Genomic DNA, 57025 nt, shown 5'->3' with positions numbered 1-57025 from the left:
CGGCTTCGTCTTCGCGCCCTCCACGGCGGTCGCCAACCCGTGCGGCTACCTGGTGACACGCAGCCGCGTGAGCAGCGAAGCACCGGACGCCTACTACAAGCTGGCCCGGCCCTGGGTGCCAGGCTCCGACACCACCGCCCGCCCGATGCTCACCGTCCGGGACACCCGCCTCGGGCCCGGGATCGACGCGGTCGCGCCCTACACCAACATGGCGGACACCTATCCCTGGCAGAACCAGCGGTTCGCCGAGTACCGCAACTGCGGACCCGGCGCCGAGATCACCGTTCCCGAGAACCGCCCTCAACTCACCGACGCACAGGCGCAGTCGGCGACCCGCGAGGTCCACCTCGGCGACTGGAAGCCGTGGAAGGAGGAGTGCTGACATGCACCGACGCACTCTTCTGGCGGGCATCACCGCAGGCCTGGTCACCGCCGGAGCCGGACCCGCCTTCGCGGGCACCCGCCGTCCTGTCCTGCACGTCCGCCCCGGCGACTCCGTGCAGGCAGCCGTGGAAGCGGTGGACGGACCAGGCCACACGATCGTCGTGCACCCGGGGACATACCGCGAGGTCGTCAACATCCCGGCCGACAAGGGCGAGTTGACGATCCGCGGCGCCACCTGCGAGCCACGCGACACCGTCATCGTCTTCGACCACGCGAACGGCACGAAGAAGCCCGACGGCACGACGTACGGGACGCCGGGCTCCGCCACCTTCACCTCCGCGGCCCCCGGACTGACCGTCCTCGACCTGACCCTCGCCAACGACTGGCTGCGCGCCGACCACCCGGACATCACCGGCACCCAGGCCGTGGCCGCGTACGTGACGGGTGACCGGTCGAGCTTCGAGAACGTCCGCCTCCTGGCCCACCAGGACACCCTCTTCGTCGACACGACCGCACTCGACGCCTTCGACCGGCAGTACTTCGCCCACTGCTACGTGGAGGGTGACGTCGACTTCGTCTTCGGCCGGGCGACCGCCGTGTTCGAGGAGTGCCACTTCCACACGCTGCAGAGGGACGTGACCTTCACCCCCAAGGGCATGGTCTTCGCCCCCTCCACCGCCCGCGCCAACCCGCACGGCATCCTCGCCGTACGCTCCCGCATCACCTCCGGCGCCGAGGACGGGGCGTACAAGCTGGCCCGGCCCTGGGTCCCGTCGTACGAGACCACCGCGTGGCCGTCCCTCGTCGTCCGGGACACCCGGATCGGGTCCGGCATCGACCCGGTCACGCCCTACGTCAACATGCGGGACGCCTACCCCTGGCAGACGATGCGGTTCAGGGAGTACGGCAACACGGGCCCGGGAGCGGTGATCACGGTTCCGGAGAACCGGCCTCAACTCGCCCCGAACGAGGTTCGGCTGCACACCCGTGAGGTGTATCTCGGCGACTGGCGGCCCCGTGCGTAGGCGCTCCGCTGGTCGTGCCGCGATGGGGCGCCGGTCGACTGCGGGTCCGTCGTGGCTGATCGCGCCGTTCCCCGCGCCCCTCAAGAGCGCGGTCGTCGCCCTGCTTGCGGGCGCGTGGCTGCTCCTACCGCCGACGGTGGCTGCCTCCGCTGCGGAGCGCGGCGCCGTCGGGTGGGCCTCGACCGACGGCGGTACCACCGGCGGCGCGGGCGGCGCGACCCGCACGGTGCACACCCGTGCCGAACTGAAGGAGGCGCTGGCGGGTGACGGTGACCCCACCGCACCCAAGGTGATCCGGGTCGCCGGGACCGTCGACGGCCACGAGGCGGACGACGGTTCCACGCTCGGCGAGCAGGACTACGCCCCCGGATACGACCTGGGCAGGTACATGTCCTGCTTCGGGCCGGACGGCACCACCTGGTCCGACACCCGCCACGACTACTGCAGGCAGCAACGCGGGCTGCGGCAGAGCGGCTCGGCGAGGGAGAAGGCGCAGATCCAGCTCACCGTGCCGAGCAACACCACCCTCGTCGGTGTCGGGAAGGACGCGCGGCTGCTCGGGGTCTTCCTGACCGTCAACACCGGCACGGACATCGTCATCCGCAACCTGCGCCTCGAAGCGCCCGTCGACCACTTCACCACCTGGTCGCCCAACGACGGGCCGCAGGGCAACTGGAACGCACGCTTCGACGCGATGACCGTGATCACCGGCCGGCACATCTGGGTCGACCACTGCACCTTCACCGACGGCCGCTTCCCCGACCGCGAGGCGCCCCTCGGCTTCCACGGCGAGCACGTCCAACGGCACGACGGGCTGCTGGACATCGAAGACGGCTCCGACTTCATCACCGTCTCCGACAGCCGGTTCGACGACCACGACAAGGCACTCCTCATCGGATCGGGCGACGGGCGAGGGGAGCGCGACCGCGGGCACCTCAGGGTCACCTTCGCCCGGAACCTCTTCACCGACATCGTGCAGCGCGGGCCGCGCGTCCGCTTCGGGCAGGTGCACGTCGTCAACAACGTCTACCGGGGCCGGGCGGCCGCCACCCTGTACGCCCTCGGCGCCGGCGTGGAGTCCGCGATCTTCTCCGAGCGCAACGTCTTCGCCTACCCGCGCGGTGAGCCGTCCCTCGCGGTCGCGAACTACGGGGGCGAGCACTTCCACGACACCGGCTCCTGGTTCGACGGCCGGCCCGCACGCCTGGACGCGGTGGCGAGCGGCATCGGCCTGACGGACGACGTGGGGTGGGCCCCCGTAGACGTCTACTCCTACCGGCCGCTGACGACCGCTTCCGCCGTGCAGCGGTACGTCCTGCGGCACGCGGGCGCCGGGAGGCCATATGCCTGAGCCGCTGAACCGCCGCACCTTCGTGACGGGAGCCGCCGCGGCCGCGTTCCTCGGCGGAACCCCGCAGGCCGCAGGGGCCGCCGGCCTCGTCGACGACAACCTCCCCGACTTCCACCAGGCCCTCAAGGACGGGCTCGGCTTCCCCCTCGCCTGGGGGACTTCCCCCGTCCGCGACTTCCGGGCCTGGCGCCGCACCGCCCGCGCCAAGGTCGAGGAGCATCTCCTCCTCGCACGGCAGGACGGGACACCGTACGCGCCCGAGTTCGGTGAAAGCAGTCAAGGGGACGGTTTCACAAGGGAGTTGGTGACTCTTTCCCTCACGCGCTACGACCGTGTCCGCGCCGCTTTGCTGACCCCGCACGGCACCGGACCCTTCCCCGCGGTCGTCCTCCTGCACGACCACGGAGCCAGGTTCGACATCGGGAAGGAGAAACTCGTCCGGCCCTGGTACGACGACACCCGCCTCGCCTCCGCGCAGGCCTGGGCCGACAAGTACTTCAGCGGCCGCTTCGTCGGCGACGAACTGGCCCGCCGCGGCCATGTGGTGTTGTGCGCCGACGCGCTCGGATGGGGCGACCGCGGTCCGGTCGCCTACGACCAGCAGCAGGCCCTCGCCTCCAACTTCTACAACCTCGGCTCCTCCCTCGCCGGGCTCATGGCCCGCGAGGACGCCCGGGCCGCCGGGTTCCTGGCCGGCCTCGACCGCGTGGACGCGCGCCGGGTCGCGGCCGTCGGGTTCTCCATGGGCGCCTACCGCGCCTGGCAGACGGCCGCGCTGACCGACGACATCGCGGCGGTCGCCTCCGTCTGCTGGATGACCGGCCTGAAGGACATGATGGTGCCCGGCAACAACACGCTGCGCGGGCAGTCCTCGTACTACATGCTCCATCCCGGGCTGTCCCGGTCCCTCGACTTCCCCGACGTGGCGAGCATCGGCGCACCCCGGCCGATGCTGTTCTTCAACGGCGGGCTCGACCCGCTCTTCCCCGCCGACGGCGTCCGCACGGCTCACGAGAAGCTGCGCGCCGTCTGGCGCTCCCGCCACGCCGAGGAGCGGTTGCACCTCAGGACCTGGCCCGACCTCGGCCATGTCTTCGTCGACCGTATGCAGGACGAGGTCTTCAGCTGGCTCGACACCGTCCTGTGAACCACCGTCCTGTGAACCATCACCCCACCCGCACGAGAACCCGCACCAGAACCCGCACGAGAACCCGCACGAGAAAGGAACCGCTCTCCATGTCTCGTCGTACCGCACTCGCCACCGCGGCCGCCCTGGCCCTGGGCGCCGGACTCGCCGCCCTCCCCACCCAGGCCCAGGCCGCGACCGTGGTCGTCAGCAACTCGACCGACCTGTCCAACGCCATCAAGAACGCCACCGCAGGCACGGTCATCCAGGTCCGCGGCGGCACCTACTACCCGACGGCCACCCTGCAGTCCACGGCCAACGGCACCTCCTCCTCGCCGGTCACGCTCACCGCCTACGGCTCGGAGACGGTCAAGATCGACGGCTCGTCGCTCCCGTCCGGCTCCTGGATCTTCAAGCTGACCGCGGACTACTGGAACGTCTCCGACATCACCTTCCAGAACTCCCCGGACAGCGCCGTCGTCTGCCAGTCCTGCACCGGCACCAACTGGAACAACATCAAGACCATCAACGGTGGCGACTCCGGCTTCACGCTCACCGGCGACGGCACGGTCAACAACACCGTGAAGAACCTGGACAGTTACGGCAACTACGACGCCGCCGACCACGGCCAGAACGCGGACGGCGTCGCCATCAAGTTCGGCTCCGGCACCGGCAACCTGGTCACCGGAGCGCGCCTCTACAACAACTCGGACGACGGCATCGACCTCTGGTCCTTCTCCTCACCCGTCACCATCGAGCACACCTGGTCCTTCGGCAACGGCGTCAACCGCTGGGGCGACTCCGCCTTCGAGGGCAACGGCAACGGCTTCAAGCTCGGCGGCAACGGCGTGACGGTCGCCCATGTCGTCAACAACTCGGCCGCCTGGGGCAACGCGGGCAACGGCTTCACCGAGAACTCCAACACCGGCTCGATCACCGTCAACCGCACCACCGCCTACGCCAACTCCAAGTGGGGCTACTACTTCGCCACCAGCTCGGCGAAACTCGGCAAGAACCTCGCCGTGAGCAACGGCAGCGGCTCGGTCACCAGGGGTTCCTCGGTCACCTCGTCCGGCAACAACTGGGACTCCGGGATCTCGACACCGGCCTTCAGGTCGACGGACGCCTCCACGACGTACAACGCCCGCAGCTCCAGCGGCACCCTGCCCGCGACGACGTTCCTGACGACGGGGAGCACGACGATCGGGGCGACGATGAACTGAGCGATACCGATCCGGAACCGTCCCGTCCAGTGCGCTTGACCCGTTTTTTGCCTGCGGAAGAGGTATCGATCAGGCAACGGGTCTCGCGCCCACGGGGGTGACGCGCGTAGAAACCTGTCATGCATAAGCCACTGCGTATCGCGGCGATCGCCGCAGCGTGTGCCCTGACCGGCGGTGTCCTCTACGGCGCCGGTGCGGCCACGGCCGGTCAGTCCACGGCCAACTCCACCCACGAGCCCTACAACATCGGGCTCCTCGTGAAGGACATCGACACCTACTACGGCACCACCGCCGACGCCAACGGCGTATACCAGGCGTCTTCGGACAGCCCGTATGCCAAGGACCTGGCGCGGCTCGACTCGGCCGCCCGGAAGTACATCAACCAGGCCGCCCGCAAGGCGCACCACCGGGGCGAGAAGCCCGCGGTCATGTTCGACATCGACGACACGCTGCTGCTCAGCCTCGACTACGAGAAGCGGTACAACTACACGTACAACGGCACCACCTGGGCCGACTACGTGAACAAGGCCGACCGCCCGGGCGTGTTCGGCAGCGCCGAGCTGGTCCGGTACGCCGAGTCCAAGGGCGTCGAGGTCTTCTACAACTCGGGTCTGAGCGAGGCGCAGCGCACCGCAGCCGTCGAGAACCTGAAGAAGATCGGCGCCGATGTGAACCTCGACGCCGACCACATGTTCCTCAAGGACAAGGCGAACCCGCCGGCCTACCTGAGCGCCTGCGCCACGCCGGGCACCTGGACCTGCACGACCGTGCAGTACAAGTCCGGCACCCGCAAGCACATCGAGGACGACCTCGGGTACGAGATCGTCGCCAACTTCGGCGACCAGTACTCGGACCTGGACGGCGGCTACGCCGACCGCACGTACAAGCTGCCGAACCCGACGTACTTCGTCGGCTGAGCCGCACGAGGATCCCGTGTCCCGTCGTTCAGGCGGCGGGATACGCGGCCAGCAGCCGGTCGTACTCGGCCCGCGTCACCGGCATCACGGTTCCGTGCCGCGGGCTGGCCGGCAGCTGGTAGTCCGCGGACATCGTCCACTTGCCGGAGTCCAGGTCGGTGGTCTCGAAGGGGACGTAGCCGCGCTCGCCGTACTCGTCGATGAAGAGGTACCACTTCTTCTCGGTGTTGGACTTGAAGACCGTGGGCCCCTCGCCGCGGTCGATCGAGCCGCTGCCGATGCAGTCGGAGACGAAGTCGTACCTGGTCGACGTGAGGGTCTTCGACTTCTCGCCGGTGATGAACTTCGAGCACGGGGAGCTGGAGGACGGGTCGCGCTCGTCCTTGGTGTAGCGGTAGTAGGTGCCCTGGTACTTCACGACGGTCGAGTCGATCACCGAGTAGCCCGGGTCGTCCCAGACCTTCGCCTTGCTGAAGGTGCGGAAGTCCTTGGTCGTCGCGTACAGCATCTTGTTGTACGTCGACCCCGTGTGGTCGGGGTCGTCGGCGGCGTACAGCTTCGACGCCCAGAAGACCACGTATTCATGCAGCGCGTCGTCCCAGTACGCCTCCGGGGCCCAGGTGTTGCCCGCGTTGTCGGGGGCCACCTTGACCAGGCGCTGGTTGGTCCAGTGGACCAGGTCGGTGGAGTCCCAGATCATGATCGACTTGCTGCCGTGCCGCTGGACGTAGTCCCAACTGCCGCTGCTGTTCTGGTACATCCGCAGGTCGGTGGCGATGAGGTAGAACTTGTCGCCCTTGGGGGAGCGCATCACGAACGGGTCGCGCAGGCCCTTCTCGCCGATCGTCGACGTCAGGACCGGCTTGCCCTGGTTCAGCTCGCGCCAGTGCAGCGGGTCGTTGCCGCGGCTGAGGGCGTAGCGGATCTGCTCGCCGTCCGCGGTGCCCTCGCCGGTGAAGTAGGCGAAGAGATAACCGGCGTACCTGGGGTGCTTCACGGGTGGGGCTCCTGAGTGCGCGGTGCTGGGCGGCGCGGTGAACAGGCCGAGGAGGAGAGCGAGGCAGGCGACGAGCACGACTCTGGGGCGCATGGGCAGTCCTGTCGGAGTGTGGGGGTTTCTGTTGGAGATGCGGCGCCCTCGGAGTGTCATCAGTGGTAAACGGCACGTCAACAGGTGAGCGGGGGACGGGAGTCAGCGAAAGTTTCGCTGGTTTTCGAGAGGGCGCGGCAACCTCTTCCGGCCACGGCGGCGACTGGGTTTCACGGCTGGTCGCGTCCGCGCGGCGGAGCCGCATATCGATACAGCCCCGCGCCCCTACAGGGCGCAAAGCGCCCCCGCCGGTCGTCACCGGCGGGGGCGCTTCTTCTGCTGACCGAGGGGGGCTCAGGTCAGCAGGTCCAGGCAGTCGAACGACGTGCCGGCGCTGAGATAGGCCGTGCCGCCCGAACCGCTCACGATGTTGATCTTCAGTACGTTGTACTGGGAGGTGTCCGTCTTCCACGCACTGTTAGGGACGTTGAAAGTGAAGGTGTGGTTGTTTCCACGGTACGAACCCGTGGTGAGAGAACGAGTCGAGGGCTGTGTGGGTGCTGTGGGAATGGCGGAGACCCAGTCGTTCACGGCCACCCTGGGCCGCCCGCCTGCGAACGCGTCCGTCACCCCGACCCGCAGCGTGTGCGCGACCGCGGCCTGCGCCCTGGTCAGCTTGAAGTGGACCAGGATGCCGTCGTTGACGTCCTTCCACATGTACGCCGGGAAGGACGCGGCCTCGCCGCCGCCACCGATGGTGACGTTGCCGGTCCACTTGGCCGCGCGGCCGTCGGAGGGATGCGCGTACGTCATCAGCCTGGCGTTCTTGAACTCGCCGGGCGTGCCGTCCCAGTCGCCGAGCCGCCAGAGGGCCGAGGCGGCGGACGGGTCACCTGTGATGCTCAACGTGTGCAGGGACGTCGTACCGCCCGCCGTCACCTTCACCGACCCGGTGTGGACGGCGAGTTCGCCCTTGTAGACGGCCAGCGTGTACGTCCCCGGGAGCATCCCCTTGCAGGAGAAGGCGCCGGTGCCGGCCGCGGCCTTAGCCCAGTACTGCGCGTCCGTGTTGGCGAAGCCCACGGTGTAGGGGTACTTGGCGTCCATGCCCTTCAGGCCGACGCCCGCCACCTTTCCGCGGCCCGCCTTTCCGACCCAGCCGGTGATGCCGAGCCCGTCCACCCAGGAGGTGTCGAGCTTCGCCTGGAAGAGCGAGGAGGAGGGGGCGCCGCCGTCGGTGAGGGCGATGACGTAGGGGCCCTGGAGGCCGAAACGTTCCGCCTCCGTCTGGGCCTCGTTGTAGTGCAGGATCTCGTACAGGCCCGCCCCGCCGTCGTTCGAGTGCCGCAGCAGCGAGCGGTAGAAGGGGCCGCCGGAGGCCTTCTCGTGGTTGGAGCGGACCATCCAGAGACCGACCGAGCCGGTGGTGAAGCCGACGTGGTCGTAGTCGATGGTGCGCTTGCCCGAGTAGTGCTTGGAGTGGGTCGTGCCGTCCGGATGCCGCCAGACGTCACCGGCCTCGATGATCTTGTCCGTGGCCGAGTCCCAGGCGTCGGAGCCCGTGTTGGGGAACACGCCAGGCTTGAGGCGGACGATGTAGCGGGTCGCGGTGAAGGAGGCGTCCTTCTTGTCCGTCCACAGATAGACGTTGTTCTGGCCGCTGCGGGCCGCGTACCACTGGGTGATCGCGCCGTGCACGACCTTGATCAGGATCGTCTGGCCCGCCTGCTTGATGGTGACGGTGGAGGCCCCGAGCCCCGACTCGACGTGCGAGTGCTTGCCGCCGTAGCCCTCGTACTCCTTGCCCTTGTAGACCAAAGACGTGAGGTCGCCGGTCGTCTTGGAGACCTTGAAGATGAGGGCGGCCCCGGTGTCGACGACGTAGTTCCTGCCGTCGTCCTTGTAACCGAAGGCCGCGGCGGACGCGGACGACAGCAGACCGGCGCCTCCCGCTACGGCGGCGCCGGTGGCGGCGACGCCGATCGCGGAGGCCCCGAGCACCCGGCGGCGGGTGAGGTGTCTCTTGTGCGTGCTCAAGGGGCGAAATCCCGTCGTACTTGAATGTTCACTCAGCTGCAGGTGAAGAGGAAGTCCTGTGCTGCCTGGTTGCCGCCGCCGAGGAACAGGTTGCCGCCCTGTTCAAGATTTTTTGCGCGAGGTCTGCGGGCAGGACGTTGTCACGAGTCGCCCTAGCCGTTGGTGTGGGCCGCGAAGTCGCCGCCCACCGCGCGCTGCGTGCCGTCCGCCGTGGCCGTGAGCGCGTAGGTGTCGCCCTTCGCGTTCCGGCCGCCGCGCGTGTGGTTGTACTGCCCGGCGAACACCCACTCGCCCTTGGGGACCGTACGGCCCGCCTTGAGCGTCCAGGTGTAGACGAGGAAGCCGTTCTGCTCGCCGACCGTGAGGTCGAAGTCCTGCTCGGGCAGCGAACGCCAGGCACCGGACGAGCTGACCCCGCCGGTCTGGGCGACCTTCAACTGCACGGTCAGAGCCGTGAGTTGCTCGCTCGTCTTGAACGTGATGTCGCTCTGCGCCCAGAAGTCGTTGCTGTGCGGGTCCACGGAGCCGTCCGACCACAGCGGACCGTCGCTCTCGCCGGCGGCGGGCGGCAGCATGGGGGCGGAGGGCTTCACGGAGGGGGTGCTGCTCGGCTTGTGGGACTGCCGTGGGGTGCTCGGCATCCGGTCCACCGGCGGGAGGGGCGCGCGGCTCGTCGCATCGGGCGAGGGCGTGGGCGTCGGGGAGACCGAGACCGTCTGCTGCTGCGGGGGAGTGTCGTCCTTCACCGCGGACGCCACCGCGTAACCGCCGACCGCGAGCATGCCGGCGACCGCGGCCGTCGCACTCACCACCCGGGCCCAGCCCCACACCCGCGGACGAGTCGCGCGGTGGTCGGTGCGGCCGTGCTCGCTCATGCCCCGCTCGATCCGCGCCAGGATCCTGGCCCGGTCCGGCTCGTGGGCCTCGGCCGTCTCGTGCAGCCGGGCGCGCAGCTCGTCGTGCACGTCCTGCTGCCTCATCGGTCCGTTCCTCCGGTCTCGCCGCCACGCGCGATCGCCGCGTGCACCTTCTGTGACACGCCCTGGGAACCGAGGATCCGCTGCAGTTCGGCCATCCCCTTGGACGTCTGGGACTTAACCGTACCGACGGAAACACCCAGAGCGAGAGCGGTGTCCTTCTCCGACAGGTCGAACGCGTGCCGGAGCACCACACACGCCCGTTTCCTGAACGGCAGCCTGCGCAGCGCCCCCTGGACATCGACAACACCTGCTATGTCGGGATTCTCGGTCTTCTCCTCGCGCTGCGACCAGAACAGCGAGATCCGCCGGCGCTCGCGCACGGCGCTCCGGATCCGGGTGCGGGCCAGGTTGGCGACGACTCCGCGGGCGTAGGCGGCCGGGTGGTCCGCGGCGCGCACCCGGTCCCAGCGGTGCCACAGGGCGAGCAGCGCGTCGGCGGCCAGATCGTCGGCGGCGTCCGCCTCGCCGGTCAGCAGATGGGCGAACCGGGACAGTTCGGCGTAGTGCCGCTCGAAGAAGGCATGAAACTCCACGGAGGCTGCATCGTCGACGACAGTGCCCACGGGCGACCTCTCTGTGCGTGACATGTAGATGACATGTGAGACATGTGATCATCCGGAGGAGGCCCGGACGAGATCCGGAAGCGTAGCAGTGATCAAACCGCCTGGTTCGTACGGGGCTTCGAATCTGTACGGTGCCTCGAACACAGCCTGGCGGGCCGACCGATTCCGTAACACGGAGAAAACCTGAAACGGGTTCACCGCGGGAACAATCCAGCCAGCATCCGCACACTGATCCATCAGGCACCTAGGAGCACCCGCCATGTCCGATACCAAGAAGACGGCCGACCGGCCAAGTACGGCGCCACCAGCGGCGAACGGCCTCGACCGGTTCTTCAGGATCTCCGAGCGGGGATCCACCTTCGGCCGGGAGATACGCGGCGGCTTCGCCACGTTCTTCACGATGGCCTACATTCTTGTCCTGAATCCCATCATTCTCGGCAGCGCGAAGGACAAGTTCGGCCACAGCCTCGACACGGGCCAACTCGTCACCTCCACCGCCCTGGTGGCGTGTGTGATGACGATCATCATGGGCGTCGGCGGCAACCTCCCGCTCGCCATCGCCGCGGGCCTCGGCCTCAACGCCGTCGTCGCCTTCCAGCTCGCCCCGCTCATGAGCTGGTCCGACGCGATGGGCCTCGTCGTCCTCGAAGGCATCCTGATCTGCGTCCTGGTCCTCACCGGACTGCGCGAGGCGATCATGAACGCCATTCCGCAGCAGCTCAAGCAGGCGATCGGCGTCGGTATCGGCCTGTTCATCGCCTTCATCGGCTTCGTCGACGCGGGGTTCGTCAGCCGGATCCCGGACGCGGCGCAGACCACCGTGCCGGTGCAGTTGGGGGCCGTGGGCCGACTGACCGGCTGGCCCGTCCTCGTCTTCTGTCTCGGCGTCCTGCTCACCATCGCGCTGCTCGCGCGCAAGGTGAAGGGCGCGATCCTGATCAGCATCGTGACCATGACGATCGTCGCGATCATCATCGACGCGGTGGCGGACATCAAGAGCTGGGGCCTGACCACCCCGCACCTGCCGGACAAGATCGTCGCCACTCCCGACTTCGGGCTCGTCGGTCACTTCAGCCTGTTCGGCGGATTCGCCAAGGCCGGCTTCCTCACCGCCGTCCTGCTGGTCTTCACCCTGATCCTGTCGGACTTCTTCGATGCCATGGGCACCATCGTCGGCATCAGCGCGGAGGCCGGGCTGCTCGACGAGCAGGGGCAGGTGCCGGGGATCGGCCGCGTGCTGTTCATCGACGGCGCGGCGGCGGTGGCCGGCGGCCTGGGGTCCGCCTCCTCCAACACCGCGTACATCGAGTCGGCGGCCGGTGTGGGTGAGGGAGCGCGCACCGGCTTCGCGAACCTGATCACCGGTGGGATGTTCGGGCTCGCGCTGTTCCTTACGCCGTTGCTGACGATCGTGCCGCTGCAGGCGGCTGCGCCTGCGTTGATCGCGGTGGGCTTCTTGATGATGACCCATGTCAAGCACATCGACTGGGACAAGTACGAGATCGCGATCCCGGCGTTTCTGACCATCGCCGCGATGCCGTTCACTTACTCGATCACCGACGGTATCGGGGCGGGGTTCCTGGCCTACGTCCTCATCAAGGCGGTGTTGGGCAAGGCCAAGGAGGTGCACTGGTTGTTGTGGGGTGTGTCGGCTCTGTTCCTGGTGTACTTCGCGATTGACCCCGTTGAACAGATTCTCGGTGTGAAGTGAGGGACGCTGCGCGATCGGCTGCGGGTTGTTCGTCGCTGGTCGCGCAGCTCCCCGCGCCCCTGACGGGGCGCTCCCCCCAGCGGGGTTACTTCAGCGCCGCTTGCATCACCGCCTTGGCCACGGGGGCCGCCAGGCCGTTGCCGCTGACCTCCGAACGCGCTGCGTTCGACTGCTCGACCATGACTGCCACGGCGACCTCCTTGCCGTTGGTCTTGCCGTAGGACGTGAACCAGGCGTACGGGGTCTTGCTGTTGTTCTCGCCGTGCTGGGCCGTGCCGGTCTTGCCGCCGACGGTGGCGCCGGGTATCCGGGCGTTCGTGCCCGTGCCCTTCTCCACCACCGTCTGCATCGCCGACTGCAGTTGTCCGGCGGTCGCGGAGCTGACGATCTCCTTGGTGCTCGTGCTGTCGTCGTAGTTCTTCAGCACGTCACCGCCGCTGTCGGTGATCTGCGAGACCATGTGCGGCGAGACCAGCTTGCCGCCGTTGGCTATGGCGGCGGACACCATCGCCATCTGGAGCGGGGTCGCGGTGACGTTGTACTGGCCGATGCCCGTCAGGGCCGTGGAGGACCTGTCCATGTCGGAGGGGTAGACGCTGGTGTAGGCCCGTACCGGCACGTCCTGCCGTGTGTCGTTGAAGCCGAACTTGTCGGCCATCGCCTTCACCTTGTCCTGGCCCAGGTCGACGGCCATCTTCGCGAAGACGTTGTTGCAGGAGTACTGCAGCGCGGTGCGGATCGTGGCGTTCTCACAGGGCGCGTTCGGGTTCTCGTTGGACAGGCCGCGGGTGGTGCCGGGCAGGGTGTACGGGTCCGGGCTCTTCGTCTTCTCGTCCACCGACGAGTACAGCCCGTCCTCCAGCGCCGCGGCAGCCACCACCAGTTTGAACGTCGAGCCCGGCGGCAGCGGCTGGCGCAGCGCGCGGTTGGTCAGCGGCTTGTCGGAGTCCGCGTTGAGCTGCTTCCAGGCCGTGCCCGCGGTGTTGGCGTCCGTCAGCGACGACGGGTCGTACGACGGCGTCGACACGACCGCCAGGATCTTCCCGGTCTTCGGGTCGATCGCGACGGCCGCGCCCTTCTTGTCGCCGAGCGCGTCGTACGCCGCCTTCTGCACGTCCGGGTCGATCGTCGTGACCACGTTGCCAGGATCGGCCCGCTTGCCGGTGATCGTGTCCATCACGGTCTTGAGGCGGCTGTCCGTCCCGTCGAGGAGGTCCTGGTAGATCCCCTCCAGCTGGGTCGGCGCGTAGGCCTGCGAGGCATAGCCCGTCACCGCCGCGTACAGCTTGCCGTCCTTGTACGTGCGCTTGTACTTGAGGTCGCTGTTCTTCGTCGCCGCGGAACCGGTGACCGAACTGCCGCCCACGATGATGTTCCCGAGCGGGTCCGCGTACGTCTGGATCGCGTTGCGCCGGTTGAATTTGTCGTCCGCGAGGGCCTTGCCGTCGTAGAACTGCACCCAGGTCGCCCTGACCAGCAGGGCGATCACGAGCAGCAGTGTGAAGACGGAGGCCCGCCTGATCGTCTTGTTCATCCCACCCGGAAGACGATCAGAAGGGGGGTGAACGTTCCCGTGCGTCCGTCTTTCTCATCGGACGCTCATCCACGGCGGTGTCAGGCGTCCAGTGCGAGCACGAACTCGTCGATCTCCTGGCCTCGCGCGTTGGCGAAGCCGGAGGCCCGGGCGGTCACCCGGAATCCGCACTTCTGCAGCACGCGCAGGGAGCCGGTGTTGTCGGCGGCCGCCCGGGCGTACAGCGGACGCTCGGGCACCTGGGCCACCAGCTCCCGCAGCGCGGCCGTGGCGATGCCCCGGCCCCAGTGGGCGCGTTCGATCCAGTAGGTGACCTCGCGCTCGCCCGGCTCGCCGTACACGGCCGCGCTGCCCACCACGTCCCCGTCCGCCAGAACCGTGCGGAGGACGTCCTCCGAGGCCCGGATCCGTTTCCAGTGGGCGTCGAACGCGTCCCGGTCGGCGGGATCCTTCGGGGTGAACGCGGCCATGCGCAAGGCCTCGGGATCGTTCATCTGCCGGAAGAAGACAGGCAGATCACTGTCGTGCACTGTGCGGAGTACGACGTCCATGACGCCAGAGCCTAGGAGTCAGAGCCTCCGTGTCGCCAGGGTCAGCCGGTCGCGCGCGTCGAACAGCGCGTCCTTCACCATCTGTTCGTGTGCGGGCGTCAGCCGCGCCACCGGCACCGAGCAGCTGATCGCGTCGCGCGCCGGAGTGCGGTAGGGGATCGCGACGCCGAAGCAGCGCAGCCCCAGGGTGTTCTCCTCGCGGTCCACGGCGAAGCCCTGCTCCCGGACCTGGTGCAGCTCCTCGATGAGCTTCTCCCGGTCGGTGATGGTGTTCTCGGTGAGCGCCGGAAGGGTCTCCGGGAGCATCTTGCGGACCTGCTCGTCCGAGTACGTGCTCAGCAGCGCCTTGCCCAGCGAGGTGGAGTGCGCGGGCAGCCGGCGCCCCACCCGCGTGAACGGGCGCAGATAGTGCTGCGACTGGCGGGTGGCCAGATACACGACGTTCGTGCCGTCGAGCCGGGCCAGGTGAATGGTCTCCGTGGTGTCGTCCGACAGCCGGTCCAGGGTCGGGCGGGCCGCCGCCACCACCTCGTCGCCGTCGATGTACGAGGTACCGACCAGCAGCGCCCGCACCCCGATGCCGTACCGCGTGCCCGTGGCGTCCGTCTCCACCCAGCCCAGCTCCACCAGGGTGCGCAGCAGCATGTACAGGCTGGACTTGGGATAGCCGACGGCCTCCTGGACCGATGCGAGGGAGTGCATACCGGGCCGGCCGGCGAAGTATTCGAGCAGCTCAACCGTCCGCACCGCGGACTTGACCTGCGCCCCGCCGCCTGTCTCGGCTACCGACATCGCCCTTGACCCCTTCGTTCGACGAGAAACCGAAGATATAGTCTCCAACAGCATATTCATCATCAGAGACGGCGTTCAGTATATCGAACGACCCTGGTGGATGACCCAGATACTGCGGCAATACAAGCAGGACATACCGCAAGACATACGTGGAGGGACCCGCGGTGGCAGCAGCACCAGTCTGGAGTGTCGACCCCCGTACCGGGAAGCAGCGTGAACAGGTTGCGGTGGAGGCCACAGCCCAGGAGGTGGACGCCGCCGTCCGCGCCGCGCACGCCGCGCGCGGCGCCCTCGCCGACCGCGCGGTCCGCTCGGCCTTCCTGCGCACCGCCGCCGAGCAGCTGGAGGCGGCGAAGGACGGGCTCGTCGAGACCGCCGACGCCGAGACCGCGCTCGGCCCGGTCCGGCTCAACGGCGAACTCGCCCGCACCTGCTACCAGTTGCGGGCCTTCGCGGACATCGTCGACGAGGGCGCCTTCCTCGACGTGATCATCAACCACCCCGACGGCACCGCGACCCCGCCCATCCCGGACCTGCGCCGCTACAAGGTGCCGCTGGGTGTCGTCGCCGTCTACTCGGCCTCCAACTTCCCCTTCGCCTTCTCGGTGGCCGGCGGCGACACCGCGAGCGCGCTCGGCGCGGGCTGCCCGGTCGTCGTCAAGGCCCACCCCGACCACCCTGCCCTGTCCGAGCTGGTCGCCAAGGTGCTGCGCCGGGCCGCCGCCGCGCACGGCATCCCCGAGGGCGTCGTGGGCCTGGTCCACGGTTTCGAGGCCGGCGTCGAGCTGGTCAAGCACCCCCTCGTCTCGGCGGCCGGCTTCACCGGTTCCGTACGGGGCGGGCGCGCCCTCTTCGACGCCGCCGCCGCCCGCCCGACGCCGATCCCCTTCCACGGCGAGCTGGGCTCCCTGAACCCGGTCGTCATCACCGAGGCCGCGGCCGCCGAGCGCGCCGAGGCGATCGGCACGGGCCTCGCCGGGTCGATGACCCTGGGCGTCGGACAGTTCTGCGTCAAGCCAGGCCTGGTGCTCGCGCCCTCCGGCGCGGCGGGCGACCGCCTGGTCAAGTCCCTCACGGAAGCGGTCAGCGACACCGACTCCGGGGTCCTGTTGGACCACCGCATGCGCGACAACTTCATCGCCGGGGTCGCCGAGCGCGCGGAGCTTCCCGACGTCGAGTCCCCGGTGACGCCGGGCGCGGGCGGCGAGCACACCGTGAGCGCCGGGTTCCTGACGGTGCCGGCGGACAAGCTGGCGCAGGAAGGCCAGTACGACCTGCTCCTGGAGGAGTGCTTCGGGCCGGTCACCGTGGTGGCCCGCTACGAGGACGAGGCCCAGGTGCAGGGGGTGCTGTCGCGGCTGCCGGGCAATCTCACGGCGACGGTTCACCTGTCCGCGGAGGAGGCGGCCGGGGAGGGCCGCGGCGCGGAACTGCTGGCCGAGCTGACTCCGCTCGCGGGCCGTGTGCTGGTGAACGGCTGGCCGACGGGTGTGGCGGTCGCTCCCGCCCAGCATCACGGCGGCCCGTACCCGGCGACCACGTCCACGTCGACATCGGTGGGCGGTACGGCCATCGAGCGGTGGATGCGGCCGGTGACGTACCAGACGGCACCGCAGGCGATCCTTCCGCCGGAGCTTCGGGATGACAACCCGCTGGGATTGCCTCGGCGGTTCAACGGGATTCTGGAGCGTTAGCGCTCCGCGGGGTGCGCCACAGGGGTGCGGTCGCGTCGCGGGGTGCGGGTCGGTTGTGGCTTGTCGCGCAGTCCTCGCGCCCCTGGGTGGCGTACTCGACCTGAGAGAATGTTCGGATGGACGTTGAACTCTCCCAACTGCCTTTCCGCCTCCGCACCTACGGCCCCGACGGGCACTGGTTGTACGAGGACGGGATCCTCAGCGGATGGGCCGGCCCCCGGCAGGACCGGTTCGTGCCGCCCACCGGGGAGGCACTGGAGCCCGCCTCCGACGCGCCCCGGCTGCTCGGGGCGCCCGAGGGGGACTTCCAGCTGATCGCGCGCGTCACGGTCGGGTTCGCCTCGGCCTTCGACGCGGGGGTTTTGTACGTCCATGTCGGCGAGCGGGCCTGGGCCAAGCTCTGCCTGGAGTACTCCCCGGACGTGCCCACCGTCTGCACGGTGGTCACCCGGGGACACTCCGACGACGCCAACTCCTTCACCGTGGACGGCAGTTCGGTCTGGCTCCGGGTGAGCCGCACCGGCCGCGCCTTCGCCTTCCACGCCTCCCGGGACGGCAGGCGCTGGACGTTCATCCGCCTCTTCACCCTGGGCGGAGAGAAGGAGACAGGCGACGCTCTCGTCGGCTTCATGACCCAGTCACCGATGGGAGAGGGCTGCGTGGTCACCTACGACCACATAGAGTTCCACCCTCACTGGCCCGCAGATCTGAGAGACGGCAGCTGAGCGCTCCGCGGGGCGTGCGGTGTTTCAGCCCGTCCGGCGTTTGGGGACGAGGCCCCTTCAGGGCCGAACGGGGGTCCGGGGGCGGAGCCCCCAGCACTCACCGCAACCGAGACGTGGCCGCACCCGTCAGCGCGAGCGCCCCCGCACTGATGACCAGGCTCAGCCGCATCCCCGCCTCGAACCCGTCGGAGACCAGGGCCCCGAACACGGCGATCCCCAGACCCCCCGCCACCTGCCGCGCAGCATTGAGCACACCGGCCGTCACCCCCGCCCGCTCCGCCGGCACCGCGTCCATCATCGCGGCCGTCAGCGGCGGCACCGTCAGTGCACATCCCAGTGCCAGCGGCACGAGCAGCGCGGCAGCCAGGACGGAGGACGTGCCGGCGTCCACGTACAGCAGGACCAGCAGTCCCACGACGGCCAGGGCCTGCCCCAACAGCATCGGCAGTCGCGGCCCGTACCGCCCCGCGAGCTTGCCCGCCACCACGTTCGTCACCGCGATCAGGCCCGTCATGGGCAGGAACGCCAGCCCGGCGTGCAGCGCGGACAGGCCCTGGACCTGCTGGAAGAAGAGCGAGAAGACGAACACCACGCTGTAGAAGGCCACGCTCACCGCCGCGCCCGCCGCGACCGCGACGGCCACCGTCCGGTTGCGGAAGAGCCCGAGAGGGACGACCGGGTGCGGGCTGCGCGTCTCCACGCGGAAGAAGGCCACGGCCGCCACGACTGCGACCACCAGGGCCGCCCACCCCGCCGTACCGCCCTCGATCACCGCGAACGTCAGGCCCGTGAGCGCCACCATCGCCGTCGCCTGCCCCGGCAGGTCCAGCGGCGACGGGCGGCGTTCGGAGCGCGGGGCCCGCCTGAGCAGGGGCACGATCAGCGCCCCCACCGGCAGGTTCACGAAGAAGATCCCGCGCCAGTCCCACGCCGTGGTCAGCAGACCGCCCACCACCGGGCCCAGCGCCACCGCCACCGAACCCCCGGCGGCCCACGCCGCCACCGCACGCGCCCGCCGCCTGGGCTCCGGATACGCCTGCCGCACGAGTGCCAGCGAGGCCGGGAGTACGACGGCCGCCGCGGCGCCCTGCACCACCCGCGCGCCGATCAGGGACGGCAGGTTCGGAGCCAGCCCGCAGACCGCCGAGGCGATCGTGAAGACCGTGGTGCCCAGCGCGAACGCGCGGCTCGCCCCGGTCCGGTCCGCGAAGGCCCCGGTCGACAGCATCAGCGCGGCGAACGGAAGGGTGTAGGCGTCCACCACCCACTGCAGACCGGACATCCCCGCGCCGAGGGAGGAACCGATCGCGGGCAGGGCCACGTTCACCACGGACGCGTCGAGGCAGATCAGCGCGAAGCCGAGGAGGGCGGCGGTGAGAGTGAGCGCGGGGGAGGGCCGCTTGGGCGTCAACTCCCGCTCGGAGCGGGCGGGTTGCGCACCCTTGAGGATCTGGTTGGTCGGCATGTCTCCATGCTGCGGATCTCGGCCGTCGTACAGTAGTGGCCCGAATGCCATGCACCCGGAGGTTCTGGCCATGCCCGCCCGGCTCGCCCCGCACCGCATCGCCGTGATCGCGCCCTCGCCCGTCTCGATGTTCAACCTGGCCATCCCCGAGCTGCTGTTCGGCAAGGTCGAGGTGGACGGGCGGCCGGGCTACGACGTGGTCATCTGCGCCCCCGAGCCCGGGCCCGTGCCCACCAGCGGAGGGCTCGACCTGTACGTACGCGACGGGCTGGAGGCCGTGCGGGAGGCGGACACGGTGGTCGTCGCCGGTACGGGCGCGCCCTACGAGCCGGACCCGCGGATCGTGGCCGCCGTCCGTGAGGCCGCCGACGCCGGCAAGCGGATCGCGTCCCTGTGCACCGGCGCCTTCCAGCTCGCCGAGGCGGGCCTGCTCCAGGGCCGCAGGGCGACGACGTACTGGGCGCACGCCGAGGAGCTGCGCAGGCGCTACCCGCAGGTCGACCTCCAGGGAGACGTGCTGTACGTCCAGGACGGTCCCTACGTCACAGCGTCCGGCTACGCCGCCGGCATCGACCTCTGCCTGCATGTCATCCGCACCGACTACGGCGCCGCCGTCGCCAACGAGGTCGCCCGGCTGGCCCTCGTCGCCCCCGTACGGCCGGGCGGCCAGACCCAGTTCACCCACACCCCGCTGCCGCCCGAGCGCGGCACCGTCTGCGCCGACACCCGCGGCTGGGCCATGCGCAACCTCGACAAGCCGCTCAGCCTGGCCGACCTGGCCCGCCACGCGGGCGTCTCCGTCCGCACCCTCACCCGCCGCTTCCACGCCGAGAGCGGCGTCAGCCCCCTGCAGTGGCTGCTGCACCAGCGCATCGAGCGCGCCAGGGAGCTCCTGGAGACCACCACCCTCCCCATGGACCAGGTGGCCCGCGCCTGCGGCCTGGGCACGGCGGACTCCCTCCGGGCCCACCTGGTCCGCCGCACCGGCCTGACGCCGAGCGCCTACCGGGTGCAGTTCACCCGCCTGGGAACCGAGGCCACCGCGGCCACGTCCTCCGCTGCATGATCAGAGCGAACCGGACCGTCGACTCCCTGGTGATCAGAACCGCCCTGCCGGCCGAGGCCGCCGCCGTCGCCGCACTGCACCTGCGTGCCCGCGCCACGTACTGCCCGGACGGCCTGCCGGACGACGGCCACGACTGGCGGACCGCCTGGAGCCGGGCCATCGAGCGCCCCGACGGCCAGGTGCTGTGCGCGGTGCGCGACGCCCGCCTGACCGGCATCGCCTCGTTTCGCACCCCGGAGGGCGCCCCGGCAGGGACGGTCAGGCTGTTCCAGTTCCACGTCGACCCCGGCCACTGGCGCTCCGGCATCGGAACGGCCCTGCACACCGCCTGCGTCGAACAGTGGCGGGCCGACGGCACGCGCACCGCAGTCCTCGACGTGCACGCCGGCAACGAGCGCGCCCAGGCCTTCTACGCCCGCCAGGGCTGGGTCCCGGACCCCGAGAACCCGCCCGCCGAAGGCGACCACCACCTCTTCCTGCGGTACGCGGTGACCGGGAAGCAAGGCCCGGGACGGGAATGAAAGCCGCTGCTTGAACGTTCATCAAGTCGGCGGAGGGTGCCTCCGTCTCCGTACCCGTACGAGCTGGAGAGAGCCGAGAACATGAAGGTCGAGATCTGGTCGGACATCGCGTGCCCCTGGTGCTATGTCGGCAAGGCCCGCTTCGAGAAGGCGCTCGACGCCTTTCCGCACCGCGACCAGGTCGAGGTCGTGCACCGCTCCTTCGAACTGGACCCCGGCCGCGCCAAGGGGGACGTCCAGCCGGTGATCAGGATGCTCACCAAGAAGTACGGCATGAGCGAGGCGCAGGCGCAGGCCGGTGAGGAGAACCTGGGCGCGCAGGCCGCCGCCGAGGGGCTGGAGTACCGCACCCGGGACCGCGACCACGGCAGCACCTTCGACATGCACCGCCTGCTGCACTTCGCCAAGGAGCAGGGCAGGCAGGACGAGCTGATCCAGAACCTCTACAAGGCGAACTTCGCCGAGGAGCGGTCCGTCTTCACCGAGGGCGACGAGCGGCTGGTGGAGCTGGCCGTCGCCGCGGGACTGGAGGCGGAGGACGCCCGCAAGGTGCTCGGCGACCCGGCCGCGTACGCCGACGAGGTCCGCGCCGACGAGCGCGAGGCCGCAGAGCTCGGCGCCAATGGTGTGCCGTTCTTCGTGCTCGACCGCAAGTTCGGCGTCTCCGGCGCCCAGCCCGCCGAGGTCTTCACCCAGGCGCTGACCCAGGCATGGGGCGAGCGCTCGCCGCTGCAGCTGATCGACCAGGGGGACGCGGACGCATGCGGCCCCGACGGATGCGCGGTTCCGCAGCACTGAGGAAACATGCAGGTCCGGGCCGATATATAAGCGTTCCTTAGCTGTACTGCGTAAAAATCGACAATGGACTATGGGTTCTCCGGGGCCCACAGTGGATCCATGGAGACCTTCGAGAGCCTCGTCCGTGCCGAGTTCGCCCCGAAGAACATCTATCTGAACACCGCGAGCACCGGCCTGCTGCCGGCGCGCACCGTGGCCGCCATGCGGACCGCCGTGGAGGCGGCGGCCGCCGGGCAGCCGACCGACATGTTCGCGGACGTGGAGGCGAGCCGCGCCTCCTTCGCGCGGCTCGTCGGCGTGCCCGGGCGCCGGGTGGCGGCCGGGGCCTCGGTCGCCGTCTACAGCGGGCTGATCGCCGCCTCCCTGCCCGAGGGCGCCGAAGTCCTCACCGCCGAGGGCGACTTCAGCTCCGTCGTGAACCCCTTCCACGTCCGCTCCGATCTGAAGGTGCGCAGCGTGCCGCTGGAGCGCGTCGCCGAGTCCGTGCGGCCCGGCACCGCTCTGGTCGCGGTCAGCGCCGCACAGTCCGCCGACGGGCGCGTGGCCGATCTGCCCGCGATCGGGGAAGCGGCGCGCGAACACGGAGCGCGTACGTACGTCGACGCGTCCCAGGCCGCCGGTTGGCTGGACTTCGACGCGGACGCCTTCGACTACTCCGCCGCCGTCGCCTTCAAGTGGCTCGTCTGTCCGCGGGGCGTGGCCTTCCTGGTCGTCCCGGAGGACCTCGGCGGGCTCACCCCGCTGTTCGCCGGCTGGGTGGCGGGAGAGCACCCCTGGGACGCCTGTTACGGCCCCATCGACGAACTCGCCCACTCCGCAAGGCGGTTCGACGAGAGCCCCGCTCTCTTCTCCTACGCCGGCGCCCGCCGCTCCCTCGAACTCCTGGAGGAACTCGGCACGGACGCCGTACGCGCCCACGACCTCGTCCTCGCCGACCGCTTCCGCGCGGGCCTGGCCTCCCTCGGCCACGAGTCCGTTCCGTCCCCCGGCTCGCCCATCGTCTCGGTCCCCGGACTCGGCCGCCGCCAGGGCGAGTCGAGCCGCGCCGGCGTGGAGGTCTCGGACCGCGCGGGCAACCTGCGTGCCGCCTTCCACCTGTACAACACCGCGGCCGATGTCGACCGTCTGCTGGACGTCCTGTCTGCCTGACACGGGCATGGGCTCGCCGCGCACCTGGGGGTCCGCATCCTCGGTCGGGAACGCACTGGAGCGGGCGGCGTCACTGGCGCGGCTGTGAAGCCCGTGACGCCGCCCGCTCCAGAACGAATCACTCCACGACCAGTCACCGCACGGGCGTGAAGTCCCTCGCCCCGATGCTGTGTCCGATTGCCGCTGCGCGGCGGGTGGGCCGCCGGGCAGCGGTGTTCATCGGACAGGCGTGAAGTCCCTCGCCCCGATGAACTCGGGACGCCGGATGGGTGCCGCGAACGGTTCCACGGCCGCGTTCTCCACGCTGTTGAACACGATGAACACGTTGCTGCGCGGGAACGGAGTGATGTTGTCCCCCGAGCCGTGCATGCAGTTGCAGTCGAACCAGGTCGCCGAACCGGCCCTGCCTGTGAAGAGCTTGATGCCGTACTCGCTCGCCATCGCGGTCAGCGCCTCGTCCGAGGGCGTGCCCGCGTCCTGCATCTGCAGCGACTGCTTGTAGTTGTCCTTGGGCGTGGCCCCCGCGCACCCGAGGAACGTGCGGTGCGACCCCGGCATGATCATGAGGCCGCCGTTGGTGTCGTGGTTCTCGGTCAGCGCGATCGAGACGGACACCGTCCGCATGTTCGGCAGACCGTCCTCGGCGTGCCAGGTCTCGAAGTCCGAGTGCCAGTAGAAGCCGCTGGCCCCGAAGCCCGGCTTGACGTTGATCCGCGACTGGTGGACGTACACGTCCGAGCCCAGGATCTGCCGCGCCCGGCCGACGACACGCTCGTCGCGCACCAGATTCGCGAACACCTCGCTGATCTTGTGCACTTCGAAGACGGAGCGGATCTCCTTGGACTTCGGCTCGATGATCGAGCGCTCGTCGGCCCGGATCGCCGGGTCGGTGACCAGGCGCTCCAGTTCCCGGTGGTAGACGGTGACCTCGTCCGGGGCGATGAGCTGGTCGATGGCCAGGAAGCCGTCGCGCTCGAACGACTGGAGGTCGCCGGTGGTGATCGGGCCCGGTGTGTCGGGGGAGCCCCACACGACGGGGTCCTGGCGCGGGGTCGACACCTCGGTGGTGCCGCGGCTGGGATAGAGATCGGTGACGGTGGTCATGGTGATGTCACACCTCCTCGGGCTCGGGCTCGGTGAGCAGCGGGTAGACGCCGTTCTCGTCGTGGTCCTCCCGGCCGGTCACGGGCGGGTTGAAGACACAGATGCAGCGGAAGTCCTCCTTGATCCGCATCGTGTGCCGCTCGTGTCCGTCGAGGAGGTACATGGTGCCGGGCGTGATCGTGTACTTCTGCCCGGTCTCGTCGTCGGTCAGCTCGGCCTCGCCCTCGACGCACACGACGGCCTCGATGTGGTTCGCGTACCACATCGACGTCTCCGTGCCCGCGTACAGGACGGTCTCGTGGAGGGAGAACCCGACCCTCTCCTTGGCGAGGACGATGCGTTTGCTCTCCCAGGTGCCGGACGCGGCCTTCACATGCCGGTCGGTGCCTTCGATGTCCTTGAACGAACGGACGATCACGGTGCTGCACTACTCCTTGCTGGTCGTGACTAGTTGGTTTCCCGTACGGCGCGGGCGAGGATGCTGAGCCCCTCGTCCAGCTCGTCGGCCGTGACGGTGAGTGCCGGGAGGAGCTTGACGACCTCGCTCTCGGGGCCCGACGTCTCGATGAGCAGCCCGAGTTCGAAGGCGCGCTTCGCGATCCGGTTGGCCCGGCCCTTGTCGTGGAACTCCAGGCCCCACACGAGGCCGCGTCCGCGGTACTCCTTGACGTCGGCGCCGTTCTCCTCGGTGATGGCGGCGAAGGCCTGCTCGACCTGCTCGCCGCGCGCCCGGGTCTGCTTCTCCATCGCGGACCCGTCCGCCCAGTACGCTTCCAGGGCGGCGGTGGCCGTGACGAAGGCGGGGTTGTTGCCGCGGAAGGTGCCGTTGTGCTCGCCCGGCTCCCAGATGTCCAGCTCGGGCTTGAACAGGCACAGCGACATCGGCAGGCCGTATCCGCTGATGGACTTGGACACGGTGACGATGTCGGGCGTGATGCCGGCCTCCTCGAAGGAGAAGAAGGCACCGGTACGCCCGCAGCCCATCTGGATGTCGTCGACGATGAGCAGCATGTCCTGGCGCTCGCACAGCTCGGCCAGTGCCCGCAGCCACTCGGGCCGCGCGACGTTGATGCCGCCCTCGCCCTGCACCGTCTCGACGATCACGGCCGCGGGCTTGTTGAGCCCGGACCCCTGGTCCTCCAGGAGCCGCTCGAACCACAGGAAGTCCGGGACCTTGCCCTCGAAGTAGTTGTCGAACGGCATGGGCGTGCCATGGACGAGCGGGATCCCGGCCCCGGCCCGCTTGAAGGCGTTGCCGGTGACGGCCAGCGATCCGAGGGACATCCCGTGGAATGCGTTGGTGAACGACACGATGGCCTCGCGCCCCTTCACCTTCCGCGCGAGCTTGAGCGCGGACTCCACGGCGTTGGTTCCGGTCGGGCCCGGGAACATGACCTTGTACGGCAGATCTCGCGGCCGCAGCACCAGATCCTGGAAGGTCTGCAGGAAGGAACGCTTGGCGGTGGTCGACATGTCGAGCCCGTGCGTGACGCCGTCCCGCTCCAGGTAGTCGATCAGCGCCCGTTTGAGGACGGGGTTGTTGTGGCCGTAGTTCAGCGAGCCCGCTCCGGCGAAGAAGTCCAGGTACTCATGGCCGTCCTCGTCGTACATGCGGCTGCCGTGCGCACGGTCGAAGACGGTGGGCCAGCCGCGGCAGTAGCTGCGCACCTCGGACTCGAGTGTCTCGAAGACGCTGAGGTCGGGCTGGGTGATGGTCACGACGAATCGCTCCTCGTTGCGTGGGGGGAGTGCGTAGGGGGCGTCAGCGGGGTGGGGCTTGGGTGCCGTCATCGGGGTCGGTCAGAGGGAGAGGGGGCCGATGCGGTACAGGACTTCGGGGTCGTGCGGCCCGTCGGGGAACAGGCCCTCGCCGAACAGCACCTCGCGCTCCACGAGGGCGCCGTGCCGCTCGGCGAACGAGGTGAACAGGCGCTCGGAGCCGGTGTTGCCGGGCGTGATGGTGGTCTCGACGGCGGTGATCCGGTGCGCGGCACCGGCCCGCGCGACGAGCCCGTCGAGCAGCTTGCCGGCGAGCCCGCGCCCGCGGTACGCCTCGTCCACGGCCACCTGCCACACCAGCAGGGTGCGCGGGCGGTCCGGCCGTACGTACGCGGTGACGAAGCCGACCGGCTCCCCGCGCACGTCGCGGGCCACGGCCGAGGTGGCCGCGAAGTCGCGGCACCACAGCAGATAGCTGTACGACGAGTTCAGGTCGAGGGCTTTCGAGTCCTTGGCAATCCGCCACAACGCGGCTCCGTCCGCGACCTGCGGACGGTCGATGTGCAGATCTGCTTGTACGGCAGTCATGCGGATTGAATTTACCGAGGGAAATTCAAAATTGCATCGCTGGTGAGGGTTACGCACGACCGGGTCGTGTGTTATCACGCGGGCGCGAGCGGCCGCACGAGGTGAGGGCGATACCTGGGGTATTGTCCGGAAAATAGGGGGCAAATCGACCGCGATGTGTAACGCGTCACAAGCATGTAACCCCCACGAGATCTGCCCGAATTCCCCCGCTTCGTGTTCGCGAAATCTTTGCGTTTAGGCCGGGGAAAAGCGGGCAGAAGAATACGGGAAGCTGTGCGGAAGTGAATTCCTGAATTACACCCGGAGTTGGGTCTGGAATTAGTAGCCGGTTACTCCGTCGATCCGTTCCCGCAAGATATCGGCGTGCCCGTTGTGCCGGGCGTACTCCTCGATCATATGAATGAGCACCCACCGCAGACTGACCTCCAGCCCCGCCATGGGGCCGTCGACGAGCCGCCCGGTGTCGTCCAGCGACCGCCCGGCACACAGCTCCCGCCCGCGCGCGATCTCCCGGCGCCATACGTTCAACGCCTCGTCGAGCCCGCGAGCCGGGTCGAGCGCGTACCCGGTCTCCTCGCCGAACACGGGCGGTAGGTCGAGCCCGCCGACCACTCGCTGGAACCAGTTCCGCTCGACCTCGGCGAGGTGCTGCACCAGCCCGAGCAGCGTGAGTGCCGACGGCTCGGCGGACGCCGTCCGGACCTGCGCGTCGTCCAGCTCCGCGCACTTCAGGGCCAGGGTGCCGCGATGAAAGTCGAGCCAACTTTCGAGCATGGGGCGCTCGTCGCCGGTGAGGTGGGGGATGGGACGCCCGTCGGGAAGAGTCTTGTCAGCCATGGGGGTGAGCATGGCACCTGTGCACGCACTGGGGGCTGGCCCCCGGGACGGGAAGGGGCGGCGGGGGCGGAGAAGTCCGGCGGTCACCCCCAGCTCTGCTCCACGGCCCGCCGAGCCCCGGCGAGGTCGACCGTGAGCCCCCGCTCCGCCAGCGCAGCGCCCAGTGCCGCCAGGGACTCCTGCACCGCCCCTACCGAAGCATCCACCCCGTAGTGATTGACCCGAACCATCTCCTTCGCCAACGCACCCCCACCCGCCGCCAACGGCAGCGAAGGCTCACCCTCCAGCGCCCGAGCCACCACCTCCGACGCCACCACCCCGTCAGGAACCCTCAGCGTCGTGGCCACCGGCGCAGTCTCCCGCGCCTCGTACACATACGGCTCCAGCCCCCCGCCCAGAGCCACCGCCCCCGCCCGGGTCGCCGCCGCGGCCGCCGCGTGCCGGGCCATGACGGCATCCAGCCCCACCGTCTCGATCCGCTCGGCACACGCCTCGAGCGCCAGCATCTCCAGCTGTGCCGGCGCATGCAGCAGCGCCCTCCGCCCGCCGTCGACCCACCGCTCCTTCCAGTCGAGCAGCGACAGATACGACCGGCGCGGCGCCCCCGGGTTGGCGGCCATCCGCGCCCACGCCCGCTCGCTCACGGACACCGCCGACACCCCGGCCGGCCCGCCCATCGCCTTCTGCGCCCCGATGACGCACAGATCCACACCCCACGCGTCCGGCAGCACCGGCTCGGCCCCGACGGAGGCGACGGCGTCCAGATGGAACAGCGCCCCCTGCTCCCGTACCACCTCCCCGATCTCCGCCACGGGGTTGGTGTTCCCGGTCGCCGCCTCCGCGTGCACCAGCGACACGAAGTCGATCTCGGGGCGCTCGGCGAACGCGGCCCGGATCTGCTCGGCGGTGACCGCCGTGTGGAAGGGCACGGCCAGGTCGATCACCGTCGCCCCGCAGTCCCGCAGCCAGTTCCCGAAGGTCTGTCCGTACGGACCCGTGATGACGTTCAGGGCCACGGTCCCCGGCCCGGCGGTGCCCCGGATCGCCGCCTCCAGCGGCAGCAGTGCCTCGCCCTGCATGATCACGACGTCCTGCTCGGTACCGAGCAACCGGGCCACCCGGTCCTCGATCGACGCGAAGTGCGCGGCGCTCAGCGGGGGCAGATCGAGGAAAGGGTGGGTCACGACGGTGCTCTCTTCGGTCACGAGTGGTCGGCTCGGTCGAGGGTATCCACCACCCGTGACCCCACTCGCGCCCCTCCTGCCACTTGCGACTTCTTAGGCCGGACAGTCCCGCAACCATCGGTTTGGTTTGAGAGACCCAAACATCTCCTTATAATCGGAACCCACAGTTCCCACACAGGAGGCCACCCCGTGAAGACGTACTCCGGGCGCCGGACCCGCGTTCTGGCCGCCACCACCGCGACGGCCGGGCTGGTGCTCGTGGCTGCCTGCACGTCCACCGGCAACGGTGGCAGCGGGAGCAAGACCGCCGCAGGCGGCGTCGAGCTCGTCAAGTCCGGACAGCTCACCACCTGCACCCACCTGCCGTACCCGCCCTTCCAGTCGGAGATCAACGGCAAGGTGCAGGGCTTCGACGTGTCACTGATCGACCTCGTCGCCAACAACCTCGGCGTGAAGCAGCAGATCCTCGACACGCCCTTCGAGAACTTCAAGACCGGCGCGTTCCTCAACTCCGGCGAGTGCGACGTGGCCGCGGCCGGCATGACCATCACCGCCGAGCGCAAGAAGAACGTCGACTTCTCGGACCCCTACTTCGACGCCACGCAGGCGCTCATGGTCGCCAAGAACAGCGGCATCACCTCGCTCGCCGACGCGAAGGCCAAGAAGGTCAAGCTCGGCGCCCAGGCGCAGACCACCGGCGAGGACTACGCGAAGAAGCAGGGCTTCGACCCGGTCTCCTTCGAGTCCTCCGACGCGGTCCTCAACGGTCTGCGCACCGGCCAGGTCAAGGCCGTCGTCATCGACTACCCGGTGGTCCAGGGCTGGCTGAAGGACAAGGCCAACGCCGCCTACAAGGTCGCGGACAACATCAACACCGGTGAGCAGTACGGCTTCACGGTGAAGAAGGGCAACACCAAGCTCCTCGCCGCCATCAACAAGGCGGTCAAGGACGCCAAGGCCGACGGCACGTACAAGAAGCTGTACGAGAAGTGGATCGGCCCGTACAACCCCTCCGCCGCCTCCCCTTCCCCCGCTGCCTCCTGACCCATGACCTCCGACACCGACGTACAACTCCGGCCCAGGAAAAAGGGCCTGACCCGCAGTCAGAGGCGCAGCCTGTCACGCGGCGCCCAGTACGCCGTCTTCGTCGCCGCCGTGATCGCGTTCGCGGTCTCGGCCGACTGGGGGCGGCTGAAGAACCAGTTCGCGCAGGGCAGCATCGCCCGGCAGATGTTCCCGGACGTCATCACGCTGGCGCTGAAGAACACCGTGCTGTACACGCTGTCCGGCTTCGTCGTCGGACTGGCGCTCGGCATGGTGATCGCGCTGATGCGGCTGTCGTCCGTGGGCCCGTACCGCTGGCTGGCCGGCATCTACATCGAGATCTTCCGCGGTCTGCCCGCCCTGCTGATCTTCATCTTCATCGGGGTGGCCGTCCCGCTGGCCTTCCCGGGCACGGAGATCGTCGGCGGCACCTACGGCAAGGTGGCGCTCGCGCTCGGCCTGGTGGCCGCCGCCTACATGGCCGAGACGATCCGCGCGGGCATCCAGGCGGTGCCCAAGGGCCAGCTGGAGGCGGCCCGCTCGCTGGGCTTCTCACCGGCCCGCGCCATGATCTCGATCATCATCCCGCAGGCGTTCCGCATCATCCTCCCGCCGCTGACCAACGAGCTCGTCCTCCTCTTCAAGGACTCCTCGCTCGTCCTGTTCCTCGGCGTCACCCTGGAGGAGCGCGAACTGTCCAAGTACGGCCGTGACCTGGCCAGTACGACCGCCAACTCCACGCCGATCCTGGTCGCGGGCCTGTGCTACCTGCTGATCACGATCCCGCTCGGCTTCGTCGTACGCCGTATGGAGGCGAAGGCCCAGGAGGCCGTCAAATGAGCCGTCCGGAAATCGAAGTACGCGGTCTGCACAAGTCCTTCGGCGACAACGAGGTGCTGCGCGGCATCGACCTGGAGATCGGCCAGGGCGAGGTCGTCTGCGTCATCGGGCCGTCCGGCTCGGGCAAGTCGACCCTGCTGCGCTGTGTGAACCTGCTGGAGGAGCCCACCAAGGGCCAGGTCTTCGTGGGCGGCACCGAGCTCACCGACCCCGATGTCGACATCGACGCCGTACGCCGCCGTATCGGCATGGTCTTCCAGCAGTTCAACCTCTTCCCGCACCTCACGGTGACCGAGAACCTCACGCTGCCGCAGCGCCGGGTGCTCCGACGGGACAAGGCGAAGGCGGCGCAGGTGGCCGCCGAGAACCTGGAGCGGGTGGGGCTGTCGGAGAAGGCGGACGCCTACCCCGCCTCCCTCTCCGGCGGCCAGCAGCAGCGCGTGGCGATCGCGCGCTCGCTGTCGATGGGCCCCGAGGTGATGCTGTTCGACGAGCCGACGTCGGCGCTCGACCCCGAGCTGGTGGGGGACGTACTGGCCGTGATGCGCATGCTCGCCGACGAGGGCATGACCATGATGGTCGTCACCCACGAGATGACCTTCGCCCGGGAGGTCGCCGACCGGGTCGTCTTCATGGACGGCGGCATCATCGTCGAGGACGGCACCCCCGGCCAGGTCATCGGCGCCCCCACCCACGAACGCACCCGCCACTTCCTGTCCCGGCTGCTCGACCCGGCCATGGCCCAGGTGGAGGAGGAGATCTCGGACCAGGTGGGTGGCGCCGACTGACAGTGCCGTGTGCGGGGGTTCGGCCATGAACACGGCGCACGTGGAACACGGTTGGGAAGAGACCGTCGCCCTGACCGTCCTGTCCGGCGAGTTCAGCCCCGACCCGGTCGGCGGCACCCTGCCCGGAGCCGTCGTCGCACCCCCGTACCCCGATCTCGCCCAGGACGTGGACCCGGCCTCGGTCCTGGTCCCCGAGGTGGTGCGCGCGGACGGCGAGGACGACCCGCGCGGCTTCGACGCCCCGAGCGTGCACGGCGGCCGACTGCTGGACCGGATCGGGCAGGGACTGCCCGTCGTCCTAGGCTGAGGCCCATGAGCGATCGCACGGTGCTGCATGTGAAGGGCAGGGTCCTGGTCGGACCCGATGACGTCCGGGACGAGCTGTGGGTCGTCGGCGGGCGGGTCTCGTACGACCGTCCCGCCGGCGCCCGCGACATCCGTACCGTCGAGGGCTGGACCCTTCCCGGTCTCGTCGACGCGCACTGCCACGTCGGCCTCGGCCCGCACGGCCCGGTGGACCAGGACACGGCGGAGAAGCAGGCGCTCACCGACCGCGACGCCGGCACCCTGCTCATCCGCGACGCCGGGTCCCCCTCGGACACCCGCTGGGTCGACGACCGCGAGGACCTCCCGAAGATCATCAGGGCCGGCCGCCACATCGCCCGCACCCGCCGCTACATGCGTGGCTACGCCTGGGAGATCGAGCCGGACGAGCTGACCGCGTACGTCGCCCAGGAGGCCCGCCGCGGCGACGGATGGGTGAAGCTGGTCGGCGACTGGATCGACCGCGACCTCGGCGACCTGGCCCCCAGCTGGCCGCGGGAGGCCGTGGCGACGGCCATCGCCGAGGCCCACCGCCTGGGCGCCCGCGTCACCGCGCACTGCTTCGCCGAGAACTCCCTCCGGGACCTGGTCGAGGCCGGCATCGACTGCATCGAGCACGCAACGGGCCTCACCGACGAGCTGATCCCCCTCTTCGCCTCGCGTGGCGTCGCGATCGTCCCGACCCTCGTCAACATCGCGACCTTCCCGCAGCTCGCCGCCGGCGGCGAGGCCAGGTTCCCGCAGTGGTCGGCCCATATGCGCCGGCTCCACGAACGCCGCTACGACACCGTGCGGGGCGCCTACGACGCCGGCATCCCGGTCTACGTCGGCACCGACGCCGGCGGCCACCTCGCGCACGGACTGGTGGCGGGCGAGGTGGCGGAGCTGGTCACCGCCGGCATCCCGCCCGTCGAGGCGCTGTCCGCGACCACGTGGGGCGCGCGGAAGTGGCTCGGCCGCCCCGGTCTCGAGGAGGGGGCCCCGGCCGACCTCGTGGTGTACGAGAGCGATCCACGGGCCGACGTACGTGTACTGGAGGCCCCCCGGCGGGTAGTGGTGAACGGACACGTCGTCGGCTAGCCGACGACGGCCGGCGCGGGCACACGGCGATACGGCGGTGAAAGAGTGGAACGCCTGTGCCTGGTGATTCGAAAACGTTCACGGCGAACACACGATGGGGTGAAGTGGCGCCGGAATGCCCTCAGCGCACCCCGGGTGCGCGATTCTTGACGCGTCCCGAGCAAGAATCCTCTGAGGGGTCCCCACCTTGAACGGCAAGAACTTCCGCATGCCCGCACGCCGTCTCGCCACCGTCGCGACGGCCACGGCCCTCGCCGCCGGTCCCGTGGCGCTGGCCGGCGCGGGCGCCGCGCACGCGACCGGAGACCAGGGCCGGGCGAGCGCCGTCATCCTGCGCACCGGGCTCGACGTGTCCCTGCTCAACAAGACCGTGAACGTCCCCCTCGCGGTCTCGCTCAACCAGGTCGAGGCTCCCCGGAGCGCCGAGAAGACGGCGCTGACCGCCAGGCTGGACGGCGTGAACGGCGGCAGGGCCTTCAACGTGCTGGATGCCGAGACGGCGAAGTCCGCGGCGAGCGTCAACTCCGCCCGGGCCGAGGGGTACACGAACCTCGCCCACGCGAGCGTCCACGTCCCCGGCCTGCCGCTGCTGTCCCTCATCGAGCTCGACCAGGTCACCTCGAAGGCGGTCTGCGAGACCGGGAAGAAGCCCGTCGCCTCCGCGAACCTGGGCGGCTCGGTGACCGTCCTGGGCAAGAAGGTCACCCTGACGACCGGCGGCACCACGGAGGTCAAGGCGGCCGGCATCGGCGAGGTGCGCCTCGACCTGTCGAAGACGGAGACCACCTCGCGTACCGCGGCCGCCAGCGCCCTCGAACTCAAGGTATCCGTCAACCCGTTGAAGCTGAACGTGGCAGAGGTCGAGGGCACCCTCACCCTGGCGAAGGCGACCTGCGAGGCGCCGTCGGGGGCGCAGCCGTCGGGTGCGGGCGGCACCGACCCCGCGGGCGGCTCCGGCGGTACCGGCGGCACGGGCGGCACCAAGGCGCAGGGCGGGGAGTCCGGGCTCGCCGAGACCGGCGGCAGCTCCATGACGCCGTACCTCGCGGGCGGGGCGATCGCCCTGGTCGTGGCGGGCGGCGGAGCGGTGGCGCTGGCGCGGCGGGGCCGGAGCTGAGCGCTCCGCCGGGGGTGCGGGGAGGGTCGTGTTTCGGCTGCGGCGCAGTGGGGGCTGGTCGCGCCCACGCGGCGGAGCCGCATATCGATACAGCCCCGCGCCCCTTGAGGGCGCTCCCCGGCCCGCGGCTATCAGCGACCCGGCGACGACGCCAGTGTCAGGGCGCGGTCCAGTGCCTGTAGGAAGCTGTTGACCGTCGGGCGGTCGCGGACCGCCAGGCGCAGCCACTCCTCGTCCAGTCCCGGGAACGTGTCTCCGCGCCGCACCGCGAATCCAAGGTCCCGCAGATGTCCGCGCACCGCGGTCGCCCGGGGCAGCCGTACGAGGACGAAGGGGCCCTCGGCGGGCTCCGCCATCCGGAGTCCGTCCGAGGCGAACTCGCTGAGCCCGGCGATCAGATGGGCGCGGTCGGCGGCGATGCGGTGCGCCGCGTGCGCCGCCTCCGCCAGGGCCTGCGGACCCATGCAGACCTCGGCGGCGGTCAGCGCGGGCGTGGACACCGGCCACAGGGGCTGGGCGCGCTCCAGTTCGGCGATCGTCCCGGGGGCGGCGAGGACGTAGCCGATCCGGAGGCCGGCCAGCCCCCAGGTCTTGGTGAGGCTGCGCAGGACCACGAGCCCCGGCACGTCCGTCCGCCCGGCCAGTGCCTCCCGCTCACCCGGCACGGCGTCCATGAACGCCTCGTCGACGACCAACGTCCGCCCAGGACGGGCGAGTTGGGTGATGGTCGCGGCGGGGTGCAGGACGGAGGTCGGGTTCGTCGGGTTGCCGATCACCACCAGGTCCGCGTCCTCCGGTACCGCCGCCGGGTCCAGCCGGAAGCCGTCCTCCTCGCGCAGCAGCACCCGGTCCACCGTGTGGCCCGCGTCCCGCAGCGCCGCCTCCGGCTCCGTGAACTGCGGGTGGACGACGACCGGTCGACGTACCTTCAGGGCGCGGGCGAGCAGCACGAAGGCCTCGGCCGCGCCCGCCGTCAGCAGCACCCGCTCCACCGGCAGGCCGTGCCGCGCCGCCACCGCCGCCCGCGCGGCCCGTCCGTCCGGATAGGCCGCGAGGGAGCCGAGCGAACCCGCGATGCGCTCGCGCAGCCAGGTGGGCGGTGTGTCCGCACGGACGTTCACCGCCAGGTCGACCAGGGCGGAGCCGTCGCCGCGCACCTCGGCGTCACCGTGGTGACGGAGATCGTGCTCAGTGCGCATGGGCGTGTCCGCCGTGGTGGTGACCGTGGTGGTGATGGTGGCCGTCGTCGTCCGGGTGGAAGTGCGGCTGCTGCGGCAGCCCCACCTTGTCCTCGAAGCCCGGCAGCGCGATCCGGTACACGCACGAGTCGCAGTTCATGCGCAGATCGCCCTTGACGGCCTCCTCGTACCGCTCCATCACCAGGTCGAGGAGCTCCGGCTCCGGGCCGATGACGTCCGCGGAGCGCACCTCGACCTCCGGGTGCGCGGCCGCCCAGCCCTCGGTCTGCTGCCGTACCCGGTCCGGCAGGATGCCGGTGAACAGGAAATAGGGGAGGACGACGATCCGGCGCGCGCCCAGCTTCACGCACCGGTCCAGGCCGCTGGGCACGTCCGGCGCCGCCAGCGACACGAACGCCGTCTCGACGGCCGCGTACCCGCGGCCCTCCCACAGCAGCCGCGCCGCCTTGTACACCTCGGCGTTGGCGTCGGGGTCCGTCGACCCGCGCCCCACCAGCAGCACGGTCACGTCGGCCCGGTCCTGAGGCGTCCGCACGGTCTCGCCGAGCGCCTCGTCCAGCCGCCGCTCCAGGACCGACAACAGTGAGGGGTGCGGGCCCAGCGGACGCCCGTACGTGTAGGAGATCCCCGGGTGGCGCTCCTTCTCGCGGGACAGCGCCGCCGGGATGTCGCCCTTGGCGTGCCCGGCGGACACCAGCATCAGCGGTACGGCGGCGAACCGCCGTACGCCCTGCTCCACGAGTTCGGCGACCGCCTCGCCGAGCGGCGGCGGCGACAGCTCGATGAAGCCGCCCGCGACGGGCAGGTCGGGGTGGCGGTCCCCCAACTGCCGTACGAAGTCGCGGAACGCCTCGGCTCCGGCCTCGTCCCGGGTGCCATGACCGGCGATGAGCAGGGCGGGCGGCGGGGTGGTCACGATTTCTCCTCGGAGTACTGAGTGGGGTGGTACAGCAGGGCGTTGAGCGCGGCCGACGCGACCGCCGAGCCGCCCTTCTCGGACACGTTGCTCACCGCGGGCAGCCCGCTCTCGCGCAACGCGGCCTTGGACTCGACCGCGCCGACGAAGCCGACGGGCAGGCCGATGACGAGCGCGGGGGAGGCGTCCAGGGTCAGCAGCTCCTCCAGGGCGGTCGGCGCGTTGCCGATCACCCAGAGGGCACCCGGGCCGACCTGCTCGTGGGCGAGCCGTATCGCGTGCGCCGAACGGGTCAGTCCGGGACCGGCCACGGCGTCCCTGAGCCGGCACACCGTCTCGCGCCGGGTGATCCCGGCCGCGACCATCTCCACGTCCACGACGACGGGCGCCCCGCCGTGCAGGGCGGCATACGCCTTTTCGAGGGCGCCCTCGTCCATGACGAGATCGGTCGCGTAGTCGAGGTCGGCGGCGGAGTGGACGACCCGCTCCACCACCGCCCGGGTCAGCGGCGGGAGATGCGAGGTGTCCAGACGCGAACGCAGCCGCCGGTAGGACTCCTCCTCGATCGGATGGACCACACGGTTCACGGGCCCCACGACGGAGTCGCTCATGATGCGGCCTCCTGCCAGCGGTAGCCGCGCGGCGTCACCATGCGCCCCGCGATCTCACGGGTCGCCGTGTTGCCCACCGTCACGACCGTCATCATGTCGACCGTCGCCGGGTCGAGCGAGGCGAGGTCCGTCAGCCGGCTGGATTCGTCCGGCCGTGACGCGTTCCGTACGACACCGACCGGCGTCGCCGGCTCCCGGTGTTCCGCGAGGATCGCGAGCGCCTTCGGCAGCTGCCAGTCCCGGCCCCGGGACCGGGGGTTGTAGAAGGTCACCACGATGTCCGCCTCGGCCGCCGCGCGCACCCGCCGCTCGATGACCTCCCACGGTGTGTGCAGGTCGGAGAGGCTGATGGACACGTGGTCGTGGCCGAGCGGCGCGCCCAGGATCGCCCCGGCCGCGAGCGCGGCGGTGACGCCCGGCACGCCGGTCACGTCGATGTCGTCGGAGGCCTCGGCGAGCGCGGGGGAGGCCATGGCGTACACGCCGGCGTCTCCGCTGCCGATCAGCGCGACGGCCTGCCCCTTCCGGGCCTCGGCCACCGCGGTGCGCGCCCGCTCCTCCTCGGCGCCGAGCCCCGACTCCAGGATCCGGGTACCGGGTCGCAGCAGATCGCGGATCTGGTCGACGTACTGGTCGAGCCCGACGAGCACCGACGCGCGCCGCAGTTCGGCGGTGGCCCGCGGGGTGAGCAGATCGCGGGCACCGGGACCGAGCCCGACCACCGCGAGCCGCCCGCGCGCCGCCCGCCGTACGACGGCACAGGTCGCCATCGAGGCGTGCCCGTCGGCGCGTGCCGACTTCCGCTTGGGGACCAGGAGTTCCCCGCCCCGGGCGAGCGCTGATGCCTCGGCGACGGACGGAGTGCCCACGGCGGTGAGCGGCGCGTCGGAGGGGTTCGGGACCTCGACCTTCGCCAGCTCCGCGGCGGAGTACGTCACCACGGGCACCCCGAGCCGGGCGGCCGCCTCGACGATGCCGGGCTCGTCCCGCTTGGCGTCCACGGTGGCGAGCTCGGCGATGCTACGAGCAGACAGTCCGGCGTCCCGCAACGCCCCCTCGACCAGCCCGAGCACCTCCTCGACCGGGGCACCCTTGGACGCACCGACACCGACGACGAGGGACGGCGGGCGGAGCAGCACCTCCCCGTCGACGGGTTCGACCGCACGGTCCGTGAGCCGGACGGTGTGCCGGCCCCGCGGGGCGAACGGCACTGGTGGCAACGGCCACGCCACTTCGGCGTCCAGCGCGACCGGCTCGCCGTCCAGCAGCGCCCGCGTCACACCGGCCACGTCGCCCTCCACCGGGAGGCCGAGCGTGTCCAGGCCGGGGATGCCGACCGCGTCCGTCGCCGTGGTCACCACGGGCGCGGCACCCAACAACTCGCCCACCTGCTCGGCGAGTTCATTCGCACCGCCCCCGTGCCCGCCCACCAGCGACACGGCGAACCGCCCGCCCTCGTCGACGCACACCACACCGGGGTCGCTCTTCTTGTCCCCCAGCAGGGGCGCCACGAGCCGAACCACCGCCCCCGTCGCCAGGAAGCACACGAGCTGCTCGCACTCGGCGAACGCGGCGCGTACGGCGTCCCCGACGGGGCCCTCGTACACGCGCGTGCGGTCCGGCCACGCCGCGGCCAGCCGGTCGCGCGCCGCCGCCCCCGCCGCGGTGGCGGAAATGAGGCCGATCACAGGGCAACTCCTTCACGAGAAACGGGGGTTCTGGTCCCCCACAGCAGGAAAACCGGATTGGTCGCCGCCAGCCGGGTCACGTCCCCCGGCAGGGGTGCCAGCCGCGAGGACTGCAACAGCACCCCGTCGCAGTCGAACCCGGCGCCGGTGAGCGCGGTGCGCACCGCGGGCACCCGGTCCAGCGCGGCCACGGCGACCACGACCGTCCGCCGGGCCCGCCGCGCGCACGCGCCGACGATCCCGGGCAGCTCGCGCCCCCCGCCGCCGACGAACACGGCGTCGGGATCGTCGAGTCCGTCCAAGGCGTCCGGCGCCGTACCGTGCACCACATGCAGGTCCACGCCGTGCGCACCGGCGTTGGCGCGGATCCGCTCCACCCCGTCCGGCGCCTTCTCGACCGCGCTGACCGCGGCGCCCAGCAGCGCGCACTCCACGGCGACGGACCCCGAGCCGGAGCCGACGTCCCAGACCAGGTCGCCGGGGCGCGGCCCGAGCCGGGCCAGGGCCAGGGCCCGTACCTCGAACTTGGTGATCATCGAGTCGCGGTGCGTGAACCCGCCCTCGTCCAGCGCCCATCGGGAGGGGCGTACGGCCGCTCCCGCCAGCGTGCGTGCGGGACCGAGCGCCCGTGTCTCGTCCAGGCACAGGACGACACTCACCGCCGTACCCCAGTCGCGGTCCGCGGCCTCGGCGGGGGAGACCCGCTCCAGGTGCTCCTCGCCGGAGCCGAGCGCGGAGGCGACGACGAGGACCCGGCCGGGCACGGTGCGGGCGAGCGCGGCGCCCAGTTCCGCCGGACCGGCACCGGGCCCGGTCAGCACAGCCACCTTCGGGTGCGCCCGGCACACGTTGACGGCCGTCCGCGGATCCCGCCCGTGCGCACTGACGACGACCGCGTCGTCCCAGGTCAGGCCCAGCCGCGCGAAGGCGGTGGCGACGGACGAGACACCGGGCCGTACGTCCAGACGCCCCGCACCGAACCGCTCGGCCAGGGCCCGCACGATCCCGAAGAACCCGGGGTCGCCCGAGGCCAGCACGACCACGCGCCGGTCCTTGCCGACGTACTCCTCCATGACGTCCAGGGCGGGCGCCAGCGGCCCGAGGACGATCCGCTCGGCGGTCTCCGGCAGCCGTACGGCGTCCAGGTGCCGGCGCCCGCCCACGACGAGCTCGGCCCCCGCCACCGCTTCGAGGGGGACCGGCGCGCCCGTCCCCGTACCGACGACCGTGATCACGTACTGGCACCCCGCGTGCGCAGGGCCCGGCGGGCCTCCGGGTCGGCCTTGCGGTAGCCGTGGAAGTGGCCGGGGTGGTACAGGTGCGAGCGCGTGCCCTCGGCGTCCAGTGCCGGACCGACCAGGAAGAGGGTGTGCTTCCAGAACTTGTGCTCCTTGACCGTCTCCTCCAGCGTCCCGATCGTGCAGCGCACCACCAGCTCCTCCGGCCAGGTCGCCTGGTAGGCGACGACGACCGGCGTGGACGTCGGATAGCCGCCCTCCAGCAGCTCCCGCACCAGCTGCCCGCTGCGGGCGGCGGACAGGAAGATCGCCATGGTGGTGCCGTGCCTGGCGAACTCCCGCACCTCCTCGCCGGGCGGCATCGGCGTCTTGCCGCCGCCGAGCCGGGTCAGGACGACGGACTGAGCGACCTCCGGAATGGTCAACTCGCGCTGCGCGAGCGCCGCGACGGCGGAAAAGGCGGAGACACCGGGCACGACCTCGGTCTCGATGCCGATCCGCGCACACCGGTCCAGCTGCTCCTGCGTACCGCCCCACAGGGCGGGATCACCGGAGTGGATACGAGCGACGCGCAGCCCGTCCGCCCGCGCCCGCTCGTAGACGGCGACGACGTCCTCCAGCGACATCGTCGCCGAGTCGAGGACCTCCGCTTCCTCGCGCGCGTGCTCGAGGACCTCCGCCTGCACCAGGCTCGCGGCCCAGATCACGACGTCGGCCTCGGCGATGGCGCGCGCGGCACGGAACGTCAACAGGTCGGCGGCGCCGGGGCCGGCACCGACGAAGGTCACCTTGCCGGTGGGGGCATCGGCCATGGGTTCGGTCCTCTCTAGCAAAGACTGGTCTTACGAGTGGTGTGGTTGTTGCCGTCGGACGTGCGTGAACGGGGGCTGATCGGATAGCAAGGGCGTATGGCGGTCTTCGTCGCGCTCGGCGCGTTCCTGATGACGCTGGCCGGCGGCTGGACGGCACAGCGTGTGACCGACCGCCGCCACCTGGTTCTGGGCCTGGCCGGCGGACTGATGCTCGGTGTCGTCGGCCTGGACCTGCTGCCGGAGGCGCTCAAGGCGGCGGGCGAAGAGGTCTTCGGCGTACCGGCGGCCCTGCTCCTGTTCGTGGCCGGATTCCTGCTGGCCCATCTGGTGGAACGCCTGCTGGCCGCCCGCCAGGCCTCCCACGGAGGGGAGGAGAGCAACGGCCGTGTGCCCGAGGTGGGTCTGACGGCGGCCGCCGCGATGGTCGGTCACAGCGCGATGGACGGCGTGGCGATCGGCGCGGCCTTCCAGGTGGGCGGCGGAATGGGCGCGGCGGTCGCGCTGGCCGTCGTCGCCCACGACTTCGCGGACGGCTTCAACACGTACACGATCACCAGCCTGTACGGAAACGCCCGCCGCAAGGCCCTGATCATGCTGTTCGCGGACGCGGTGGCCCCGGTGGCCGGCGCGGCCTCGACGGCCTTCGTCACCATCCCGGAGGGCCTGCTCGGCGGCTACCTCGGCCTCTTCGGCGGCGTACTCCTGTACCTCGCCGCCGCCGAGATCCTTCCCGAGGCGCACCACGAACACCCCGCCCGCTCGACGCTGCTGTGCACGGTGGCGGGGGCGGCGTTCATCTGGCTGGTGGTGGGCCTGGCCGCGTGAGCCGGCGCCGGTCACAGCTTGCCGCCCCGCCCGCCGTCGCGCGGCGCGGGCGCGATGAGCGTGGACAGGTAGGGGAGTGGCTCGCCGTCGAGCTCGGACGCCGGCCGGATGGACTCCGACTCCAGCCCGAGCGCGGAGCCCCACACGGCATCGTCGATCCGCCCGGTCTCGCGCAACGCCTCGGCGACCTCGCCGGCCTGCCGCCCGAACTTGTAGGCCACGACGGTGCCGGGCCCGCCGAGAGCATCCTTCAGCACGGCGGAACCGGCGGTGACGGGCACGAGGGTGAGCGGCTCGGTGCCCTCGGTGAGCACGGCACCCGAGCGCGCCGCGAGATCCTGCATGGCGGTGATCCCGGGCACGGTCTCGACCTCGGTCCCCGGCACCAGTTCGGCGATGGTCTGCGCGAGGTAGGTGAACGTCGAGTACACGTTGGGATCACCGATGGTGGCGAACGCGACGACACCCCGGTCCCGCAGCAACTGCGCGACCCGCTCCCCGGCCGCGTCCCAGGCAGCCTCCCGCCGCCCGCGATCACTGCGCTCGTTGAGCGCGAAGACCACGCGAACGACCTTCTCCGCGGGCACGTAGTGCAGCACGGTGGCCTCTGCCCGCCCCCGCTCCAAGGTGTCCATGACGGGCACGACGACAACATCGGCGGCCCGCAGGGCATTGACCCCCTTGACGGTCACCAGCTCGGGATCACCCGGCCCCACCCCGACCCCGATCAACCTACTGCTGTCGCTGCTGCTCATGACGTCCGGCACCTCTCCACGAACCGACGGGCGACACCGGGCTCGGACGCCCAGTGCGTGTGCAGATAACTGGCGTGCACACCTTGTTGTACGAAACCTTCGACCCGCGGCACAGGGGCGCGCACGCCCCACGCGGGAGCCGCCCCCGCCCCCGGTTCGACGACCGTCCGATGGAACTCGTGCCCCTGCATCCGGGTACCGGCGGGCGCCAGCACACTGTCGCTGACGGCCACGGCGTCCCGGTACCCGAGGGTGAGCCGCCCGCTCATCCGCGCCCGCGCGTCGAGCACCCCGCACATCGGCTGCCCGTCGAGCTCCCGGCACAGATACAGCAGCCCGGCACACTCGGCGGCCACGGGAGCACCGCTCTCCGCGAGCGCACCGACGGCCTTGCGCAACGGTTCGTTGGCAGACAGTTCACTCGCGTACACTTCGGGAAACCCGCCCCCGATGACCAACCCCCTTGTCCCGTGGGGCAGTTGCTCATCACGGAGCGGATCGAACGGGACTGCTTCGGCCCCTGCGGCAGCGAGCAGTTCACTGTGCTCGGCGTAGGAGAAGGTGAAGGCGGCCCCACCGGCAACGGCAACTCTCACCTTCGAGCCGTCCGCCTGGGGCGAGGAATCCAGGACCTCAGCCGCATCCCAGGCCGCACACGACAACGCCCCCGCACTCCGCGCCAGCCCCAGCAACCCTTCGAGATCACACCCCGCCGCTACCTGCGCGGCCATCGCCGCAACGGCATCGACGGCGTCCCCCCGCCGCTCGGCGACAGGCACCAACCCCAGGTGCCGGGAAGGCGTGTCCACCTGCGCAACCCGCCGCAGCACCCCCAGCACAGGCACCCCGGCCGACTCCAACGCCTCCCGCAACAGCTCCTCATGCCGATCCGAAGCGACCTTGTTCAGGATCACCCCCCCGACCCGCACCTCCGGATCCCAGGACGCGAACCCATGCACCAGCGCCGCCACGGACCGGGACTGCGACGACGCGTCGACCACCAGCACCACCGGCGCCCGCAGCAGCTTCGCCACATGAGCGGTGGACGCCAGTTCACCCTCCCCCGCGGCCCCGTCGAACATCCCCATCACACCCTCGACGACGGCGAGGTCGCACCCGCGAGCCCCGTGCAGGAACAACGGCCCGACCAGCTCCGGCCCGCACAGGTACGCGTCGAGGTTTCGCCCCACCCGCCCGGTGGCGAGCGCGTGATACCCGGGATCGATGTAGTCCGGCCCGACCTTGTGCGGGGACACGGCAAGCCCCCGCGCGGCGAACGCGGCCATCAGCCCCGTGGCGACGGTGGTCTTGCCGCTGCCGGAGGCCGGCGCGGCGATGACCAACCGGGGGACGGAGGACAGGGAGGAACTCACGACGACATCACCACTCGATGCCCCTCTGCCCCTTCTGCCCCGCGTCCATCGGATGCTTGACCTTGGACATGTCGGTCACGAGATCGGCGAAGTCGACGAGCTTCTCGGGCGCGTTCCGCCCGGTGATCACGACATGCTGGGTCCCGGGCCGGTTCCGCAGCACGTCGACGACCTCGTCGGTGTCCACCCACCCCCAGTGCATCGGGTACGCGAACTCGTCGAGCACGTACAGCTGGTACGTCTCGGCCGCGAGGTCCCGCTTGACCTGCTCCCAGCCCTCCCGGGCCTTCTCCTCGTTGTCCATCTGCTGATCCCGCTGCACCCAGGACCAGCCCTCGCCCATCTTGTGCCAGTCGACGGTCCCGCCCTCGCCACAGGCGCCGAGCACCCGCAGCGCGTTCTCCTCGCCGACCTTCCACTTCGCCGACTTGACGAACTGGAACACCCCGATGGGCCACCCCTGGTTCCAGGCCCGCAGCGCCAGCCCGAAGGCGGCGGTGGACTTGCCCTTCCCGATACCGGTGTGCACGACGACCAGTGGACGGTTACGGCGCTGACGGGTGGTCAGACCGTCGTCCGGTACGACACTCGGCTGCCCCTGCGGCATTACGCGGCCCTCCTGTTGCCCTGAACTTCCCTGACCAGCCCGGCGATCGAGTCCGCCCGCAACTCGTCGAGCGTCACCGCCGTCCCTGCGAGCTCACCCGCGAGCTGTCCGGCGAGCCCCAGCCGCACCGGCCCCGACTCGCAGTCGACGACCACGGAGGCGACCCCCTCGGCCGCGAACAGCCGGGCGGCCCGCCCGGCGAGCGCCACGGGCTCCGGACCACCGGTGGCCCGTCCGTCTGTCACCACCACGAGCAGCGCCCGCCGCGCGGGATCCCGCAGCCGCTCGACCCGCAGCACGTCGTGCGCCTTCAGCAGCCCCGCCGCGAGCGGCGTCCGCCCACCCGTCGGCAGCGACTCCAGCCGTACGGCCGCGGCGTCCACGGACGAGGTCGGCGGCAGCGCGACATCCGCGGCAGACCCCCGGAACGTCACCAGCCCCACCTTGTCCCGCCGCTGGTACGCGTCCAGCAGCAGCGACAGCACGGCCCCCTTGACGGCGCTCATCCGCTGCCGGGCCGCCATCGACCCCGAGGCGTCCACCACGAACAGCACGAGGTTCCCCTCGCGCCCCTCCCGGGCCGCCTGCCGCAGATCGTCCCGCCGCACGACCAGCCCGGGCCCCGACCGCCCCCGCGCCCTCTGATGCGGCGCAGCGGCCTGCACGGTCGCCGCCAGGTGCAGCTTGGTGAGCGCGCCCCGGGGCCGCCTGGCCCCCGTGGTCCGCCCATGCTCGGTCCGCGCCCGCGAACGGCGCCCCGCGGCGCCCTCACCGATCCCGGGCACGCTCAGCACCTTCGTACGGAAAGGCTCCGAGGCTCGTACGGCGGACTGCTCGGCGGCACCCGAGGCCTGCGGCTGCCCGCCCTCCCCGGCCTCGGGCCGCGCCTCGGTGTCACCGCCCTGCGGACCGTCCGGCTCGGAGGGCGGCTGCCCGCCACCGCCCGGTCCACCGCCGTCGGGATCCGGGTCGGGATCGTCGTCGCCGGAGAACTCCTCCAGCGTCTCGTCGAGCTTGTCCTCGTCGAGCCCCGGTGCGTCGAAGGGGTTACGGCGCCTGCGGTGCGGCAGCGCGAGCAGCGCCGCCTGCCGCACGTCCTCGGCGAGCACGTCCGTCCGCCCGGCCCAGGCCGCGAGCGCGGTGGCCGTACGCGCCATCACGATGTCGGCCCGCATGCCGTCCACCTCGAAGGCGGCGCAGGTCGCCGCGATCTGCCGCAGCGGCCCGTCGCCGAGCCGCACCGACGGCAACAACTCCCGTGCCGCGACGATCCGTTGACGTACCGCCGCTTCTTCGGCCGCCCAACGGGCGGCGAAACCGGCCGGGTCGTCGTCGTAGGCGAGCCGCCGCCGTACGACCTCCACCCGCTGGTCCGGCTCCCGCGAGGCCGCGACCTCGACGGTCAGCCCGAACCGGTCGAGCAACTGCGGCCGCAGCTCACCCTCTTCGGGGTTCATCGTGCCGACGAGCAGGAAACGCGCGGCATGGCGTACGGAGACGCCCTCGCGCTCGACGTACGACGCCCCCATCGCGGCCGCGTCCAGCAGCAGGTCGACGAGATGGTCATGAAGAAGGTTGACCTCGTCGACGTAGAGGATCCCGCGGTGTGCGTCGGCGAGCAGGCCGGGCTCGAAGGCCTTGACGCCCTCGGCGAGCGCCCGCTCGATGTCGAGCGCGCCGACGAGGCGGTCCTCGGACGCACCCACCGGCAGCTCGACCATCCGCGCGGGCCGTTGTGCACCGGGCCCGGCCTCGTGCGGTCCGTCCGGGCAGGACGGGTCCGGCGCCGCGGGGTCGCAGGAGAAACGGCACCCGGGGACGACGGCCACCTCCGGCAGCAGCGCCGAGAGCGCCCGCACGGCCGTCGACTTGGCGGTGCCCTTCTCGCCGCGCACCAGCACACCGCCGACCGCCGGGGACACGGCGTTCAGCAGCAGCGCGAGCCGCAGGTCGTCCTGGCCGACGACGGCCGTAAAGGGGAAGGGGGTGGTCACTGGTCGCCCTCCAAGTCGCCTTCCAGCTCCAGGTACGTGGCGCGCAGCCGCTCCAGCGTCTCCGCGTCCGGCTCGGCCCACAGTCCGCGGTCGGCGGCCTCCAGCAGCCGCTCGGTGATCCCGCGCAGCGCCCACGGGTTGGACTGCTTCATGAACTCCCGGTTCTCCGGGGCGAAGACGTACTCGGCGCTGAGCTTCTCGTACATCCAGTCGTCCACGACGCCGGCCGTGGCGTCGTAGCCGAAGAGGTAGTCGACGGTCGCCGCCATCTCGAAGGCGCCCTTGTAGCCGTGCCGCCGCATGGCGGCCATCCAGCGCGGGTTGACGACACGCGCGCGGAAGACGCGGTGCGTCTCCTCGCCGAGCGTTCGCGTCTTCACCTGGTCGGGGGTGGCGGAGTCGCCGACGTACGCCTCGGGGCTCTCGCCCGTCAGGTGCCGCACCATGGCGACCATGCCGCCGTGGTACTGGAAGTAGTCGTCGGCGTCGACGAGGTCGTGCTCGCGGGTGTCGACGTTCTTCGCGGCCACGGCGATCCGCTTGAACGCGGTCTCCATGTCCCCGCGCGCGGCCCGTCCGTCGAGCCCGCGCCCGTAGGCGTAACCGCCCCAGACGGCGTACACCTCGGCGAGGTCGGCGTCGGAGCGCCAGTTCCGGGCGTCGATCAGCGGCAGCAGACCGGCGCCGTACGCGCCCGGCTTGGAGCCGAAGATCCGGGAGGTCGCGCGCCGCCGGTCGCCGTGCTGTGCCGTGTCCTCGTCGGCGTGAGCGCGCACGAAGTTCTGCTCGGCGGGCTCGGCCAGTTCGGCGACCCTGCGGACGGCGTCGTCGATCAGCCCGACGACGTGCGGGAACGCGTCCCGGAAGAACCCGGAGATACGGACGGTGACGTCGATGCGTGGCCGGCCCAGCTCGTCGAGAGGGACCACCTCGAAGCCCGTCACCCGGCGCGAGGCGTCGTCCCACACCGGCCGGCAGCCCAGCAGCGCCAGGATCTCGGCGATGTCGTCGCCCTGGGTGCGCATCGCGGACGTGCCCCAGACCGTCAGACCGACGGACTTCGGGTACTCGCCGGTGTCCTGCAGATACCGCTGCACCAGGGAGTCCGCAAGGGACTGCCCGACCTCCCAGCTCAGCCTGGACGGAATGGCCTTGGGGTCGACCGAGTAGAAGTTGCGGCCGGTCGGAAGGACGTTCACCAGACCGCGGGTGGGGGAGCCGGACGGACCGGCCGGGACGTAACCGCCGTTCAGCGCCTTGAGGATGTGGCCGATCTCGTCCGTCGTACGGGCCAGCCGGGGCACCACCTCGGTGCAGGCGAACTCCAACACCGCGACGGCGTCCGGGAGTTCGGTGCCGAGCACGCCACGTACCAGAGCCGGAGCGATCGTGACGTCCCAGTCCCGCGCCTCCATGCCCTCCGCCATCCGCCGGCACAACTGCTCCAGCAGGTCGATGGCGTCGGCGGCGGTACGCGAGGGGCCCTCGACGAGATCGCTCAGCTCGACCGGAACCTTCACGGGCGCACCCGGCTCGGCCAGCAACTCCTTCTCGCTGAGGCCGAAATGGGCCGCGAGGGAAGCCCGGAGCCCCGGCAGCGCGTTCGCCTGCCCGCCCCAGACCTGCGAGGCGCGCAGCACGGCGAGCACGAGGTTCACGCGCGGCTCGCCGACCGGCCCGCCGCCCAGGATGTGCAGACCGTCGCGGATCTGCACGTCCTTGATCTCGCACAGATAGCCGTCGATATGCATGACGAACGAGTCGAAGTCGTCCTCGTCCGGCTGCTCGTCCACATGCAGGTCGTGGTGGAGCTCGGCCGCCTTGACCAGCGTCCAGATCTGGGCCCGTACGGCAGGCGCCTTGGTCGGGTCCAGGTCGGAGACGAGCGCGTACTCGTCGAGCAGCTGCTCCAGCTTGGCCAGGTCGCCGTAGGTGTCGGCGCGGGCCATCGGCGGTACGAGGTGGTCGACGACCGTGGCGTGCCCGCGCCGCTTGGCCTGGGTGCCCTCGCCGGGGTCGTTGACGATGAAGGGGTAGATCAGCGGCAGTTCGCCGAGCACGGCGTCCGGCGCGCATCCGCCGCCGAGCCCGAGTCCCTTGCCGGGCAGCCACTCCATCGTGCCGTGCTTGCCCATGTGGACGATCGCGTCGGCGCCGAAAGTGTTGTCGAGCCACCGGTAGGCCGCCATGTAGTGGTGCGAGGGCGGCATGTCGGGGTCGTGGTAGATCGCGATGGGATTCTCGCCGAAGCCGCGCGGCGGCTGGATCATCACGACGACGTTCCCGAACTGGAGGGAGGCGAGAACGATGTCCTCCCCGTCGACGTACAGGTTGCCCGGCGGCTCCCCCCACGCCTCCAGCATCGCGTCCCTGAGCTCCGGGTCGAGCTTGTCGAACCACGCCCGGTAGTCGGCGAGGGGCACGCGCGCGGGCGCGGCGGCCAGCTGCTCCTCGGTCAGCCACTCCACGTCGTGACCGCCGGCCGCGATGAGCCGGTGGATCAGCTCGTCGCCGCCCGCGGGGTATTCGGTGAGCGAGTACCCGGCGCTCTTCAGCGCGTCCAGGACCCGCACCGCCGACGCGGGCGTGTCGAGGCCGACCGCGTTGCCCACCCGGGAGTGCTTGGTCGGGTAGGCGGTGAAGACGAGCGCCAGCTTCTTGTCCGCGTTCGCCTTGTGCTTCAGCAGCGCGTGCCGTACGGCGATTCCGGCCACCCGGGCAGCCCGCTCCGGGTCGGCGACGTACACGGGCACGTCGTCGGGGCCCTGCTCCTTGAAGGAGAACGGGACGGTGATGAGCCGCCCGTCGAACTCGGGGATCGCGACCTGCATCGCCGCGTCCATGGGGGACAGCGCGGCGTCCGACTCGGCCCAGGCCTCACGGGACGACGTCAGGCAGAGGCCCTGAAGGACAGGCACGTCCAGGTCGGCGAGCGCGCCGATGTCCCACGCCTCCTCGTCACCACCGGCCGACGCCTGTGAGGCGTGGGTGCCGCCGGCGGCGAGGACGGTGGCGACCAGGGCGTCGGTCCGGCCGAGGATCTCGTACAGCCCGGCGTCCGCGCCGCGCAGCGAACCGCAGTACACGGCAAGGGCGTTGGAGCCCTTGGCCTCGATCGCGTCGCACAGGGTGTCCACGAAGGCCGTGTTGCCGCTCAGCTCGTGGGCCCGGTAGAAGAGCACACCGACGGTCGGTCGGCCGTCCACGAACGGGCGCTCGCCGTGCACCCCGTACTCGGGCATCTTCTGCGGCTCGACGAAGCCCTCGCCGGTCAGCAGCACGGTGTCGGACAGGAACCGGGCGAGCTCGGTGAGGTTGGCGGGCCCGCCCTCGACGAGGTACCTGAGCGCCTCCGCCACGACACCGGCGGGCACGGACGACTCGGCCATCAGCTCCGCGTCGGGGACGGCCTCCCCGCCGAGCAGCACGGTCGGGATCCCGGACGCCCTGAGCGCGGCGAGCCCGTCCTCCCAGGCCCGTTTTCCGCCCAGCAGCCGTACGACGGCGAGGTCGGCGCCGTCGAGGAGGGCGGGCAGCTCCTCGGTCACATCCACCCGGGTGGGATTGCCGATCCGGTAGCCGGCACCGGACGCGGCCCGGGCCGCCAACAGATCCGTGTCGGCGGTCGACAACAACAACACTGTGCTCATGCGGGCGCTCCCGGTGGAATGAAAGGCAGTCCTTGCGGCGCGCCCGACTCGATGAGCCGCCACAGCGCGTCCGTGTCCGCGTGTTGTTCGATCAGGTCGCCGAGCCGGTCGAGCTGCTCCTCGCGCAGCGCGGCGAAGGAGGTGTCGGGCGCCGGCACGAAACGACGGCCCGCGGCGGCCGCCACCTCGCGCAGAAAGGCCCGCCGGAAGCCGTCCGACTCCAGCGAACCGTGCCAGTGCGTGCCCCAGGTCTGCCCGACCCGGCAACCGTCCAGGAAGGCATCCCCGGCGGTTATCGAGGCGACCCCGTGATGGATCTCGTACCCCTCGACGTGCTCGCCGAGGGCTTCCCCCACCGGTCGGGTGAGGGTCTTCTCACGGGCGAACCGCACCCGCACGGGCAGCACTCCGAGCGCGTCCACATGCCCGCGCCGGCTCTCGACCTCGTCCTCGATGTGCTCGCCGAGGACCTGGAAGCCGCCGCAGATGCCGAGGACGGGCCGTTGCTCGGCGGCCCTGCGGACAAGGGCGTCCGCAAGTCCTCTCTCCCGCAGCCATTCCAGGGCCTTCACCGTCCCCCGGGTCCCCGGAACGACGACGAGGTCGGCGTCGGCGAGCTCCTCCGGCCGGTCCACGAACCGCACCACCACACCCGGTTCGGCGGCCAGCGCGTCCACGTCGGTGAAGTTGGACATGAGCGGGATCGCGCAGACGGCGACCCGCAGCACGTCCTCGCCTACGGGCGGCGCGACGTTCGACTCCCGGACCGTCCCCCGCAGCGAGACCCGCAGCCCGTCCTCCTCGTCGATGCCGAGGCCGTGTTGGAAGGGGAGCACGCCGTACGTCCGCCGCCCGGTGAGCCCGTGCAGCATGTCCAGCCCGGGCTCCAGGAGGCTGACGTCCCCGCGGAACTTGTTGACGAGGAATCCGGCGACGAGCTCCTGGTCCTCGGACGAGAGCAGGGCGACGGTCCCGAAGAAGGAGGCGAAGACCCCGCCACGGTCGATGTCACCGACCACGACCACGGGAAGCCGTGCGTTGCGGGCGATCCCCATGTTCACGATGTCGGTCCGGCGCAGGTTGATCTCGGCGGGAGAACCCGCACCCTCACAGATCACGGCGTCATACGTGCCCCGCAACTCGGCGAGACAGTCGAGCACCGTCCCCAGAAGTTGCTGCTGGCGTCCACCGTGATAGCCCCGCGCACTCAGCTCGCCGACGGGCTTGCCCATCAGCACGACCTGACTGCTCTGCTCGCCACCGGGCTTGAGCAGCACGGGGTTCATCAGCGCGGTCGGCTCGACCCGGCAGGCCTGCGCCTGCATGGCCTGCGCCCGCCCGATCTCGGCGCCCTCACGCGTCACGAACGAGTTGAGGGACATGTTCTGCGCCTTGAACGGCGCGACCTTGACCCCCTGCCGCACCAGCCAACGACAGATCCCGGCGGTGACAACACTCTTACCGGCGTCGGAGGTGGTACCGGCGACGAGAAGCCCCCCGCCGCTCATGACACCCACCCCGGCCGCTCGCCGGCCGACCGCTGTGCGGCACCGCTCCGCGACCGCTGTGGGCAGTCGTTCCGCAGGGCGATGGGGGTCCCCCCGCTCGAGCGAAGCCGAGAGTGGGGGAGGGTGGGCACGGCCCCCACCGCCGGGCGCCGCGCGACCCGGCCTCGCAACACCGACCCAGCCGCACTCACCCCCAACGCCAGCCACCCCACCCGCCGCGACAACCGCACGGCCCGCTCGATGTCCCCGACCTCCACGGCCCGCCCCTCCCCGTTCAGCACAGGCCGATGCTCGACCCGCCCCCCGTACGACAACGTCCCGCCCAGCCGCACCCCCAGCGCTCCCGCGAACGACGCCTCCACGGGCCCGGCGTTGGGGCTCGGGTGCTTCCCGGCGTCGGCACGCCAGGCGCGCACGGCCCCGCGGGGGTCGCCCCCTGCGACGGTCGCGAGCGCAGCGGTCAGACGCGCCCCCGGCCACCCCGCCACGTCGTCCAGCCGAGCCGAAGCCCACCCGTACCGCCGGTACTTGACCGACTTGTGCCCGACCATGGCGTCGAGGGTGTTGACGGCCCGGAATCCGAGCAGCCCCGGCACCCCGCCGACGGCCCCCCAGACCAGCGCCCCCACCACGGCGTCGGACGTGTTCTCGGCGACGGACTCCACCACGGCCCGCGCCATCCCGTCGGCGTCCAGGGCCTGCGGATCCCGCCCGCACAGATGCGGCAGCCTGGCCCGGGCGCCCTCAATGTCCCCGGCCTCCAGCGCACGCCCGATGACACGGGCCTCCCGCGCGAGCGAAGTCCCCCCGACGACGGCCCAGGTGGCGGCGGCGGTCAGCGCGAGGGACGCGGTACGGGAGGGGCGTACGGCCTTCTGCGCCACGGCACCGAGCGCGATGGCGCTCCCGGCGCACGCGGCGGTGTGCAGCGCGCCCCACCCGCGGTGGTCCCGCCACAACACCCGTTCCACGGCCCCCGCGGCCCGTCCGAACACGGCGACCGGATGCCCGTGGCGCGGATCGCCGAGCAGGAGGTCACCGAGGAGGCCGGCGGCGGCGCCGTACGCGAAGACGCGATCGGCACGCATCGGCTCAGCCGGCCGTGGGGTCGGGCAGAACCGGGGCGTTGAAGTTCAACAGGCAGCCGCACATGGCGATATGTCCTCACTCAGGGTGTCCGCGCCCTGGTTCGACGAGACCGACGGTGAGAGTTCCTGGCTCCCGGGGCTTACTACCCCGGTGACAGTGGCGGGACCGCGCCGGACTTTCACCGGCTTCCTCTCTTGCCGCCGTACATGGCCTCGGCAGTCCACCACGGCCTGGAAGGGCAGTCAACTTGCTGTTGACCTGGGACGGAGGAGTGTGCTGATGCCCACACGAGGGCCGGTTGGCGCTCTGGTCGACCGAATCCGGCATCTCCAGACTGAAAAGGAGAATTCGGGGAGCGGCAGGGTGAGCGGTGCGGGGCGTTTGCGTCCCGTTCCTCGGGGGGCCTGCGCGGTCGAGGGCGGCGACGCTACGGTTTTCGGGCGCGATGGACACCTCCGGGGCATCAGCCCTCGACTCTGGGAGGTCTGCGTGGTCGACGGGGGCCCGTCCGCAAGTGCGTGGCGCATCAGCAGCCATTCGTTGAACGGGGACACCTGCGTGGCGGTCGCCGCCGTCGCGGAGGGGGTGCTGGTCCGCGGCACGAAGCAGTCGGCAGGAGAGGCACGCGTCCATCTCGCGCGCAGGCCGTGGCAGTTGTTCCTCACAGGGCTGAGATCCCAGGGGTTGGGCAACGAAATGTGGACGTGACCGGCCTGGGAGGGGGAGCTCGATGGGGACTGGCGCCGACAGTGGTGGGCGGGGGGTGCGGCACACCGATGGCGTTGTTCTCGCGGGCTTCTGCGTGGTGTGCGGTCCGGTGGCGAGCGTTGCAGGGGCGGCGAGTTCACTCCTGGCCGACGGCACCCGGGACAAGCTGATCGTCTGGGGGCTCGTGGCGGTGGCGGTGGCCCTGGCGGGGGGAGCGTGGTGGGGCTACGGCCCGGAGGCGGTACGTCGCGTCGTGAGGCTCGGCCTCACTCGTCACTGCCACCGCGGGGGCCGCGGAGAAAGCGGCCGAGAGCGACGCCGACCGCGGTGAGCGCGGTCGAGGCGGCGACACCAAAGGCGATCCACACGGGCTTCGCTGTACGCAATCAGACATGTGTCGGAAAGCCAGTTCTGACCGAACTCGCGGTCCGACACGTGTCGATCCGGTGTCGTCTGATCGGGCATGCAGAAAAGCGGGGCGGGAAAGCACGCCCGGTGCTTTCCCGCCCCGCGTCAGGTCGTGGGTCCGGCGGTTCGCCCGCCGCCTCAGGCCTTGGTCATGATCAGACTGATTCCGTACGCCACCGCCGCCGCGCAGGCCGCGAAGCAGACATACGCGCCGGTGACCGCGAGGGTCGCCGAGTTGCCCTGCGCCACGGCCCGCTCGCGGCGCGACAGGCCCATGATGCCGAGGGTGAACAGGGCCACGAGGCCCACCGTGACCGCGAGGCTGACGCCGAAGACGGAGCCCAGGGCCGCCCAGTCGATCTTCATGCTGCTTCTCTTCCTTCGTGCCGGGTGGGCGGGCTCAGACGGCCGCGGCCGGCGGGGTCGCCGGGTCGGGGACGGCGACCGTGGTGGCCGGGGCGGGGATCGTGGCCGTCAGGTCGTCGGTCACCGTGCCCGCCGGGGGCGGGGTCACGGCGGCGATCGCCGTGGTCACCACGCCGGGCGGCTCCTCGCTCTCGTTGACGTTCGACGCGTCGACGACCTCGCGCCGGGAGATCTTCCAGATGGCCGCGCTGGAGGCGATCAGGAAGACGGCGACGACGGCGGTGCCCCAGTCACCGAGATCCGTCACGGACTCCGCGCCCGCACCGACCAGGGCCGCCGCCGGCAGCGTCAGACACCAGGCCACGAGCATGCGGGTCGCCGTCGACCAGCGGACCACGCCCCCCTTGCGGCCGAGGCCCGCGCCCATCACCGAACCGGAGACGACATGGGTGGTGGAGAGGGAGAAGCCGAGGTGCGAGGAGGCGAGGATGGCCGTGGCCGCGCTGGTCTGGGCGGCGAAGCCCTGCTGCGGCTGGAGTTCGGTCAGGCCCTTGCCCATCGTGCGGATGATGCGCCAGCCTCCGATGTAGGTGCCGAGCGCGATCGCCAGGCCCGCGGAGAGGATGACCCAAGTGGGCGGGTCGGAGTTGGGGGCGACGGCGCCGCCGGCGACCAGGGCGAGGGTGATGATGCCCATCGTCTTCTGCGCGTCGTTGGTGCCGTGGGCCAGCGAGACCAGGCCCGCGGAGGCGATCTGGCCGGCACGGTAGCCCTTCTCGGCGGCCTTGCCGTCGGCCTTCTTGCCGAGGGTGTACGACAGCCGCGTCGCGAGCAGCGCCGCCACGCCCGCGACGATCGGGGCGGCCAGCGCCGGGATGAGCACCTTGGTGACGAGCACGTCGCCGTGCACCGCGCCCATGCCGGCCGAGGCGATGGTGGCGCCGATCAGGCCGCCCATCAGGGCGTGGGAGGAGCTGGAGGGAAGTCCGACGAGCCAGGTCAGCAGGTTCCAGAGGATCGCGCCGACCAGCGCCGCGAAGATGACCTCGGGACGTATGCCGGTCTCGTCGACGAGACCCTTGGAGATCGTGTTGGCGACCTCCACGGAGAGGAAGGCACCCGCAAGGTTCAGCACGGCGGACATGGCCACCGCGACCTTGGGCTTGAGCGCGCCGGTCGAGATGGTGGTGGCCATCGCGTTGGCGGTGTCGTGGAAACCGTTCGTGAAATCAAACGCGAGTGCGGTTACTACCACAATCGCGAGGATCAGCGAGAAGTTTTCCATTTACCCAGGCAATCGTTCGAAGTCAACGGTCGGTTGACCGTAGGCAACCTGAGTGAACGGAAGATGAACTGGGGTGGGCTGCACGGTGTCCGGATGAGGGGGTCGCCGCTCCGCCCGGTCCCGGCGGCACCCTGGTCCCTCGGCACCCCCGGCTAGTAGCCCCGGGCGAACCTCCTCAGCTGGATCTGTGACCCGTTGAAGAGATTCTGGTCACCCGGCAGGCCGCCCCTGTTGCCGTACTGCCAGAAGGTCCAGAACGACCAGCCGGCCGGCAGTGATCCGCTGTCCGCGTTGTCGTGACGGGCTATCCACAGCGCGTGGTTCGAGGCGAAGGCGCGGCTGCCGCCGGTGCATGCGTTCCACCAGTGGGTGGTCGTGTAGATCACCGGATGGCGGCCGGTGAGCCGCTTCACCTCGCCGCTGAACGACTTGATCCAGCCGACCATGCTCGCCTTGCTCATGCCGTAGCACCTGTGCTTGGCGTCGTACGGGTTGTATTCGATGTCGAGCGCGGGCGGCAGCGTCCAGCCGTCCGGGTTCCACCTGCCGCCGTGGTTCACGAAGTACGCCGCCTGCGTCCTGCCCGGCGACTTGTCCGGCAGCGCGAAGTGGTACGCCCCGTGGATGATGCCGGCGCTGCGGGCGCCGTTGTACTGCTGGCTGAAGTACGGGTTGCGGTAGTCCGTGGACTCGGTCGCCTTGACGTAGACGAACCGGGCGCCCCTGGCCTTCGCGCTCGACCAGTTGACGTTCTTCTGGTGCGAGGAGACGTCGTGCCCCTGCGGCAGGCTCGCCGCCGAGGCCGGAAGCTCGGCGAGAGCCGCCCCAGTGACGGTGAGCGCCGCCACGAAGACCGCGATGGCGCGGGTGCGGCGGCGCAAGGGTGTGCGATCACGGGCCAAGTTTCCCCCCGGAATGGCGACGTGCACGACAAAACAACGGGAGATTACTGGAAGATCGGCGAATGCTCGGCGATCTCAGGCCAAGCGCGGAGAGAGACGGATATGTACTGATAAGGGATCTTTCGGAGGCTCGGCTTCCGCCTTAAAGTGCCCCGCCCGGCGGCGGGTTGCGGATGTGCCTGGCAGGATCGCGGCATGGCTGAGCAGCGGCGGGACCAGCGGGGCGAACGGGATGCACGGGAAGGTGCACGGTCCGTGCCGGAGGAGTGGGGGAAGGGTGTGGGACCCGAGGTGGCGCATGCCTGGGGAGCCCTCGTCGCCACCGCCCGTCGCACGGTCGCAGACGGCCTCGTCGTCGGCACCTCCGGGAACGTCTCGGTGCGGGTCGGGGACACCGTGCTGGTCACGCCCTCGGGCGTGCCCTACGACCGGCTCGCGCCCGAGGACGTGACCGGCGTCGACCTCGACGGCAGGCAGGTGCACGGCGCGCTCGTCCCGACGAGCGAACTTCCCATGCACCTCACGGTCTACCGCACGACCGACGCCCGCGCCGTCGTCCACACCCACGCCGTGCACGCGACGGCCGTCTCGACGCTCGTCCCGGAACTCCCGGCGATCCACTACATGGCCGGCGCCCTCGGCGGTCCCGTCCGAGTTGCCCCCTATGCGACATACGGCAGCGACGAGTTGGCCGAGAACATGCTCCACGCCCTCGCCGACCGCACCGCCTGCCTCCTGCAGAACCACGGCACGATGGCCTACGGCACCACCCTCGACCAGGCCTACGACCGCACGGCGCAACTGGAGTGGATGTGCCGCCTGTGGCTGACGGCCTCGTCGGTGCCCGGCATGTCACCGACGCTGCTCTCCCGGGAGCAGCTGGCGGAGGCAGGAGAGAAACTGCGGGGCTACGGGCAACGGCGGTGAGGCCCGGCACACCACAGTCGGGGTGAGCGGAGCACCCCCCGGCCGCAACCCGCATCATCCCGCTCCGTCCGCCCGCTGGCCGGTGGCGGGGTACGCCAGGACACTGGACAGGTGCGCACAGTCAAAGCGACGGCCGCAGCCGTCACCGTAGCCCTGGCGGCCGGCGCGGCAAGCGTGGCCGCCGGCCGGTTCGCGAGCGACGCGGCGCTCAAGGCGCCGCCGGGCCGGCCACTGCCCACCGAACCCCGTCTCACCGTGCACGCCACGGCCGCCGGCCAGATCGCGCTCACCCGCGACCTCGCCGCCCTGCGCCCCGGCACATACGGCCTCGCCGGCAACGGCACCCACGCCGTCGTCGGCCCCGTCCTCGACACGGCAACGCACTCCGCCGACTCGGTCGTCCGCCGCCTGGAACGGGTCACCCACGGCACCCTGGAGCCCGGCGACAACGTGTGGCTGACCCCGAACGTGCACACCGGCGACCCGGGCACCGCACTCGGCCTGCGTCACACGGACGTCACCATCCCCGGCGAACTCGGCTCACTGCCCGCCTGGTTCGTGCCCGGACTGCGGGACACCTGGGTGATCACCGTGCACGGCCTGGGCGCCACCCGAGAACACCCCATGAACATCATGGAGTTCCTGCACAGCCAGCGCTTCCCGGTGCTCGACCTCGCCTACCGCGGCGACCCCGGCGCACCCCGACCGCCGGACGGGCTCAATCACCTCGGCGAGACGGAGTGGCGCGACCTGGACGCCGCGATCCGCCACGCCGTCAGCCACGGCGCCGAACAGGTCGTCCTGCACGGCTGGTCCACCGGCGCCACCATGGCGCTGCGCGCCGCAGTTCACTCAGGGCTGCGCGAGCGCATCTCAGGACTGGTCCTGGACTCCCCG

52 protein-coding genes, 1 pseudogene and 1 riboswitch (2 of these 54 only partly in view) are annotated in these 57025 nt (G+C 70.8%); of the genes and pseudogenes, 23 read left to right on the top strand and 30 right to left on the bottom strand.

Going from position 1 to position 57025, the window contains the following annotated elements; genetic code table 11:
* The 6 genes from LJ657_RS36705 to LJ657_RS36680 all read left to right on the top strand — a co-directional run.
* Nucleotides 1-382, top strand: partial view of a pectinesterase family protein gene (locus LJ657_RS36705; RefSeq protein ID WP_232653257.1) — the 3' portion only. Its footprint begins 755 nt before the window's first position; the window shows 382 of its 1137 coding nt (coding positions 756-1137); the start codon falls outside the window, past its left edge; it ends in the stop codon at nt 380-382.
* A 1-nt stretch (nt 383) separates the two neighbouring features.
* On the top strand, nt 384-1409 hold the full coding sequence (locus LJ657_RS36700; protein ID WP_232653256.1) for a pectinesterase family protein: 1026 nt from the start codon (nt 384-386) through the stop codon (nt 1407-1409).
* 22 nt (nt 1410-1431) lie between these two features.
* Entirely contained in the window at nt 1432-2760 is a 1329-nt protein-coding gene (locus tag LJ657_RS36695; protein ID WP_232653255.1) for a pectate lyase family protein, read from the top strand.
* Entirely contained in the window at nt 2753-3907 is a 1155-nt protein-coding gene (locus LJ657_RS36690; RefSeq protein ID WP_232653254.1) for a dienelactone hydrolase family protein, read from the top strand. Before LJ657_RS36695 ends, LJ657_RS36690 begins: the two co-directional genes overlap by 8 nt.
* Nucleotides 3908-3996: 89 nt before the next feature.
* Entirely contained in the window at nt 3997-5109 is a 1113-nt protein-coding gene (locus LJ657_RS36685) for a right-handed parallel beta-helix repeat-containing protein (protein ID WP_232653253.1), read from the top strand.
* Nucleotides 5110-5228: 119 nt separating this feature from the next.
* Complete coding sequence (locus LJ657_RS36680) at nt 5229-6026, top strand: HAD family acid phosphatase (RefSeq protein WP_232653252.1); 798 nt, start codon at nt 5229-5231, stop codon at nt 6024-6026.
* A 34-nt stretch (nt 6027-6060) separates the two neighbouring features.
* Here the strand turns inward: LJ657_RS36680 and LJ657_RS36675 are convergent.
* From LJ657_RS36675 to LJ657_RS36660, 4 genes and pseudogenes are all read right to left on the bottom strand, one after another.
* Nucleotides 6061-7116, bottom strand: a pseudogene (locus LJ657_RS36675) (glycoside hydrolase family 43 protein); the annotation flags it as partial.
* 294 nt (nt 7117-7410) lie between these two features.
* A complete protein-coding gene (locus LJ657_RS36670) occupies nt 7411-9093 on the bottom strand; it encodes a rhamnogalacturonan lyase B N-terminal domain-containing protein (protein ID WP_232653251.1) in 1683 nt (560 codons plus the stop codon).
* A 152-nt stretch (nt 9094-9245) separates the two neighbouring features.
* Nucleotides 9246-10073: a hypothetical protein gene (locus LJ657_RS36665; RefSeq protein ID WP_232653250.1), complete on the bottom strand. Its 828-nt coding sequence runs from the start codon at nt 10071-10073 to the stop codon at nt 9246-9248.
* A complete protein-coding gene (locus LJ657_RS36660) occupies nt 10070-10636 on the bottom strand; it encodes a SigE family RNA polymerase sigma factor (protein ID WP_232653249.1) in 567 nt (188 codons plus the stop codon). Before LJ657_RS36660 ends, LJ657_RS36665 begins: the two co-directional genes overlap by 4 nt.
* Before the next feature lie 259 nt (nt 10637-10895).
* Between LJ657_RS36660 and LJ657_RS36655 the strand changes: the two genes are divergently transcribed.
* Nucleotides 10896-12347: an NCS2 family permease gene (locus tag LJ657_RS36655; protein ID WP_232653248.1), complete on the top strand. Its 1452-nt coding sequence runs from the start codon at nt 10896-10898 to the stop codon at nt 12345-12347.
* A gap of 85 nt (nt 12348-12432) precedes the next feature.
* On the opposite strand, the gene LJ657_RS36650 is transcribed toward LJ657_RS36655, so the two are convergent.
* From LJ657_RS36650 to LJ657_RS36640, 3 genes are all read right to left on the bottom strand, one after another.
* Nucleotides 12433-13881 (bottom strand): peptidoglycan D,D-transpeptidase FtsI family protein, encoded by a 1449-nt coding sequence (locus tag LJ657_RS36650; RefSeq protein ID WP_232653247.1) that lies wholly within the window; start codon nt 13879-13881, stop codon nt 12433-12435.
* Nucleotides 13882-13961: 80 nt separating this feature from the next.
* The gene (locus LJ657_RS36645; RefSeq protein ID WP_232653246.1) at nt 13962-14432 is read right to left on the bottom strand and encodes a GNAT family N-acetyltransferase; all 471 of its coding nucleotides are present in this window, start codon (nt 14430-14432) and stop codon (nt 13962-13964) included.
* Between the two features lie 18 nt (nt 14433-14450).
* The gene (locus LJ657_RS36640) at nt 14451-15224 is read right to left on the bottom strand and encodes an IclR family transcriptional regulator (RefSeq protein WP_232653245.1); all 774 of its coding nucleotides are present in this window, start codon (nt 15222-15224) and stop codon (nt 14451-14453) included.
* A gap of 164 nt (nt 15225-15388) precedes the next feature.
* Between LJ657_RS36640 and LJ657_RS36635 the strand changes: the two genes are divergently transcribed.
* The gene (locus LJ657_RS36635) at nt 15389-16918 is read left to right on the top strand and encodes an aldehyde dehydrogenase (NADP(+)) (protein ID WP_308117109.1); all 1530 of its coding nucleotides are present in this window, start codon (nt 15389-15391) and stop codon (nt 16916-16918) included.
* Nucleotides 16919-17034: 116 nt separating this feature from the next.
* Nucleotides 17035-17643, top strand: coding sequence for a DUF1349 domain-containing protein (locus tag LJ657_RS36630; RefSeq protein WP_232653244.1), 609 nt, complete (start codon nt 17035-17037; stop codon nt 17641-17643).
* 97 nt (nt 17644-17740) lie between these two features.
* Here the strand turns inward: LJ657_RS36630 and LJ657_RS36625 are convergent, their stop codons facing one another.
* Complete coding sequence (locus LJ657_RS36625) at nt 17741-19108, bottom strand: MFS transporter (protein WP_232653243.1); 1368 nt, start codon at nt 19106-19108, stop codon at nt 17741-17743.
* A 70-nt stretch (nt 19109-19178) separates the two neighbouring features.
* Between LJ657_RS36625 and LJ657_RS36620 the strand changes: the two genes are divergently transcribed.
* The 4 genes from LJ657_RS36620 (at nt 19179) to LJ657_RS36605 (ending at nt 22642) form a co-directional block, all read left to right on the top strand.
* Nucleotides 19179-20174, top strand: a complete 996-nt coding sequence (locus LJ657_RS36620; protein WP_232653242.1) for a GlxA family transcriptional regulator — start codon at nt 19179-19181, stop codon at nt 20172-20174.
* Nucleotides 20171-20695: a GNAT family N-acetyltransferase gene (locus LJ657_RS36615; RefSeq protein ID WP_232653241.1), complete on the top strand. Its 525-nt coding sequence runs from the start codon at nt 20171-20173 to the stop codon at nt 20693-20695. The genes LJ657_RS36620 and LJ657_RS36615 overlap by 4 nt, the downstream gene beginning before the upstream one ends.
* Before the next feature lie 81 nt (nt 20696-20776).
* Complete coding sequence (locus LJ657_RS36610; protein ID WP_232653240.1) at nt 20777-21493, top strand: DsbA family oxidoreductase; 717 nt, start codon at nt 20777-20779, stop codon at nt 21491-21493.
* A 99-nt stretch (nt 21494-21592) separates the two neighbouring features.
* Nucleotides 21593-22642 (top strand): aminotransferase class V-fold PLP-dependent enzyme, encoded by a 1050-nt coding sequence (locus LJ657_RS36605; protein ID WP_372488022.1) that lies wholly within the window; start codon nt 21593-21595, stop codon nt 22640-22642.
* A gap of 216 nt (nt 22643-22858) precedes the next feature.
* Here the strand turns inward: LJ657_RS36605 and thpD are convergent, their stop codons facing one another.
* From thpD to LJ657_RS36575, 6 genes are all read right to left on the bottom strand, one after another.
* On the bottom strand, nt 22859-23746 hold the full coding sequence (gene thpD / locus LJ657_RS36600; RefSeq protein WP_232653238.1) for an ectoine hydroxylase: 888 nt from the start codon (nt 23744-23746) through the stop codon (nt 22859-22861).
* A 7-nt stretch (nt 23747-23753) separates the two neighbouring features.
* Complete coding sequence (locus LJ657_RS36595; protein WP_099927924.1) at nt 23754-24164, bottom strand: ectoine synthase; 411 nt, start codon at nt 24162-24164, stop codon at nt 23754-23756.
* Between the two features lie 29 nt (nt 24165-24193).
* Nucleotides 24194-25465: a diaminobutyrate--2-oxoglutarate transaminase gene (gene ectB, locus LJ657_RS36590; protein WP_232653237.1), complete on the bottom strand. Its 1272-nt coding sequence runs from the start codon at nt 25463-25465 to the stop codon at nt 24194-24196.
* Nucleotides 25466-25546: 81 nt separating this feature from the next.
* Nucleotides 25547-26053 carry a diaminobutyrate acetyltransferase gene (gene ectA, locus LJ657_RS36585; RefSeq protein WP_232653236.1) on the bottom strand — a complete coding sequence of 169 codons (507 nt, stop codon included), beginning with the start codon at nt 26051-26053 and terminating at the stop codon, nt 25547-25549.
* Between the two features lie 318 nt (nt 26054-26371).
* On the bottom strand, nt 26372-26890 hold the full coding sequence (locus LJ657_RS36580) for a DinB family protein (protein ID WP_232653235.1): 519 nt from the start codon (nt 26888-26890) through the stop codon (nt 26372-26374).
* Nucleotides 26891-26973: 83 nt separating this feature from the next.
* On the bottom strand, nt 26974-28074 hold the full coding sequence (locus tag LJ657_RS36575; RefSeq protein ID WP_232653282.1) for a pyridoxal-phosphate-dependent aminotransferase family protein: 1101 nt from the start codon (nt 28072-28074) through the stop codon (nt 26974-26976).
* 189 nt (nt 28075-28263) lie between these two features.
* Here LJ657_RS36575 and LJ657_RS36570 point away from each other — a divergent pair, with 189 nt between their 5' ends.
* The 6 genes from LJ657_RS36570 to LJ657_RS36545 all read left to right on the top strand — a co-directional run bounded on the left by LJ657_RS36570 (nt 28264) and on the right by LJ657_RS36545 (nt 33267).
* Nucleotides 28264-29118 carry a transporter substrate-binding domain-containing protein gene (locus LJ657_RS36570; protein ID WP_232653234.1) on the top strand — a complete coding sequence of 285 codons (855 nt, stop codon included), beginning with the start codon at nt 28264-28266 and terminating at the stop codon, nt 29116-29118.
* Nucleotides 29119-29121: 3 nt separating this feature from the next.
* Complete coding sequence (locus LJ657_RS36565; protein WP_232653233.1) at nt 29122-29958, top strand: amino acid ABC transporter permease; 837 nt, start codon at nt 29122-29124, stop codon at nt 29956-29958.
* The gene (locus LJ657_RS36560; protein ID WP_232653232.1) at nt 29955-30746 is read left to right on the top strand and encodes an amino acid ABC transporter ATP-binding protein; all 792 of its coding nucleotides are present in this window, start codon (nt 29955-29957) and stop codon (nt 30744-30746) included. The genes LJ657_RS36565 and LJ657_RS36560 overlap by 4 nt, the downstream gene beginning before the upstream one ends.
* Before the next feature lie 25 nt (nt 30747-30771).
* Nucleotides 30772-31053 (top strand): hypothetical protein, encoded by a 282-nt coding sequence (locus LJ657_RS36555; protein WP_232653231.1) that lies wholly within the window; start codon nt 30772-30774, stop codon nt 31051-31053.
* 5 nt (nt 31054-31058) lie between these two features.
* Complete coding sequence (locus LJ657_RS36550; RefSeq protein WP_232653230.1) at nt 31059-32150, top strand: amidohydrolase family protein; 1092 nt, start codon at nt 31059-31061, stop codon at nt 32148-32150.
* Nucleotides 32151-32337: 187 nt separating this feature from the next.
* The gene (locus LJ657_RS36545) at nt 32338-33267 is read left to right on the top strand and encodes an SCO1860 family LAETG-anchored protein (RefSeq protein ID WP_232653229.1); all 930 of its coding nucleotides are present in this window, start codon (nt 32338-32340) and stop codon (nt 33265-33267) included.
* A 131-nt stretch (nt 33268-33398) separates the two neighbouring features.
* On the opposite strand, the gene cobC is transcribed toward LJ657_RS36545, so the two are convergent.
* Genes cobC through cobM form a run of 6 tightly spaced genes read right to left on the bottom strand, consistent with a single transcriptional unit; the run spans nt 33399 to nt 39731 of the window.
* Complete coding sequence (gene cobC, locus LJ657_RS36540; RefSeq protein WP_232653228.1) at nt 33399-34466, bottom strand: Rv2231c family histidinol phosphate aminotransferase CobC; 1068 nt, start codon at nt 34464-34466, stop codon at nt 33399-33401.
* Nucleotides 34456-35382, bottom strand: coding sequence for a sirohydrochlorin chelatase (locus LJ657_RS36535; protein ID WP_232653227.1), 927 nt, complete (start codon nt 35380-35382; stop codon nt 34456-34458). The genes cobC and LJ657_RS36535 overlap by 11 nt, the downstream gene beginning before the upstream one ends.
* Nucleotides 35379-35969: a precorrin-8X methylmutase gene (locus LJ657_RS36530; RefSeq protein ID WP_232653281.1), complete on the bottom strand. Its 591-nt coding sequence runs from the start codon at nt 35967-35969 to the stop codon at nt 35379-35381. Before LJ657_RS36530 ends, LJ657_RS36535 begins: the two co-directional genes overlap by 4 nt.
* A 20-nt stretch (nt 35970-35989) precedes the next feature.
* Nucleotides 35990-37681, bottom strand: coding sequence for a precorrin-3B C(17)-methyltransferase (gene cobJ, locus LJ657_RS36525; RefSeq protein WP_232653226.1), 1692 nt, complete (start codon nt 37679-37681; stop codon nt 35990-35992).
* A complete protein-coding gene (gene cbiE, locus LJ657_RS36520; RefSeq protein ID WP_232653225.1) occupies nt 37678-38916 on the bottom strand; it encodes a precorrin-6y C5,15-methyltransferase (decarboxylating) subunit CbiE in 1239 nt (412 codons plus the stop codon). The genes cobJ and cbiE overlap by 4 nt, the downstream gene beginning before the upstream one ends.
* Entirely contained in the window at nt 38913-39731 is an 819-nt protein-coding gene (gene cobM / locus LJ657_RS36515; protein WP_232653224.1) for a precorrin-4 C(11)-methyltransferase, read from the bottom strand. The genes cbiE and cobM overlap by 4 nt, the downstream gene beginning before the upstream one ends.
* Nucleotides 39732-39827: 96 nt before the next feature.
* Between cobM and LJ657_RS36510 the strand changes: the two genes are divergently transcribed.
* Nucleotides 39828-40556 carry a ZIP family metal transporter gene (locus LJ657_RS36510; RefSeq protein ID WP_232653223.1) on the top strand — a complete coding sequence of 243 codons (729 nt, stop codon included), beginning with the start codon at nt 39828-39830 and terminating at the stop codon, nt 40554-40556.
* A gap of 11 nt (nt 40557-40567) precedes the next feature.
* On the opposite strand, the gene cobI is transcribed toward LJ657_RS36510, so the two are convergent.
* From cobI to LJ657_RS36475, 7 genes are read right to left on the bottom strand one after another with little or no spacing between them, the layout of a single operon-like run.
* A complete protein-coding gene (gene cobI / locus LJ657_RS36505) occupies nt 40568-41323 on the bottom strand; it encodes a precorrin-2 C(20)-methyltransferase (RefSeq protein ID WP_232653222.1) in 756 nt (251 codons plus the stop codon).
* A complete protein-coding gene (locus LJ657_RS36500; RefSeq protein ID WP_232653221.1) occupies nt 41308-42684 on the bottom strand; it encodes a cobyrinic acid a,c-diamide synthase CobB in 1377 nt (458 codons plus the stop codon). Before LJ657_RS36500 ends, cobI begins: the two co-directional genes overlap by 16 nt.
* A 7-nt stretch (nt 42685-42691) precedes the next feature.
* Entirely contained in the window at nt 42692-43291 is a 600-nt protein-coding gene (gene cobO, locus LJ657_RS36495) for a cob(I)yrinic acid a,c-diamide adenosyltransferase (RefSeq protein WP_232653220.1), read from the bottom strand.
* Complete coding sequence (locus LJ657_RS36490) at nt 43291-45285, bottom strand: putative cobaltochelatase (protein WP_232653219.1); 1995 nt, start codon at nt 45283-45285, stop codon at nt 43291-43293. The genes cobO and LJ657_RS36490 overlap by 1 nt, the downstream gene beginning before the upstream one ends.
* The gene (cobN, locus tag LJ657_RS36485; protein ID WP_232653218.1) at nt 45282-48935 is read right to left on the bottom strand and encodes a cobaltochelatase subunit CobN; all 3654 of its coding nucleotides are present in this window, start codon (nt 48933-48935) and stop codon (nt 45282-45284) included. The genes LJ657_RS36490 and cobN overlap by 4 nt, the downstream gene beginning before the upstream one ends.
* A complete protein-coding gene (locus LJ657_RS36480) occupies nt 48932-50443 on the bottom strand; it encodes a cobyric acid synthase (protein ID WP_232653217.1) in 1512 nt (503 codons plus the stop codon). The genes cobN and LJ657_RS36480 overlap by 4 nt, the downstream gene beginning before the upstream one ends.
* The gene (locus tag LJ657_RS36475; protein ID WP_232653216.1) at nt 50440-51531 is read right to left on the bottom strand and encodes a cobalamin biosynthesis protein; all 1092 of its coding nucleotides are present in this window, start codon (nt 51529-51531) and stop codon (nt 50440-50442) included. Before LJ657_RS36475 ends, LJ657_RS36480 begins: the two co-directional genes overlap by 4 nt.
* Before the next feature lie 101 nt (nt 51532-51632).
* Nucleotides 51633-51771: riboswitch (cobalamin riboswitch) on the bottom strand.
* 40 nt (nt 51772-51811) lie between these two features.
* On the opposite strand from LJ657_RS36475, the gene LJ657_RS49165 reads away from it, so the two are divergent.
* Nucleotides 51812-52240 (top strand): DUF397 domain-containing protein, encoded by a 429-nt coding sequence (locus LJ657_RS49165; RefSeq protein WP_372488021.1) that lies wholly within the window; start codon nt 51812-51814, stop codon nt 52238-52240.
* A gap of 546 nt (nt 52241-52786) precedes the next feature.
* On the opposite strand, the gene LJ657_RS36470 is transcribed toward LJ657_RS49165, so the two are convergent.
* The 3 genes from LJ657_RS36470 to LJ657_RS36460 all read right to left on the bottom strand — a co-directional run bounded on the left by LJ657_RS36470 (nt 52787) and on the right by LJ657_RS36460 (nt 55201).
* Nucleotides 52787-53014 (bottom strand): hypothetical protein, encoded by a 228-nt coding sequence (locus LJ657_RS36470; protein ID WP_232653215.1) that lies wholly within the window; start codon nt 53012-53014, stop codon nt 52787-52789.
* 34 nt (nt 53015-53048) lie between these two features.
* On the bottom strand, nt 53049-54299 hold the full coding sequence (locus LJ657_RS36465) for an inorganic phosphate transporter (RefSeq protein ID WP_232653214.1): 1251 nt from the start codon (nt 54297-54299) through the stop codon (nt 53049-53051).
* Between the two features lie 152 nt (nt 54300-54451).
* On the bottom strand, nt 54452-55201 hold the full coding sequence (locus LJ657_RS36460; protein ID WP_232653213.1) for a lysozyme: 750 nt from the start codon (nt 55199-55201) through the stop codon (nt 54452-54454).
* Between the two features lie 195 nt (nt 55202-55396).
* Here LJ657_RS36460 and LJ657_RS36455 point away from each other — a divergent pair, with 195 nt between their 5' ends.
* A complete protein-coding gene (locus LJ657_RS36455) occupies nt 55397-56128 on the top strand; it encodes a class II aldolase/adducin family protein (RefSeq protein ID WP_232653212.1) in 732 nt (243 codons plus the stop codon).
* A gap of 111 nt (nt 56129-56239) precedes the next feature.
* Nucleotides 56240-57025: the 5' portion of an alpha/beta hydrolase family protein gene (locus LJ657_RS36450; RefSeq protein ID WP_232653211.1), read on the top strand. 333 nt of this gene lie beyond the right edge of the window; 786 of the gene's 1119 nt are visible here — the first part of the coding sequence; its start codon is at nt 56240-56242; its stop codon lies off the right edge, out of view.

This window comes from Streptomyces guryensis, from assembly GCF_021261325.1.
Classification (GTDB): Bacteria; Actinomycetota; Actinomycetes; order Streptomycetales; family Streptomycetaceae; genus Streptomyces; species Streptomyces guryensis.
Note: the sequence above shows the minus strand (reverse complement) of the source record. Positions and strands in the feature narration are given on the sequence as shown.

Excerpts from the sequence above, each read along its gene's own strand:
- LJ657_RS36700 (WP_232653256.1), top strand. The coding sequence starts at position 384 with ATGCACCGACGCACTCTTCTGGCGGGCATCACCGCAGGCCTGGTCACC.
- LJ657_RS36695 (WP_232653255.1), top strand. The coding sequence starts at position 1,432 with ATGGGGCGCCGGTCGACTGCGGGTCCGTCGTGGCTGATCGCGCCGTTC.
- LJ657_RS36690 (WP_232653254.1), top strand. The coding sequence starts at position 2,753 with ATGCCTGAGCCGCTGAACCGCCGCACCTTCGTGACGGGAGCCGCCGCG.
- LJ657_RS36685 (WP_232653253.1), top strand. The coding sequence starts at position 3,997 with ATGTCTCGTCGTACCGCACTCGCCACCGCGGCCGCCCTGGCCCTGGGC.
- LJ657_RS36680 (WP_232653252.1), top strand. The coding sequence starts at position 5,229 with ATGCATAAGCCACTGCGTATCGCGGCGATCGCCGCAGCGTGTGCCCTG.
- LJ657_RS36665 (WP_232653250.1), bottom strand. The coding sequence starts at position 10,073 with ATGAGGCAGCAGGACGTGCACGACGAGCTGCGCGCCCGGCTGCACGAG.
- LJ657_RS36655 (WP_232653248.1), top strand. The coding sequence starts at position 10,896 with ATGTCCGATACCAAGAAGACGGCCGACCGGCCAAGTACGGCGCCACCA.
- LJ657_RS36650 (WP_232653247.1), bottom strand. The coding sequence starts at position 13,881 with ATGAACAAGACGATCAGGCGGGCCTCCGTCTTCACACTGCTGCTCGTG.
- LJ657_RS36645 (WP_232653246.1), bottom strand. The coding sequence starts at position 14,432 with ATGGACGTCGTACTCCGCACAGTGCACGACAGTGATCTGCCTGTCTTC.
- LJ657_RS36640 (WP_232653245.1), bottom strand. The coding sequence starts at position 15,224 with ATGTCGGTAGCCGAGACAGGCGGCGGGGCGCAGGTCAAGTCCGCGGTG.
- LJ657_RS36630 (WP_232653244.1), top strand. The coding sequence starts at position 17,035 with ATGGACGTTGAACTCTCCCAACTGCCTTTCCGCCTCCGCACCTACGGC.
- LJ657_RS36625 (WP_232653243.1), bottom strand. The coding sequence starts at position 19,108 with ATGCCGACCAACCAGATCCTCAAGGGTGCGCAACCCGCCCGCTCCGAG.
- LJ657_RS36620 (WP_232653242.1), top strand. The coding sequence starts at position 19,179 with ATGCCCGCCCGGCTCGCCCCGCACCGCATCGCCGTGATCGCGCCCTCG.
- LJ657_RS36615 (WP_232653241.1), top strand. The coding sequence starts at position 20,171 with ATGATCAGAGCGAACCGGACCGTCGACTCCCTGGTGATCAGAACCGCC.
- LJ657_RS36610 (WP_232653240.1), top strand. The coding sequence starts at position 20,777 with ATGAAGGTCGAGATCTGGTCGGACATCGCGTGCCCCTGGTGCTATGTC.
- LJ657_RS36605 (WP_372488022.1), top strand. The coding sequence starts at position 21,593 with ATGGAGACCTTCGAGAGCCTCGTCCGTGCCGAGTTCGCCCCGAAGAAC.
- thpD (WP_232653238.1), bottom strand. The coding sequence starts at position 23,746 with ATGACCACCGTCACCGATCTCTATCCCAGCCGCGGCACCACCGAGGTG.
- ectA (WP_232653236.1), bottom strand. The coding sequence starts at position 26,053 with ATGACTGCCGTACAAGCAGATCTGCACATCGACCGTCCGCAGGTCGCG.
- LJ657_RS36580 (WP_232653235.1), bottom strand. The coding sequence starts at position 26,890 with ATGGCTGACAAGACTCTTCCCGACGGGCGTCCCATCCCCCACCTCACC.
- LJ657_RS36565 (WP_232653233.1), top strand. The coding sequence starts at position 29,122 with ATGACCTCCGACACCGACGTACAACTCCGGCCCAGGAAAAAGGGCCTG.
- LJ657_RS36560 (WP_232653232.1), top strand. The coding sequence starts at position 29,955 with ATGAGCCGTCCGGAAATCGAAGTACGCGGTCTGCACAAGTCCTTCGGC.
- LJ657_RS36555 (WP_232653231.1), top strand. The coding sequence starts at position 30,772 with ATGAACACGGCGCACGTGGAACACGGTTGGGAAGAGACCGTCGCCCTG.
- LJ657_RS36550 (WP_232653230.1), top strand. The coding sequence starts at position 31,059 with ATGAGCGATCGCACGGTGCTGCATGTGAAGGGCAGGGTCCTGGTCGGA.
- cobC (WP_232653228.1), bottom strand. The coding sequence starts at position 34,466 with ATGCGCACTGAGCACGATCTCCGTCACCACGGTGACGCCGAGGTGCGC.
- cobM (WP_232653224.1), bottom strand. The coding sequence starts at position 39,731 with ATGGCCGATGCCCCCACCGGCAAGGTGACCTTCGTCGGTGCCGGCCCC.
- LJ657_RS36510 (WP_232653223.1), top strand. The coding sequence starts at position 39,828 with ATGGCGGTCTTCGTCGCGCTCGGCGCGTTCCTGATGACGCTGGCCGGC.
- cobO (WP_232653220.1), bottom strand. The coding sequence starts at position 43,291 with ATGCCGCAGGGGCAGCCGAGTGTCGTACCGGACGACGGTCTGACCACC.
- cobN (WP_232653218.1), bottom strand. The coding sequence starts at position 48,935 with ATGAGCACAGTGTTGTTGTTGTCGACCGCCGACACGGATCTGTTGGCG.
- LJ657_RS36480 (WP_232653217.1), bottom strand. The coding sequence starts at position 50,443 with ATGAGCGGCGGGGGGCTTCTCGTCGCCGGTACCACCTCCGACGCCGGT.
- LJ657_RS36475 (WP_232653216.1), bottom strand. The coding sequence starts at position 51,531 with ATGCGTGCCGATCGCGTCTTCGCGTACGGCGCCGCCGCCGGCCTCCTC.
- LJ657_RS49165 (WP_372488021.1), top strand. The coding sequence starts at position 51,812 with ATGCCCACACGAGGGCCGGTTGGCGCTCTGGTCGACCGAATCCGGCAT.
- LJ657_RS36470 (WP_232653215.1), bottom strand. The coding sequence starts at position 53,014 with ATGAAGATCGACTGGGCGGCCCTGGGCTCCGTCTTCGGCGTCAGCCTC.
- LJ657_RS36465 (WP_232653214.1), bottom strand. The coding sequence starts at position 54,299 with ATGGAAAACTTCTCGCTGATCCTCGCGATTGTGGTAGTAACCGCACTC.
- LJ657_RS36455 (WP_232653212.1), top strand. The coding sequence starts at position 55,397 with ATGGCTGAGCAGCGGCGGGACCAGCGGGGCGAACGGGATGCACGGGAA.